This is a genomic window from Duganella sp. Root198D2, assembly GCF_001428585.1.
Taxonomy (GTDB): domain Bacteria; phylum Pseudomonadota; class Gammaproteobacteria; order Burkholderiales; family Burkholderiaceae_D; genus Rugamonas.
The window spans coordinates 1-56746 of the sequence record NZ_LMIC01000013.1; the positions used below are offsets into that span (position 1 = coordinate 1).

The 56746-nt window shown below is 61.1% G+C and carries 55 protein-coding genes and 1 pseudogene (1 of these 56 cut by a window edge); 40 read left to right on the forward strand and 16 right to left on the reverse strand.

The annotated features are described in order from the left end of the window. Positions 1 to 508 precede the first annotated feature (508 nt). Positions 509 to 832 (forward strand): annotated as a pseudogene (locus ASE26_RS29985) (SDR family NAD(P)-dependent oxidoreductase); the annotation flags it as partial. Between the two features lie 23 nt (positions 833 to 855). After that, positions 856 to 1014 (forward strand): SDR family oxidoreductase, encoded by a 159-nt coding sequence (locus tag ASE26_RS32055; protein ID WP_373922417.1) that lies wholly within the window; start codon positions 856 to 858, stop codon positions 1012 to 1014. Positions 1015 to 1017: 3 nt separating this feature from the next. On the opposite strand, the gene ASE26_RS29990 is transcribed toward ASE26_RS32055, so the two are convergent. The 3 genes from ASE26_RS29990 to ASE26_RS14645 all read right to left on the reverse strand — a co-directional run bounded on the left by ASE26_RS29990 (position 1018) and on the right by ASE26_RS14645 (position 3483). Further along, positions 1018 to 1737 carry a 4'-phosphopantetheinyl transferase gene (locus ASE26_RS29990; protein WP_162259177.1) on the reverse strand — a complete coding sequence of 240 codons (720 nt, stop codon included), beginning with the start codon at positions 1735 to 1737 and terminating at the stop codon, positions 1018 to 1020. A 91-nt stretch (positions 1738 to 1828) separates the two neighbouring features. Next, positions 1829 to 2734 (reverse strand): jacalin-like lectin, encoded by a 906-nt coding sequence (locus ASE26_RS14640; protein WP_057246474.1) that lies wholly within the window; start codon positions 2732 to 2734, stop codon positions 1829 to 1831. Between the two features lie 236 nt (positions 2735 to 2970). Next, the gene (locus tag ASE26_RS14645) at positions 2971 to 3483 is read right to left on the reverse strand and encodes a hypothetical protein (protein ID WP_057246475.1); all 513 of its coding nucleotides are present in this window, start codon (positions 3481 to 3483) and stop codon (positions 2971 to 2973) included. A gap of 224 nt (positions 3484 to 3707) precedes the next feature. Here ASE26_RS14645 and ASE26_RS14650 point away from each other — a divergent pair, with 224 nt between their 5' ends. From ASE26_RS14650 to ASE26_RS14660, 3 genes are all read left to right on the forward strand, one after another. After that, complete coding sequence (locus ASE26_RS14650; protein ID WP_082591377.1) at positions 3708 to 5507, forward strand: ABC transporter ATP-binding protein/permease; 1800 nt, start codon at positions 3708 to 3710, stop codon at positions 5505 to 5507. A gap of 419 nt (positions 5508 to 5926) precedes the next feature. After that, positions 5927 to 6328, forward strand: a complete 402-nt coding sequence (locus ASE26_RS14655; protein ID WP_162259178.1) for a PEP-CTERM sorting domain-containing protein — start codon at positions 5927 to 5929, stop codon at positions 6326 to 6328. Then, positions 6321 to 7355, forward strand: a complete 1035-nt coding sequence (locus tag ASE26_RS14660; protein ID WP_156409946.1) for a hypothetical protein — start codon at positions 6321 to 6323, stop codon at positions 7353 to 7355. The genes ASE26_RS14655 and ASE26_RS14660 overlap by 8 nt, the downstream gene beginning before the upstream one ends. A gap of 50 nt (positions 7356 to 7405) precedes the next feature. On the opposite strand, the gene ASE26_RS14665 is transcribed toward ASE26_RS14660, so the two are convergent. Further along, positions 7406 to 8476, reverse strand: coding sequence for a flavodoxin family protein (locus ASE26_RS14665; protein ID WP_055927762.1), 1071 nt, complete (start codon positions 8474 to 8476; stop codon positions 7406 to 7408). A 136-nt stretch (positions 8477 to 8612) separates the two neighbouring features. Here ASE26_RS14665 and ASE26_RS14670 point away from each other — a divergent pair, with 136 nt between their 5' ends. Further along, positions 8613 to 8819 carry a DUF3079 domain-containing protein gene (locus ASE26_RS14670; RefSeq protein ID WP_055927765.1) on the forward strand — a complete coding sequence of 69 codons (207 nt, stop codon included), beginning with the start codon at positions 8613 to 8615 and terminating at the stop codon, positions 8817 to 8819. Between the two features lie 25 nt (positions 8820 to 8844). Here the strand turns inward: ASE26_RS14670 and ASE26_RS14675 are convergent, their stop codons facing one another. Both ASE26_RS14675 and ASE26_RS14680 read right to left on the reverse strand, forming a co-directional pair. Further along, positions 8845 to 10110: an ABC transporter substrate-binding protein gene (locus tag ASE26_RS14675; protein WP_057246478.1), complete on the reverse strand. Its 1266-nt coding sequence runs from the start codon at positions 10108 to 10110 to the stop codon at positions 8845 to 8847. A 45-nt stretch (positions 10111 to 10155) separates the two neighbouring features. Continuing rightward, positions 10156 to 12093 (reverse strand): ATP-binding protein, encoded by a 1938-nt coding sequence (locus ASE26_RS14680; RefSeq protein ID WP_057246500.1) that lies wholly within the window; start codon positions 12091 to 12093, stop codon positions 10156 to 10158. A 101-nt stretch (positions 12094 to 12194) separates the two neighbouring features. On the opposite strand from ASE26_RS14680, the gene ASE26_RS14685 reads away from it, so the two are divergent. After that, complete coding sequence (locus tag ASE26_RS14685) at positions 12195 to 12827, forward strand: hypothetical protein (protein WP_055927772.1); 633 nt, start codon at positions 12195 to 12197, stop codon at positions 12825 to 12827. Here the strand turns inward: ASE26_RS14685 and ASE26_RS14690 are convergent. Then, positions 12824 to 13084 (reverse strand): TraR/DksA C4-type zinc finger protein, encoded by a 261-nt coding sequence (locus ASE26_RS14690; RefSeq protein WP_057246479.1) that lies wholly within the window; start codon positions 13082 to 13084, stop codon positions 12824 to 12826. The two genes, ASE26_RS14685 and ASE26_RS14690, sit on opposite strands and share 4 nt — an antisense overlap. A 174-nt stretch (positions 13085 to 13258) precedes the next feature. On the opposite strand from ASE26_RS14690, the gene ASE26_RS14695 reads away from it, so the two are divergent. The 5 genes from ASE26_RS14695 (at position 13259) to fnr (ending at position 17762) form a co-directional block, all read left to right on the forward strand. Next, positions 13259 to 14749: a PAS domain S-box protein gene (locus tag ASE26_RS14695; protein WP_229208156.1), complete on the forward strand. Its 1491-nt coding sequence runs from the start codon at positions 13259 to 13261 to the stop codon at positions 14747 to 14749. Next, positions 14746 to 15159 (forward strand): response regulator, encoded by a 414-nt coding sequence (locus tag ASE26_RS14700; RefSeq protein ID WP_055927775.1) that lies wholly within the window; start codon positions 14746 to 14748, stop codon positions 15157 to 15159. The genes ASE26_RS14695 and ASE26_RS14700 overlap by 4 nt, the downstream gene beginning before the upstream one ends. Beyond that, entirely contained in the window at positions 15156 to 16259 is a 1104-nt protein-coding gene (locus ASE26_RS14705) for a response regulator (RefSeq protein ID WP_055927778.1), read from the forward strand. Before ASE26_RS14700 ends, ASE26_RS14705 begins: the two co-directional genes overlap by 4 nt. Then, on the forward strand, positions 16252 to 16887 hold the full coding sequence (locus ASE26_RS14710) for a response regulator transcription factor (RefSeq protein WP_055927781.1): 636 nt from the start codon (positions 16252 to 16254) through the stop codon (positions 16885 to 16887). The genes ASE26_RS14705 and ASE26_RS14710 overlap by 8 nt, the downstream gene beginning before the upstream one ends. Positions 16888 to 16988: 101 nt before the next feature. Further along, complete coding sequence (gene fnr / locus ASE26_RS14715) at positions 16989 to 17762, forward strand: fumarate/nitrate reduction transcriptional regulator Fnr (protein ID WP_055927784.1); 774 nt, start codon at positions 16989 to 16991, stop codon at positions 17760 to 17762. 286 nt (positions 17763 to 18048) lie between these two features. Here the strand turns inward: fnr and ASE26_RS14720 are convergent, their stop codons facing one another. From ASE26_RS14720 to ASE26_RS14740, 5 genes are all read right to left on the reverse strand, one after another. Beyond that, complete coding sequence (locus ASE26_RS14720; RefSeq protein WP_082507206.1) at positions 18049 to 18420, reverse strand: carboxymuconolactone decarboxylase family protein; 372 nt, start codon at positions 18418 to 18420, stop codon at positions 18049 to 18051. Then, a complete protein-coding gene (locus ASE26_RS14725; RefSeq protein WP_055927790.1) occupies positions 18374 to 18823 on the reverse strand; it encodes a MerR family transcriptional regulator in 450 nt (149 codons plus the stop codon). Before ASE26_RS14725 ends, ASE26_RS14720 begins: the two co-directional genes overlap by 47 nt. 50 nt (positions 18824 to 18873) lie before the next feature. Continuing rightward, positions 18874 to 19119: a hypothetical protein gene (locus tag ASE26_RS14730; RefSeq protein WP_055927793.1), complete on the reverse strand. Its 246-nt coding sequence runs from the start codon at positions 19117 to 19119 to the stop codon at positions 18874 to 18876. A gap of 72 nt (positions 19120 to 19191) precedes the next feature. Further along, complete coding sequence (locus ASE26_RS14735; protein ID WP_055927797.1) at positions 19192 to 19656, reverse strand: DUF1854 domain-containing protein; 465 nt, start codon at positions 19654 to 19656, stop codon at positions 19192 to 19194. Next, positions 19649 to 21928, reverse strand: a complete 2280-nt coding sequence (locus ASE26_RS14740; RefSeq protein WP_082591373.1) for an ABC transporter ATP-binding protein — start codon at positions 21926 to 21928, stop codon at positions 19649 to 19651. Before ASE26_RS14740 ends, ASE26_RS14735 begins: the two co-directional genes overlap by 8 nt. A gap of 105 nt (positions 21929 to 22033) precedes the next feature. Between ASE26_RS14740 and cphA (ASE26_RS14745) the strand changes: the two genes are divergently transcribed. Next, entirely contained in the window at positions 22034 to 24211 is a 2178-nt protein-coding gene (cphA, locus tag ASE26_RS14745) for a cyanophycin synthetase (protein ID WP_055927803.1), read from the forward strand. Between the two features lie 12 nt (positions 24212 to 24223). Next, entirely contained in the window at positions 24224 to 26794 is a 2571-nt protein-coding gene (gene cphA / locus ASE26_RS14750) for a cyanophycin synthetase (protein WP_055927806.1), read from the forward strand. A 172-nt stretch (positions 26795 to 26966) separates the two neighbouring features. Here cphA (ASE26_RS14750) and ASE26_RS14755 read toward each other — a convergent pair whose 3' ends face one another. Continuing rightward, positions 26967 to 28058 carry a LacI family DNA-binding transcriptional regulator gene (locus ASE26_RS14755; protein WP_055927809.1) on the reverse strand — a complete coding sequence of 364 codons (1092 nt, stop codon included), beginning with the start codon at positions 28056 to 28058 and terminating at the stop codon, positions 26967 to 26969. A gap of 168 nt (positions 28059 to 28226) precedes the next feature. Here ASE26_RS14755 and ASE26_RS14760 point away from each other — a divergent pair, with 168 nt between their 5' ends. The 5 genes from ASE26_RS14760 to ASE26_RS14780 all read left to right on the forward strand — a co-directional run bounded on the left by ASE26_RS14760 (position 28227) and on the right by ASE26_RS14780 (position 33553). After that, positions 28227 to 29480, forward strand: a complete 1254-nt coding sequence (locus ASE26_RS14760; RefSeq protein WP_055927987.1) for an Hsp70 family protein — start codon at positions 28227 to 28229, stop codon at positions 29478 to 29480. A 66-nt stretch (positions 29481 to 29546) separates the two neighbouring features. Next, positions 29547 to 30047, forward strand: a complete 501-nt coding sequence (locus ASE26_RS14765; protein WP_055927811.1) for a DUF2846 domain-containing protein — start codon at positions 29547 to 29549, stop codon at positions 30045 to 30047. A 47-nt stretch (positions 30048 to 30094) separates the two neighbouring features. Next, positions 30095 to 30445 carry a hypothetical protein gene (locus ASE26_RS14770; protein WP_055927814.1) on the forward strand — a complete coding sequence of 117 codons (351 nt, stop codon included), beginning with the start codon at positions 30095 to 30097 and terminating at the stop codon, positions 30443 to 30445. A gap of 81 nt (positions 30446 to 30526) precedes the next feature. After that, complete coding sequence (locus tag ASE26_RS14775; RefSeq protein ID WP_055927817.1) at positions 30527 to 32506, forward strand: TonB-dependent receptor; 1980 nt, start codon at positions 30527 to 30529, stop codon at positions 32504 to 32506. Between the two features lie 75 nt (positions 32507 to 32581). After that, the gene (locus ASE26_RS14780; RefSeq protein ID WP_057246482.1) at positions 32582 to 33553 is read left to right on the forward strand and encodes a tetratricopeptide repeat protein; all 972 of its coding nucleotides are present in this window, start codon (positions 32582 to 32584) and stop codon (positions 33551 to 33553) included. 6 nt (positions 33554 to 33559) lie between these two features. On the opposite strand, the gene ASE26_RS14785 is transcribed toward ASE26_RS14780, so the two are convergent. Together ASE26_RS14785 and ASE26_RS14790 are read right to left on the reverse strand one after the other, a co-directional pair. Further along, the gene (locus ASE26_RS14785) at positions 33560 to 34126 is read right to left on the reverse strand and encodes a DUF5625 family protein (RefSeq protein ID WP_055927822.1); all 567 of its coding nucleotides are present in this window, start codon (positions 34124 to 34126) and stop codon (positions 33560 to 33562) included. A gap of 14 nt (positions 34127 to 34140) precedes the next feature. After that, complete coding sequence (locus ASE26_RS14790; protein WP_156409947.1) at positions 34141 to 35970, reverse strand: GGDEF domain-containing protein; 1830 nt, start codon at positions 35968 to 35970, stop codon at positions 34141 to 34143. Between the two features lie 118 nt (positions 35971 to 36088). On the opposite strand from ASE26_RS14790, the gene ASE26_RS14795 reads away from it, so the two are divergent. From ASE26_RS14795 to ASE26_RS14855, 13 genes are all read left to right on the forward strand, one after another. Further along, positions 36089 to 36724 carry a methylamine utilization protein gene (locus ASE26_RS14795; protein ID WP_057246484.1) on the forward strand — a complete coding sequence of 212 codons (636 nt, stop codon included), beginning with the start codon at positions 36089 to 36091 and terminating at the stop codon, positions 36722 to 36724. Positions 36725 to 36728: 4 nt separating this feature from the next. Next, complete coding sequence (locus ASE26_RS14800) at positions 36729 to 39104, forward strand: EAL domain-containing protein (protein WP_055927829.1); 2376 nt, start codon at positions 36729 to 36731, stop codon at positions 39102 to 39104. A gap of 90 nt (positions 39105 to 39194) precedes the next feature. Then, complete coding sequence (locus ASE26_RS14805; RefSeq protein WP_082591374.1) at positions 39195 to 41366, forward strand: prolyl oligopeptidase family protein; 2172 nt, start codon at positions 39195 to 39197, stop codon at positions 41364 to 41366. Between the two features lie 3 nt (positions 41367 to 41369). After that, positions 41370 to 43775 (forward strand): zinc-dependent metalloprotease, encoded by a 2406-nt coding sequence (locus tag ASE26_RS14810; protein ID WP_055927832.1) that lies wholly within the window; start codon positions 41370 to 41372, stop codon positions 43773 to 43775. 34 nt (positions 43776 to 43809) lie between these two features. Then, on the forward strand, positions 43810 to 44382 hold the full coding sequence (locus ASE26_RS14815; protein ID WP_156397935.1) for a hypothetical protein: 573 nt from the start codon (positions 43810 to 43812) through the stop codon (positions 44380 to 44382). A 55-nt stretch (positions 44383 to 44437) separates the two neighbouring features. Continuing rightward, complete coding sequence (locus tag ASE26_RS14820; RefSeq protein ID WP_156397936.1) at positions 44438 to 45145, forward strand: hypothetical protein; 708 nt, start codon at positions 44438 to 44440, stop codon at positions 45143 to 45145. Continuing rightward, positions 45142 to 45636 carry a hypothetical protein gene (locus ASE26_RS14825; RefSeq protein WP_055927840.1) on the forward strand — a complete coding sequence of 165 codons (495 nt, stop codon included), beginning with the start codon at positions 45142 to 45144 and terminating at the stop codon, positions 45634 to 45636. Before ASE26_RS14820 ends, ASE26_RS14825 begins: the two co-directional genes overlap by 4 nt. Continuing rightward, positions 45633 to 46121, forward strand: a complete 489-nt coding sequence (locus tag ASE26_RS14830) for a hypothetical protein (RefSeq protein ID WP_055927843.1) — start codon at positions 45633 to 45635, stop codon at positions 46119 to 46121. The genes ASE26_RS14825 and ASE26_RS14830 overlap by 4 nt, the downstream gene beginning before the upstream one ends. Positions 46122 to 46157: 36 nt before the next feature. Beyond that, positions 46158 to 46586 (forward strand): GNAT family N-acetyltransferase, encoded by a 429-nt coding sequence (locus tag ASE26_RS14835; protein WP_055927845.1) that lies wholly within the window; start codon positions 46158 to 46160, stop codon positions 46584 to 46586. Between the two features lie 3 nt (positions 46587 to 46589). Continuing rightward, on the forward strand, positions 46590 to 47111 hold the full coding sequence (locus tag ASE26_RS14840; protein ID WP_057246485.1) for an alpha-ketoglutarate-dependent dioxygenase AlkB: 522 nt from the start codon (positions 46590 to 46592) through the stop codon (positions 47109 to 47111). Positions 47112 to 47121: 10 nt separating this feature from the next. Further along, positions 47122 to 47517 carry a GFA family protein gene (locus ASE26_RS14845; RefSeq protein ID WP_055927851.1) on the forward strand — a complete coding sequence of 132 codons (396 nt, stop codon included), beginning with the start codon at positions 47122 to 47124 and terminating at the stop codon, positions 47515 to 47517. 8 nt (positions 47518 to 47525) lie between these two features. Continuing rightward, positions 47526 to 47924, forward strand: coding sequence for a hypothetical protein (locus ASE26_RS14850; RefSeq protein WP_055927855.1), 399 nt, complete (start codon positions 47526 to 47528; stop codon positions 47922 to 47924). 21 nt (positions 47925 to 47945) lie between these two features. Continuing rightward, entirely contained in the window at positions 47946 to 48308 is a 363-nt protein-coding gene (locus ASE26_RS14855) for a hypothetical protein (RefSeq protein WP_055927861.1), read from the forward strand. A gap of 38 nt (positions 48309 to 48346) precedes the next feature. Here ASE26_RS14855 and ASE26_RS14860 read toward each other — a convergent pair whose 3' ends face one another. Next, positions 48347 to 48922, reverse strand: coding sequence for a helix-turn-helix domain-containing protein (locus ASE26_RS14860; protein WP_055927869.1), 576 nt, complete (start codon positions 48920 to 48922; stop codon positions 48347 to 48349). Between the two features lie 114 nt (positions 48923 to 49036). On the opposite strand from ASE26_RS14860, the gene kbl reads away from it, so the two are divergent. From kbl to ASE26_RS14900, 8 genes are all read left to right on the forward strand, one after another. Next, positions 49037 to 50239: a glycine C-acetyltransferase gene (gene kbl, locus ASE26_RS14865; protein WP_055927871.1), complete on the forward strand. Its 1203-nt coding sequence runs from the start codon at positions 49037 to 49039 to the stop codon at positions 50237 to 50239. A gap of 21 nt (positions 50240 to 50260) precedes the next feature. Continuing rightward, a complete protein-coding gene (locus tag ASE26_RS14870) occupies positions 50261 to 51223 on the forward strand; it encodes an NAD-dependent epimerase/dehydratase family protein (RefSeq protein WP_055927876.1) in 963 nt (320 codons plus the stop codon). 20 nt (positions 51224 to 51243) lie between these two features. Next, on the forward strand, positions 51244 to 52623 hold the full coding sequence (locus tag ASE26_RS14875; RefSeq protein WP_055927879.1) for an L-serine ammonia-lyase: 1380 nt from the start codon (positions 51244 to 51246) through the stop codon (positions 52621 to 52623). Positions 52624 to 52718: 95 nt separating this feature from the next. Then, positions 52719 to 54194 (forward strand): threonine synthase, encoded by a 1476-nt coding sequence (gene thrC / locus ASE26_RS14880; RefSeq protein ID WP_055927882.1) that lies wholly within the window; start codon positions 52719 to 52721, stop codon positions 54192 to 54194. A 10-nt stretch (positions 54195 to 54204) separates the two neighbouring features. Then, entirely contained in the window at positions 54205 to 55401 is a 1197-nt protein-coding gene (gene glp / locus ASE26_RS14885; RefSeq protein WP_055927993.1) for a gephyrin-like molybdotransferase Glp, read from the forward strand. Between the two features lies 1 nt (position 55402). After that, positions 55403 to 55657: a molybdopterin converting factor subunit 1 gene (gene moaD, locus ASE26_RS14890; protein ID WP_055927885.1), complete on the forward strand. Its 255-nt coding sequence runs from the start codon at positions 55403 to 55405 to the stop codon at positions 55655 to 55657. A gap of 169 nt (positions 55658 to 55826) precedes the next feature. Next, positions 55827 to 56645: a phosphate ABC transporter substrate-binding protein gene (locus ASE26_RS14895; protein WP_055927888.1), complete on the forward strand. Its 819-nt coding sequence runs from the start codon at positions 55827 to 55829 to the stop codon at positions 56643 to 56645. 4 nt (positions 56646 to 56649) lie between these two features. Continuing rightward, a protein-coding gene (locus ASE26_RS14900) for a GGDEF domain-containing protein (RefSeq protein WP_082591375.1) crosses the window boundary here: on the forward strand, positions 56650 to 56746 show its beginning. The gene runs 1883 nt beyond the window's last position; 97 of the gene's 1980 nt are visible here — the first part of the coding sequence; its start codon is at positions 56650 to 56652; its stop codon lies off the right edge, out of view.

The window sequence follows — 56746 nt, forward strand, 5'->3', positions numbered from 1 at the left end:
ATGTCGTTGCTCTGCGGTCCAGCTGGTTTTGGTCCCATCTAACCCTCGAAAATTTGCAAGGAATTGCGCCCATTTTAGCGAAACCTTGCAAATCTCAGCAGCGTTATTTGCGCATTCACCTTTAGATTCAGGCGCCGTTTAATTGTTCAGGGCCGACTACTGAAGATATTGAGATTAATAAAAAGATATTTGAGATCGTTTATGCGGCGATAGAGGAGGGGTATGAGTTATTTGAGTTTTCCGCCTTTATCCGGGAGGGGTATTTAGAGACGAAATTATGGATCACCTCGGATGGCGTGCGGGTGGCTGTTACCAAGAGCAATATAAATTACGCGATATTGTGTGATCTTATTGACGATCTCAAAGCCAACGGAATGTTGCGCGGGGATGATTGGAAGTCGCTCACAATGACTTACGTTTATGGCGGCCAAGTAAAAGTCAAATTTGACTATTGAACGATCGACTTGCACGTGGTCTGCGCCAGGAATGCTGCTGAAACTTGCAATCCTTGGCCCGAAGCCGGCAAAAAGCCTGCGCCGGCATCAGCATACGCCACGCCGGCTTTCGCAGCATCGAGCCGGAGCAGTGGCGGCGCGTGATCGATAACAACCTGGGTGGCATCTTCTATGTTGCGAGGGAAACGGTACGGCGCATGCAGCAGGGCGTGATCCTGACCATGTCTTCGGTAAACGGCCTGGCAGCGTTCCCGCACTATGCGGACTACAACGCTTCCAAGGCAGCCGTGCTGGCCTTGACCCGCACGATGGCAGTGGAACTGGCTCCCGGGATCCGGGTCAATGCACTGTGCCCGGGCGCCGTCATGACGCCGATGCAGCAGGCCGGTACACGCAGGAGATGTTCGCCGAGGTCAACGCCAACATCCCCCTTGGCCGCCATGCCGACCCATCGGAAATCGCTGCCTTCTTCGCCTTCCTGGCCTCGGATGAAGCCAAGTTCATCACCGGCCACCACTACGTGATCGACGGTGGGGAGATCGCCAGGGCCTCGGCGTAAGCACTACCAGGCAAAGGAGGTCAGGAGGTCGCCGTTGGGTAATGCCATGTAACCGGCTTGGCCGCGGCGGCCGGGAAACCATTCATCGCTAATGGCCGCCACTGCCTGGAAGTGGATTTGCCCGCCAGCGCCGTCGCCAGCGATGGCGGTAAGCTGGATGGCATCAAACTCCAGTACGCGGCCAGCAACTGCGGAAACCGCCTTGTAAAAACTCTCCTTGGCCGAGAATGCCAGGGTCAGTCCCGAGGAAAACGGCAAGCTGCGCCCGGCGTCGAGCTTAAGCAGCAATGCATGCTCGCGCCGGTTTACCACCAGCGAAAGCATGCTTTCGTGCTGGTCGGCGCCGATCACGCGCTCGATGTCGATGCCGAGGCCACGGAGCCCGCCTTCAGTTGTGGCGACAGCGGCAACGGCCAGGCGATCGTTGTGCGAAATGCTGCCGATCATTCCGGTGGGCCACAACGGCGCACCATTGCCTGCGCTGCCGACGGCAGCAAGCGGCCTGCCGAGAGCAGCCATTGCTTCTCGCGCTGCCAGGCGGCCGTGAAAATATTCCGCCTGGCGCTTACGCACGCTGCGCGCAATTCGGGGCGGGCATTCAATCCCCGCACGATCGAACATCCCTGCGTTGAACGCAGCTGGATCGAACCCGAGACAGCAGGCCGTCAGCGTGCTGGCGCCAAGTGGCAAGGCCATGACCTCGAGTCCGGTTTGTACATGCATCGCTGTCAGCCTTCGTGGGGGATGCATATTATACCGGCCCCGCTTCCGGGGCCGTAGCACGCACAGTTACCGGAATCGCGTGCTCGCCAGGTCAGCCTTGGTAGAGAACGTAGCCGTTTTTCTCGGTACGGAACTTGATCAGTTCGGGCATCTGGGTAGCCAGTTCACCCGTCAGGTCGTAGTGGTTCAGTACGTTCCTGTAGGCATCAATGGCGATCACCGCATAGCTCACCGGGGTGGTTGGGAACATCCAGGTATGGCCGTCAGGGCTGCGCATGATCGTACCGTTGACCAGCGATACGCCAACCTGCCCGGCGTTGACCGTCTTCTCGGTGTACGAGCCATTCTTGAGTTCCTGGGTCAATTCATGGCTGATGGTGCTGGTCGACGTATTGACGTATTCGATTTCGGTGGAGACCGCCACCTTGGCATAGTATTCGGCTTCTGCACTGGCGCTGTATTTCTGGCTCAGCCTCGTTTCGGTAACCTTTTCATAGCTGTCGGCGGTGCGGTAAAAGGTATCCGAATATTCCTTTAGCAAGGTATTCTGCGGCGTGAATGCGATGACGAATTGCGCGCGCTCCTGCAGGACGGTCGACGGCACATAGTCGTCCACATAGGTGATCTGGATCTGGTCCAGGCGCGCGGCGCTGCGGCCGCCGATCGCGATAACGCGGATATTACTCAGTTGATGGGGATCACCCCCGTCACCGCCGCCGCCGAGCGTGCGTCCCTTGTTGGTTTGGAACTGCAGCTGGTCGACGCGCGCGCCAGAGCGGATCGACATGGAGCAAATGTATTCGTCATCAGCGAAAACCAGTGTATTGGACGGGTCGCCGCCATCGCCGCCATGCTGGTGTCCATTGATGATAATGGCATCGACTTCCCGGGCAGAGCGGATTGCCAGTGAACGAACGAACTCGGCATTGAATGTGTCTCCGCCTTCGCCTCCGTAATTGCTGATTACGACTCCATTTTCCATCGTCAACGTCTTCATGTTTCCCTCGCTCGAGTATCGTTCAATAAGCCAAGTCTTCCCGGTTTGTGTGCAGAGCTGCACCAGTCCGGCCTAGCGGACTCCGTCAATACGGCATCCGTGGCTTGACTATATGGAGGGCGCTTGAACGGGATAAGTATCAGCAGGTATCACGAGGTGTGGGCATGAAGGGGGAGCGCTGGCCATCGCGCCCCCAATGTCCTGAGGTCTTGAAGGACCCGGACCAGGAATGTGAGTCAGGACAAGTTCAACGTCCAGGTGGTAACGCCTTCCCGTGCGTCGGTGCTCATCGCCACGTCGCGACCCCAGCTGGCGATGTAGCTCCAGTCCGGGTCCTCGATCCAGGCCAGCGTGTCGAAACTGGTAGCGCGCTGGCGGATAAATCGTACGTAAAGATCGACGTTGTCCTTGATCCACATATCATCGCCACGAATACGCAATTGAATCTGCAGGTGACGGCTCATTCCGTTCGAGAATTCGAAGCCGTAACCCGGATAGGGCATGGGTATCTGTCCTACGCCCGGCGGAAGTTCGGGTGTCTTGTCGTTCCGGCGGGGCAATTTGGTAGGCCCCATATAGTCATAGTTCCTGATTGCTCCGGCCTCCAGGTCATCTTCGGTCGGATAGTCGAGATTGAGTAAGCGAAGTTCGTGGCCGTCCCGCAAGATCCTGGCTTGAACAAGGCTGTCAGTTCCTGCATTGGGTGCGTTTTTTGTTTGCGCAATGAGCCTGATTGAACCGATCCACATGGCAGTCTCCTATCAAATTACTGCAATTTGTAAAGCGTTCCCCGCAATCGACCTGGGGTAACGGCCTGTTAATAATCGGTCAGGTGGAGGGGGCAGGAATCGGTACTGGCACCTAGATTCGGCGTGGGCGCATACCCAAATTAGTACTTGCCGCCTGAACATGGCGCTATGTCCGTTTCCGCACTGAGCGGCCCCATGCTGAGTCGTATGCTCTGGCTATGAAGATGACAGCCAATACCTCTGCCGCCCGCCGGGCGCCGCCATTGTCGCTCGCTGCGTGGAAACAATTCATCAGCGTCGCCAAGCCCTATTGGCTGGGGAGCGAAAAGAAGTCAGCCTGGGGCTTGCTGCTGCTGCTGATCGTGCTGATGCTTGCCGAAACCCAGCTGGCAGTGATGCTGAACAACCAATCCGGCGAAATGACTTCGGCACTGGCGGGACGGGATGGCGACCGCTTCTGGAAGTCGGTGCGGGCCTGTCTGCTCATCCTGGCGTTCGCAGTGCCGATCTACGCTTTCTACTACTACATGCGGGACATGTTTGCCAATCGGTGGCGGCGCTGGCTGACGGGCCGTTTCCTCGATGGTTACCTGCACGGGCGCAAATATTACGAGCTGACGTCGGAGGGCGAGATCGACAACCCGGACCAGCGGATAAGTGAAGACATCAACACCTTTACCGGCCGCTCGATTCACTTCCTGCTGATCTTCTTGGGCTCGATCATGCAGTTGGTGGCGTTCAGCGCAGTACTGTGGTCGATTTCGCACCTGCTGGTCGGCGTGCTGGCCGTATATGCGCTGACCGGGACCGTTGTTGCGCTCTACGTCTTCGGCAATCCGCTGATCCGCCTCAATTTCTGGCAGCTACGGCGCGAGGCGGATTTCCGCTTCGGGCTGATGCGCCTGCGGGAAAATGCCGAATCGATCGCCTTCTACCGGGGCGAGGCACAGGAGCGCGCCTACATCGACAGCAGGTTCGATAAGGTGTTCCACAATTTCAGCCGCCTCATCAAAAAGCAGCGCACGCTGAATTTGTTCCAGCGTACGTTCAGCCAGCTTACCCTGGTGCTGCCAGGGGTAATCCTCGCAGACGGCGTGCTGTCCGGCGCGCTGGAAGTGGGGCGGGCGATACAGGCGGCAGGGGCATTTACGGCCGTGCTTGGGGCGGTGGGCGTCATCGTCGATAATTTTGAGAGCCTGAGCCGCTTCGTGGCGGGCACCGAGCGCCTGCAGACCTTGTCGAGGCTGGTACTACCACCAGCCGGCGACGAAACAGTTGCCGACAAGCGGACAACGCGAATCCGGAAGCGGGCTGGCAAACAGATCGCGGTCGAATCGCTGACCGTGTGCCCGCCGCAATCGGAGCGGGTGCTGGTCAAGGATCTATCGTTCATCCTCGAACCGGGCGACGCGCTCTTGATCACTGGCGACAGTGGTTGCGGTAAGAGTTCGCTGCTGCGCGCTATTGCCGGCCTGTGGGATACCGGTAGCGGTGTGATCCGCCATCCGCCGCTGGAAGACCTCTTTTTCCTGCCCCAGCAACCTTACCTGCAGCATGGGACATTGCGCAGCCAGCTTATCTACCCAAGTGTACAGACAGCGCTGAGCGACGAGCGGCTGCAGGAGATCCTGGAACAGGTGCACCTGCCGTATCTCGCCCAGCGGGTGGGCGGGCTGGATGCCGTGCAGGACTGGGAAAAGCTGTTATCCGTCGGCGAACAGCAGCGGCTTGCCTTTGGCCGGGTGCTGGTGCATGAACCGAGCATCGTGATCCTTGACGAAGCGACCAGCGCGCTCGACAGCGGCAACGAGGCTTCGCTTTACAGATGCCTGCGTGAGAGCGGCGCCACGCTGATCAGCATTGCCCACAGGGCAGCCGTCCGGCGCCACCATACGCATGTACTGCGCTTGAACGGCGATGGTGCCTGGGATATACGGAGAGTGGCGGTACCGCTGGACGTGGAATCGCGCCGCGCCGAAGTTACGCACCTTCAATGTCCCCAGGAACTCGATGAATGCGGATAATCTGGAAGTTGTACTGTTCGGCAGCCAGCGGGCCTCCGCCCAGGCTCAATTGTTGCTGCCTCAGGTAGTCACTCACAAGCATGGCGGCGCCTTGCTCCGTCAACACGCCAGCAGAATTTGCCGTTATCTGATGCTCTGACCGGTCGGCACTCCGGTAAGCAATAACCCAAGTAGACACCTGCTTCACTTTCGTACGCTTGTAAGGGAATCACGTATGTTATCAAAGTTGAGTGTGTTCTTGCGTTCGTTTGAGCCGGGTGGCGTTGTAAATTTCCTAATTGCAAATTTAATTGTCGCAAAATTTAACACCTTTCATGCGTGAAGTTGGGGTAACTCAGCGTAATCAGGTACTTAGATGGTAGGCACAGTTGATGCTTGATCCAGCTTGTAGTTTCCTCAACCTAAATATGGAGCGCGATATGAAAGCTAATACGCTGTTCAAGTCTTGCCTGCTGGCCTGCTCCGTTCTGGCGGGTGCTCAAGCGGTTGCCGGTCCCGGCACCGTAAATAGTATTGAATTCAGTTTCATGAATTACGGTAATACCGCAGGACAGTCGTTCAGCAGTTTGCCCTTGACGAGTTTTGACAGCACTCCAGCGCCGGCGGTCTCGCCGATCTCCATACCGACCCCACAGGAAATCCTGCCAGTTGCCGAGGTTTACGTGCCTTCGACACCTGTGCAACCCGACATACCTCAAATCATTGCGGCGCCGGACGTGCCGCAGGCGGCAGCGGCCATCCCGGAACCAGGGACCGCCGCCTTGCTGGGTTTGGGTTGTGCCTTGCTTTTCCTGCGCCGTCGGGGGGGACTCCATGCTTAATTCCCGTAGTCTTCCAGCGCTTGCGCTGACCTTGCTGGTGGCGGCATGTGGCGGCGGCGGGTCGGGGGGCTCGCCGGCCGTTGCAACCGCTCCGCCGGCAACCACGCCGGCGCCGGAAGGGAATATCGTCACATCGGTGCCACCGCCAACGTACGCGGCGGGCAGCGGCAGCCTGAGTATCTTCAACGCCATCAACGCCTTGCGCAGCAAGATTGGCTCCGGGCTGCTGGCCCAGAGCTTGTTGCTGGACAAGTCGACGGGGGCGCACTGGAGTTACATCAACCAGAACGGCATCAGCGAACTGCATGGCGAAACGGCCGGCAAGCCTGGATACACAGGCGTCCGTGCCGCCGACCGGATTGCGGCGGCAGGCTATGCAGCCTCGGTGTCGGGGGAAGCGATCTACAGCACGGTGGGTACCGACAAGTACGCGACCTGTGTTGCGGAGTGGGCCAATTCGGTGTACCACGCGGCCCTGCTGTTTGCGAGCACGATCGACATCGGTATTGCGGCAAACAACTTCAACCCGGTCGAGGGCGCTTCAACGCTTTGCGCGGTGGAAGTCGCCACCAGTACAACGCAGTCGGCGCAGTTGCCAGGTGCGGGCAGTATCCGTGCATATCCTTACGCAAACCAGGCCGACGTGCCCTTTGTGTTCTTCAATCGCACGGAAACGCCGACACCTGTGCCGGACCTGGTCGAAGCGGGAACGCCCGTCACGGTCAGTTTCGAAACCCGGGGCATGGCGTTGACAGCGCCGATCGCGATCAGCCAGTTCAGCCTCACCCCTGCCGGCGGGGCGGCAGTCGACGCGCGGATCCTGGTGAACAAAGGCGGCAAGCTTGGCCCGGTGATCACCACCAACGGTCCCGCGTTGACGGATGACGCCAATATGCAGGGTTTCACCGCAACGCTGGTTCCGGTGCTGAGGCTGAAACCTGGCACCGCGTATACCGTGGCCTTGATGGCCATGGTGGATGGAAAGGCAGTCAACAAGTCCTGGACTTTCACCACCGCTGCACAGTAATACCGAAGCATGGGGTCGGCAATCAGGCTGAATACGCTGACCCTTTCGCTTTACTTCGGGCGCGGCGACCGCAAGCCCCGGTCCGGGCGGGCGAGGGTACCCGAGCGCAGCATGCACACCGAGCGGGCGACGGCCCGCGCGACATTGCGAACCTCCTCCTGGAAGGCTTCATCCTTGTCCATGGTGTCGTGGCTGGTGGCATACGGTTCGTAATAGCCTAAATAGCGGTCAAGCCGGGCCGGGGGCCCTGCATCGACCAGCTCCATCCAGTCAAGCCAATCCGACAGATTGCGCCGCAGGCTCTCGACGCCGGCGACATCGCCGTGCACCACCAGGCCGTAGGCGCGCCCGGCGAGGTGCTTGGGGTAGGGCCAGCCGGCCAGTTCCAGCGCCTTGGCTTCTTCGGCTTTCTTGCCGTGTGTGCTGCTTGGGTCGGGATTGCCGCCATCGGCGCACACCAGGCGGTCGATCATCAGTTTCAGTACGGATGGCGCCTGGTACCAGTACGCCGGGGTGAAGATGATGATGCCGTGAGCGGATACCCACTGCTCATAGATCTCGTTCATCCAGTCATTGACCTGGCCAAGGCTGTGATTGGGGTAGCAGCTGCAGGGCCAATGGCAGAGCGGCATGGCGGTGGAGACGCAGCCTTTGCATGGGTGGATGCGCAACTCGAATTCGGAAGTAAGGCGGCTCAGGTCAAGGATGTCGCAGCCGATGCCCTCGCTGGCGAGCGTGGCCTCGGCGAGTTTGAGCATGCGCCAGGTCTTGGACATTTCGCCCGGGCAGGTACCGTCATTGCGCGCGGAACCGCATACCAGCAGGACTCGCGAGGGAGCGGCCGGATCTTTCTGGCGTTTTTCGGCCGCCTGCAGGCGGGCGGCGGCGGCCTTCCATTCGACAGAGAGCTCGTAGCCTGGGTCGGCGTAGCCTGGGCCGGCGGCTTCGGTCAAGGGCGCCTTGCGGCTGTCGTCAAAGTTTTGCCAGGAGACTTCCTCGAGTTTTGCCACCTCGTCGCGCAGTTTGTCGAAGCGCGGGTCGGCAAACTTACGCATGAAGCGCAGTTGAAATTCCCGGCGTTCCAGTTTGGCGGGAGCCTGGCCTTTGCGCACTTTTGTCATAGCTGCCTCCTGTGCTGGGGAAAATGTGCCACGGGCGCAGCGGCGGGTCAGTTCGACAGCGAACCGACGACAGGGTCTTGCGGAAACTTGACCTGGGTTAAGGATGGAGTGGGGGCGTCAGGTCTACGATTGAACCATGGCAAAGAAGTTTCCAATCATCCCCTTGCATCCGGAGCGTGTCTGCTGGGGTTGCGACAAGTATTGTCCCGCTGACAGCCTGGCCTGCGGCAATGGCTCGGAGCGTACCCAGCACCCATCGGAGCTGTTCGGTCCCGACTGGATGGAGTGGGAATCGCCGCTCCTCGAACCACAGGACGAAAACAATGTGAAGAAGTCCGCCTGAGGTCTTTGTGCAGAGTTGGGGGCGGCTACTTCTGGCGCAACTTCTCGATTGTGAGCACGGCCTGCTCCGTGTCGTGCGGCGGCTTGAGGAAAAGGCGCAGTCCCTCGAATACCGGCCCGATCAGTCCGGAGTCCGCCTCCCGGTCAAAGAACGACGACCAGCCGGTAGCCTGGTGCAGGACCTGGCGCGCAGCTTCGCCGAGCAGGATGGGCGGGAAGCTGCTATCGGCCTGTGCCGGTAAAGTCTGGTCGGCCTGGGCTATGTGGCGAACGGCACCGCTCTCGGCAAGGAAAGCCAGGAAGCGTTTGCGCAGCTGCGGGTTCGGCGATTTCGCTGGCAGGACCAGGATATCGAGCGGCGCATCTTCATAGGCCGGCATCTCTGGCGAGATAGCGGGAAAGGCGAAGAATCCCATGTCATCGGCTATCGCCTGCGGGAATTTGGCGGCGACAAAGCTCCCCATCAGCATCATGCCAACCCGATTGCGGTAAATGTAGGGCAGCACGCGTTCGTGCTCCAGGTCCATGGTCGCGGGCAGGAAGTAGCCTTTGCGCAGCAAGCCACCCCATATGTCGAATACATGGCGTACGCGGGCGTCCGTAAAAGGCACCTCGCCGCGCATGACCTTGCGGTGAAAATCCAGTCCGTTGAGCCGCAGGTCTAGGTAATCGAACCAGCCTGCCGCCGGCCAGTTTGCCGCGGCGCCCAGGCCGATCGGCGTCACGCCTTCCGCGGACAAGCGCTCGCAGGTGCGGAGGAATGCGTCCCAGGTCGTTGGCGGCGCGATGCCGAGGCGCTTGAACAGGGATTTGCGGTAGACGAAGCCCCAGGGATAGTAGTACAAGGGGAATCCATACACTTCGCCGTCGATGCGGGTGCCGTCAATGGTCGCCGGATGGAAGTTCTTCTTCTTGAGCAGCGCGATGGTTTCGCTATCGAGCGGTGCCAGGAGCTTGTTTGCGGCCGCATCGCGCAAGCGCTCGCCGGCGTACCAGAACGCCACGTCGACTTTGCCGCTTTTCAGGCGCGTCGTAAAGTCGCGTTTGTATTGCTCCTGGAGGTAGCCGTTGTGTGCCACCTGGACATCGGGGTTTGCCGCCGAGAACTCATTGATGATACGAATCCATGCGGTGCGCTGTGCGCTGTGGGAAACGATGTAGTCGATTACCAGTTGCTCGCCAGCGGCGCGCGCAGGAAACTGGCATATCAGGCAACAAAGCAGCGCTGTCGCCAGTACGGATCGGCGACAGGGATCGAACCCGAAAATGGTCGTGGTCGGCGCTACCTGCATTTTGCAAGTTTGTGCTCAAAGCCCCTGCCTGTCAAAGGCCTGCTGTTAAACCCGGAGCGGCAAAGTGAGGATGAAGCTGGTGCCCTGGCCGAGTACGCTTTTCACGTCGATGCGCCCACCGAGCAAGCCATACACGATGTTGTAGACAATGTTCAGGCCCAGCCCGGAGCCGCCGCGGCCGAGTTTGGTGGTGAAAAATGGGTCATAGATCTTGCCCATGTATTCGGGCGCGATGCCGATACCGTTGTCGCGCACCGCAATCGACACGGCGTCGTTGCCGATGGTCTCGGCAGTAATCACGATTTCGCCACTCTGCATGCCTTCGAACGCGTGGATCAGGCCATTGTTGACCAGGTTGATGAGGACCTGGCCAAGCGGGCCTGGATAACTGGCCATCGCAATCCCGTCCGGAACGGTATGCGTAACCCGGATGCCGGACTTCCGGAACGTTGGCATCAGCACCAGCAGGATTTCCGATACCAGTTCGTCCAGCTGGAATTCGCGGCTCTGCGACGTTGCGCGGTCGACCGCGACTTGCTTGAAGCTGGCCACCAGGTCGACCGCGCGGTGCAGGTTGCGCAGTACGATCTGGCTGCCGTTGTTGACGTCAGCGAGATAGGCGTTGAGTGCGGAGCGCCTGACGCCCGATTCAACCGCAGTGGCGAAAGCGCTGGTCTGGTCCAGCAAGGTGCTGACGGCCAGCAAACTGTTGCCGATCGGCGTGTTCAATTCGTGCGCCACCCCGGCCACCAGCGAACCCAGGGCTGCCAGCTTTTCGCTGCGCACCAGTTCCTCCTGGGCGCGCTGCAGCGTGCCAAGTGAATCGGCGAGCTCACGGTTGGTGTCGGCAATCTGGCGGGTGCGCACGTTGACCAGGTCTTCAAGTTCGAGTTCGCTGCGTTTGCGGTCCGTGATGTCGGTGGAGACCCCGCCCAAGGCCCAGATATGGCCAAATTCATCGATCAAAGGGAATTTCTCGGAGATGTAGGTGCGCGGGCCGCCAACGGTGCCGCCCGACGTTTCCTCATGGCTGGAGGCACGGCCGCTGGCCAGTACTGCGCGATCGGATTGGCGGATAGCATGGGCCATCTGGTGGCTGAACAACATTTCGTCAACGCTGCCGAGCGGCTCCGGCGAGCCTGGCGGCAGCAGCATGCGGAAACTGTGGTTGACCATCAGGTAGCGGCCGTCGAGGTCCTTCACATAAATCACCGCCGACGACTTCTCGACGATGTTGGTGAGCAGGGCCTGGCTGCGGCGCAGGGCCGCATCGCGCGCGGCGACGGTGCCAAGCATGGTGTTGAAGGCAGTGGCCAGGCGGCCGACTTCATCATGGCTGGTGACCGGCGAGCGCAGGTCAAAACGCTGTTCGCGCGTCACGCGGTCGGCGACCGCGGACAGCGCAAGCAAGGGCTGGGTGACCAGCCGGCGCGAGCCCCAGGCGTACAGGATGGCGCCGAACGACAGCGCGAGAAGGACCACGCCAAGCACCAGGCCGTACTGGCGCAGGCGTTCCAGCATGGAGGGCAGGTGGTAGTCGGTGGCCAGGTAACCGACTAGTTCACGCTCGTAGCGGATGGGGGACAACATCGACAATGCGTAGCCATCGAAACTGTGGCCCTGCTGTTCCAGTTCTTGCGACCATTCGCATACGGCCGACGGATCCCGGTTGAAATGGGCGAATACGCGTTTGTCGGCGGTGAACAGGCAGGCCCGGGTCAGTTCGGGGCTGCTGCGCAGGGCTTCGAGCTTACGGGCGGCACTATTGCTGTCGCCGAAGTTCAGGTCGGCATCAAGGTTCAGCGCAAAGAGTTCGCTGCGTACGGTCAGGTCCTGCACGACACGGGGGCGGGCAACCAGCAGGTCGTAGCTGGCCAGTGCAATCAGCGCAACCAGCACTGCCGCAATGGTCGTCAGGACCGATACCAGCAGGAGCTTGCGCTGCAGTCCTAGATCACGGAAGAAGCCCTGGAAGCTTTTCATCTGCGGTTGGCCCATTTGCACCGGAGTAACTATCTTAGCTCAAGCGGCAAGGCTGCCACAAGCATGCGACATTCCCATGTAATTGTTGCTATGTTTGGCGTATGACAGAAAAGCAAGCTGACAGCGCGAAAGCGCAGCAGGCGCCGCCGCCGGAGCCCGGCGCGCAGCCGCACTCGGGCGGGCAACCGGCGGCGCGCGGACGGCCGCTGGAGTGGCAGGGGCCGGTGTTCTGGATGTCATGCGGCGTCTTGCTTGCAGGGCTGGCCGGAGGTGCCGTCGTGCTCGCGCAGCGCGTTGGCATTGAACGGGACCTGATGGCGGTCGCGACGACGCTGCCGCCCCGTGCGGCGCAGGCAATTCCATCCCCCGCCGCCCCCACGCCCGTAGCCACCGTAGCCAACGTAGCCGCCAGCAGGCCGGGTCCGCCGCCGTTGAGCGATTCATCCACGCGGGACGCTGCGCCGCGCCAGGCGGCGGCTTTGCCGCGCCCCGGCGGGCGGAGCACCGGCATCGCCGCCAAGCATCCGGCGCGCTACGCGGGTGCCAAGCAGCCTGTTCGCAAGAAGGCTGCGGTCCGGCGCAAGGCCGCGCCTGAAACGGAAAGGTACCCGGACGTCTTCAAACGCTGCCCGTGGCCCGGCGAGCCCGGCGCGGTGGAGTGCCGCCGGCACATTTGCAATGGCGCCGAAAGCGAAGGCGCGGCATGCAAGCCTTACCGGCCAAAGCCGCGTTAAACGACAGGAAGCGAGATAAAAGAACGCTGCCGCTCCGCGAGCTCCTGGCAGGCGAGGCAGGTCGCTGCGCCAGGCTGCGCATGCATGCGTCCGGCGGAAATGGCGAGCCCGCAGCGCTGGCATTGGCCAAATGTCCCAGTCGCCAATCGCTCCAGGGCGGCATCGATTGCCGCCGCTTCAGCGGAATCGCGCCCAGCCAGCAGCGCGCGCCGCTGGCGCAGGACGGCGGTCCAACGGTCGATTTCTTCAGGTAGCATGACTGGTCTCCACTTTTGGGGCCACTTTAACGGGCATCCTGCGCTGCGTCACCAGTGCCGCTTGACCTAAGTCAAGTTTGGATTATTTATTCCCCCGCCCTGGCATTTGTCCAGTTGCCACGTTGGACGCTACAATCATAGGATGACAGGATTTGACCACCGACAGGACCCGCTTTGACACATTCAACGATTGCGGAACGCAGCCTGCAGTGGCTGCTGGCATCGGCCACGGACGCGATGCTGATCATCGACAAGGACGGCCAGCTGGTACTGGTCAACCCGGCGCTGGAAACCCTGTTTGGCTACGGTCCCGGCGAGCTGCTGGGCAAAGCGCTGGAAACGCTGATCCCGGAACGCTTCCGCCACGGCCACGTGGGCCTGCGGGGCAACTACTTTGAACGCCCGCATCCGCGCGCGATGGGGGCCGGTTTTGAACTGTTCGCCACGCGCAAGGACGGCACCGAGTTTCCGGTGGAAGTGAGTTTGTCGCCGCTGCAGGACAAAGATACGCAGCCGATGGTGATGGCCACCATCCACGACATCAGCGCCCGCAAAAAGGCCGAACACGCATTGCAGGAAAGCGAAGCGCGCATGCGCGCGATCTTCGAAACAGCGGTGGACGCGATCATTACGATCGACGAGCAGGGCACCATCGAACGCTTGAATCCCGCTGCAGAACGCATGTTCGGGTACCCGGAGCCGGAAGTCCGGGGTCGCAACGTCAAGATCCTGATGCCGGCGCCGCACCGCGAGGCGCACGACGGCTACCTGCACCACTACATGACCACTGGCGAAAAACGCATCATCGGCAAAGGCCGTGAAGTGCAGGGCTTGCGCCGCGACGGCGGCACTTTCCCGATGGACCTGGCCGTCACCGAGATGTGGCTGGGCGGGCGCCGCATGTTCACCGGCCTGGTGCGCGACATCACGGAGCGCAAGCACGCTGAAGAAAAGGCGCAGCAACTGCTGCAGGAGCTGACCAGCGCCAACGAAGAATTGACCAACTTCGCCTACGTCGTCTCGCACGACCTGAAAGCCCCTCTGCGCGGCATCGGCTCGCTGGCCGACTGGCTGGCGCACGACTATGCCGACAAGTTCAACGACGAAGGCAAGGAGCATATGCGGCTCCTGATCAACCGCGTGCACCGCATGGGCGCGCTGATCGACGGCATCCTGCAGTATTCGCGCGTGGGCCGCATCAAAGAGGCGGTGGTGCCGGTGCAGCTCGACCAGCTGGTGGCCGAGGTGATCGATTTGCTGGCCGTGCCGGCGCATATCAAGGTGAGCGTCATGCCGGGCATGCCGACAGTGAGCGGCGAACCGACCCGCATCCAGCAGTTGTTCCACAACCTGGTGTCGAACGCGGTCAAATACATGGACAAGCCGGAAGGCGAGATCGAGGTGGGCTGGGCTGACGAAGGCAGCCAGTGGCGCTTCCAAGTCCGCGATAACGGCCCCGGCATCGCCGAACGGCACTTTGAACGGATTTTCCAGTTATTCCAGACCCTGGCCCCGCGCGACCGTGTTGAAAGCACGGGTGTCGGCCTGGCGCTGGTGAAGAAGATTGTAGAAATGTACCAGGGCAGGGTGTGGCTGGAGTCCGAGCTTGGCAAGGGCACCACCTTCTATTTCACCTTGCCGAAGAAAAGAAAGAATAACGCATGAATAATACGAGCAAGCCAATCCTGCTGGTTGAAGACGACCAGGTCGACGTGATGACCATCCTGCGCGCGCTGAAGGAAGTCCATGTGGGCAACCGTGTCGAGGCGATGGAAAACGGCGAGGCTGCGCTGGAATACCTGCGCGATCCGGCCAGCGAACAGCCCTGCATCATCCTGCTGGACCTGAACATGCCGATCATGAACGGAATCGAGTTCCTGCAGAACGTCAAGCAGGACCCGCTGCTGCGCCGTATCCCGGTGATCGTCCTGACCACGTCGGAAGAGCAGCAGGACAAGATGCGCAGCTTCGACCTGGGCGTGGCGGGCTATATGACCAAGCCGGTTGATTACCGCCAGTTTGTCGAAGTGGTGCGTTCGATTAACCTGTACTGGACCATCAGCGAGCTGCCATGAACATGGTAAGGGTCCTTATCGTCGAAGACGATATCGTCGACCGAATCGCCTGCCGCCGCGCTTTCGCGCAGGCGCCGGGCTTCAATTGCGAACTGCTTGAAGCGGAAAGCGGCCAGGAAGGGCTGGACATCGCCTTGCGCGAAGGGCCCGACTGCATCCTGCTCGATTACCATTTGCCGGACCTGACCGGGCTGGAATTCCTGGCCCGCCTGGCGGCCGACCGCGGCGAGCCCCAGCCGAATATCCCGGTGATGATGCTGACCGGCGCCGACAGCGCCACCGTGGCGGCCGAAGCCATGCGCCGCGGCGCGCGCGACTACCTGGTCAAGGATAGCGACGGCCGTTACCTCGACTTCCTGGCCGGGGCCATCGAGCGCCTGCTGCGCGAACAGCGCCTGATCGACGAAAAGCAGACGGCCGAACAGGTGCTGCGCCAATCGCAGAAGGAGCTGCGCGAACTGGCGGCGTACCAGGAAAAGCTGAAGGAACACGAACGCACGCGAATCGCGCAGGAAATCCACGACGAGCTGGGCGGGCTGCTGACCGGCATCAAGGCGTATATCTCGGTCGCGATAGAACGCGGCGGAGAGCAATCGGACCCTTTGCTGAAGGATGCCGCCAAGCTGGCGCAGGATGCCATTGAAACCGTGCGTCGCGTGATCACCGACCTGCGCCCCAGCGTTCTGGACCAGTTGGGCATCTGGCCGGCGCTGGAATGGTACGCGGAACAGGTGGCGCAGCGCAGCGGCCTGCAATGCAGCTGCAATATCACGCCCGAGGCGCAGGCGCTCGAACTGGATGCGGAGCGCAGCACCATGCTGTTCCGCGTAGCGCAGGAAGCGCTGACCAATGTGGTGCGCCATGCCGAAGCAAGCGTGGCGCGCGTCATCGTCGATACCGACGGCGAGAACGTGGTGCTGCGGGTGGAAGACAACGGCAAGGGCATCGAGAGCGCCGGCTTGTCCGACCGCGAATCCTGGGGCCTGTTCGGCATGCACGAGCGCACGCGCCGCTTCGCCGGCGAATTGACTATCGGCGGCAAGGCCGGGCAGGGTACCACCCTGCAGCTGCGCCTGCCTTTGGAGGACAGGAATGGGTGACAAGATCACCGTTTTGCTGGTTGACGACCATGCGATCGCACGCAATGGCGTGCGCCTGATGCTGGGTACGGCGCCGGACATCAGCGTGGAAGGCGAAGCCGGCAATGCAGTGGAAGCGATGCAGCGCGTGGGTGAACGCAGTTTCGACGTGGCGCTGGTGGACATCAAGATGCCGGGCAAGAATGGCCTGGACCTGCTCAAAACGCTGCGCGGCGAATGCCCGCGCATGGCGGTGCTGGTCCTGAGCACCTATTCGGAGGAGATTTACGCGGTGCGGGCGCTGAAGTCGGGCGCTTCGGGCTACCTGACCAAGGATGCCCCGACCTCGACGCTGATCGAGGCGGTGCGCAAGGCGGCATCCGGCGGCAAACATGTCAGTCCGGCATTGCTTGAGAAATTGGCAACCCTGGTGGGCGGCGGCCCAAGCGGCGACCATGAGGAGCTGTCGAACCGCGAGCTGGAAGTTTTCAAGCTGATTGCCCAGGGCGAGTCGCTGGTGCGCATCGGGGAAAAACTACACCTCAGTCCTAACACCGTGACAACCTATCGCAGCCGCATCCTCGAGAAATTGGGCATGTCCAGCAATGCTGAGCTGACCCGCTATGCCCTCGAGCATGGCTTGATCTGATGCGCTGTAGGGGAAGCACTACGGCAACTACACAGGAAGCTTGATACCGGGAAATGGTGCGGGGCGCGATACTCCTTACATCGAAAACAAGGAGCAGCATCATGAGCCCGGTCATCCCAATCACCCCTGCAAACGCCACTAAAACTTGCGCACCTGCCGCAGCGAAATGCTCGCTGTGCAGCTTCAACCGACTCTGCCTGCCGCAAGGCCTGGCCGACGAAGATGTTGCCCGCCTTGACCAGATCATTTCCCGCCGCCGCCGCGTGAGCCGCGACGAGCCGCTGTACAAGACCGGCGACAGCTTCCACAGCCTGTATGCCGTGCGCTTCGGCCACTTCAAGACTGTGCAGGTGAACCAGCGCGGCGAGCAGACGATTGGCGGCTTCCATATGGCCGGCGACCTGCTGGGCATGGAGGCGATCGGCAATGGCCAGCATTCCTGTAACGCCGTGGCGCTGGAAGACAGCGAAGTCTGCGAGATCCCGTTCAACCGCCTGCAAGAGCTGGTAATGCAGATCCCTGGCCTGCTGCAGCAATTCCACCGCACCATGAGCCGCGAGATCCAGCGCGAACAATCGGTGATGCTGTTCCTGAGCCATATGCGCGCCGAACAGCGCCTTGCCATGTTCCTGTTGAACCTGGCCGGCCGCTACGCCCAGCGCGGCTACTCTTCGACCAGCTTCCAGCTGCGCATGTCGCGTGAAGACATCGGCGGCTACCTGGGCCTGACCGTGGAAAGCGTCAGCCGCCAGCTGGCGCGCCTGCGCCAGGACGGCTCCATTGTCCTGAGCAACCGCGACCTGCGCATTATCGACCGCGCCAAGCTGGAAAACATGTCTTCCGGCGGCATGGCGCAAGAACTCGCAGTCGCCTGATCCACGAACCGGTTGTATCACCTGTAGGGGGTGTATGGGGCAGCTTTCGCTGCCCCTTTTTTATAGTTCTTCCTGGATTTGCGTGACGAGCACCCTCGAGCCAGCGACCGCCGCGGAGCGGGTCTGACCCTTGGGTCAGACCCTGGTTTACCGGCGTGTGCTTTGTGCGTCGGATGGCAGAAGCTTGTCAGCGCCATGCGAGAAAATCCAACCCGGCAAACCAGGGTCAGACCCAAGGGTCTGACCCGCCTGCACCACCCGGACTGGCAAGCTTCAGCTTTGCTGACTACTGTGCAAAGACTTCCTTGGCGGCCATTAAGCCATTGAGGGCGGCCGGGAAACCGGCGTAGACCGCCATCTGCATGATGGTCTCCACGATTTCTTCGCGGCTTACGCCGACGTTCAGCGCGGCGCGGATATGGACCTTGAGCTGGGGCGCGGCGTTGCCCATGGCCGTCAGTGCCGCCAGCACGGCGATTTCGCGCGATTTCAGGTCGAGGCCAGGGCGTGAATAGATGTCTCCAAACGGGAATTCGATCAGGTAGCGAGCGAAGTCCGGGGCAATATCCTGCAGGCTTTGCACCACGCGGTCGCCGGCCTGGCCGTCGACTTCATGCAGTTTTGCGAGCCCGCGCTCGTAGCGGCTTTCGGTGTTCATTGGCATGTCCTCCATCAGTGGTTGGATGCGACGCCAGGGACTGCTCCAGGGTGCGGTAATACGCGATCTTGGCCTGCAATGATGCAGCGGATTGTTGCATCGCCTCGATCTCGGCGAGAACGTCCTGCAGGTGTGCCTCCAGCATCCGGCGCCGTTGCGGCACCGTCGAGTCCCCAGCGCCGCGAAGGGTGGCGAACGACTGCATCTTGCCAATTGGCATATGGGTCGTGCGCAAACGCAGCAGGAATTCGATCCAGGCGAGGTCCGATGCCGCATAGCGACGCTGGCCGCCCGCTGCACGGTGGACCGGGGCAATCAGCCCGATGCGCTCGTAGTAGCGGAGGGTGTAGGCCGTGAGGCCGGTGCGTTTGGCGACTTCATCAATGCTCAGGTGCGATTCCATGGGGTGATCGTAGAAGTTAGAGCGCGCTCCAAGTCAAGCACTTTATTACTCTAAGCGCGATACCGCAACTGCCAGCGCCAGGTCCATGGTGTTGATGTGCGCTTCGATCCAGTCCGGCAAGGTGCGGATGATGTCGCGGGTGCTTGCTTCTTCATTGTCAGTTCACGGCACGCTTGGTCGAAGGCAGGCCGCGGCAGGCCCGCCATTGCATCGAGCATGTCGAAGACAATGCGGTGCGACTGGTCGAGAACCGGGATGCCCAGTGCGAGGTCGGGGCCGAAGACGACGGAATCCATGGGGTTCTCCAGTAGGGTCGAACCGCAATTGTGCCGCCTGGCAACAGGCGGGCACATGATCCAGGTCAACTCTTACAGGAAGCGGTCCAGGATCTTCTTGCTGTGCTTATCCAGGGCGAACTGGTCGCGGATCAGGAAGTGGATGCCATGGCTGTCCGACACCAGGAGCGAAACGCTGCCGATGCGGCGGATGTCTTCCTCGCCGCGCAGCACGAAGCTTGTTGCGCCGCGGTCGGTGTCGACGCTCCAGGTGGAAGGGCAGGCAAAGCTGCCCACGTCCACGATCCGCTTAATCTCCGGCATGAATTCGCGGCCGGCCAGCTCTTCGCGCACGATGTCGGCCACTGCGGGCGACAGGTCGGAAATGCGATCCAGCCAGGCCACTTCCTTGCCGTCGATATTCACCAGCGACAGGCCTTCTTCCGGTGCCTGGATGGGAAACGCACGGACCGGCGACACGCCTTCATGCAATACGCCGTTGGCGTCGATCAGGTTCAGCTTGCCGAAGCTGTCCCGGCTCAAAGTAAAATTAATCATCTTCACGGCTCTTTGCTTTGTCATCCATGTCGGTATCGACGTTACGTGCCTGCGCCTGGTAGAGGCGGTAGTAGGCGCCTTCCCTGGCCATCAGTTCCTCGTGCGGGCCTTCCTCGACGACCTTGCCGCGGTCCATCACCACCAGGCGGTTCGCGCGCTGCAGCGTGGACAGGCGGTGGGCGATCGCAATCGTGGTACGGCCGGCAACCAGGTTGTCCAGCGCCTTCTGGATTTCTTTCTCGGTTTCCGAGTCGACCGAAGCCGTGGCCTCGTCCAGGATCAGGATGCGCGGATCGATCAGCAGGGCGCGCGCAATCGAAATACGCTGGCGCTCGCCGCCCGACAGGCCCTGGCCGCGTTCACCCACCATGGAATCGTAACCCTGCGGCAGGCGCAGGATGAAGTCGTGGGCGTGGGCTGCGCGGGCCGCCTTCATGATGTCTTCGCGGCTCGCTTCCGGTTTGCCGTAGGCGATGTTTTCCGCGATGGTGCCGAAGAACAGGAATGGCTCCTGCAGCACGAGGCCGATATTGCGGCGGTAGTCGGACACGGCGAAGTTGCGGATGTCCTGGCCATCAAGCAGGATCGCGCCTTCAGCCACATCGTAGAAGCGGCAGATCAGGTTGACCAGGGTCGATTTGCCCGAGCCTGAATGGCCCACCAGGCCGATCATTTCTCCGGCCTTGATCTCGAGGTTGACGCCGCGGTTGACGGCGCGGTTGCCATAGCGGAAGCCCACTTCGCGCAGGGTGATGTCGCCGCGCACTTTCTCCACTTTTGCCGGCTGCACCGGATCCGGCACGCTCGAAACGTGGTCCAGGATGTCGAAGATGCGCTTGGCTGCGGAAGCGGATTTCTGCGTCACCGACACGATGCGGCTCATGGAATCGAGCTTGCCGTAGAAGCGGTTGGCGTAGAGGACGAAGGAGCTCAATACACCGACCGTGATGTTGTGCTTGGAGATCATCCAGATGCCGAACACATAGATCACCAGGATGCCCAGCTCGGTCAGGAACGACACGGTCGGCGAGAACAGCGACCATACCTTGTTCAGCTTATCGTTGACAGCCAGGTTGTGCCTGTTGGCTGTGCGGAAGCGGGTCGCTTCGCGGGTTTCCTGTGCAAAGGCTTTCACCACGCGGATGCCGGGAATGGTATCGGCCAGCACGTTGGTCACTTCACCCCACACGCGGTCGATCTTTTCAAAGCCGGTGCGCAGCCTGTCGCGCACCAGGTGGATCATCCAGGCGATGAATGGCAGCGGCAGCAGGGTGGCAACAGCCAGCCATGGATCGATGGTGAACAGGATCAGGCCGGTCATGATGATCATCAGGACGTCGGAGGCGAAATCCAGCAGGTGCAAGGACAGGAAGACGCAGATGCGGTCCGACTCGGAGCCGATGCGCGACATCAGGTCGCCGGTGCGCTTGCCGCCGAAGTACTCGAGCGACATGCGCAGCAGGTGTTCGTACGTGGTGGTGCGCAGGTCGGCGCCAATGCGCTCGGAAACCAGGGCCAGCACATAGGTCTTGGCCCAGCCGAAGATCCAGGCCAGGACAGCGGCGCCGGTCAGGGCGGCCATGTACTGCACCACCAGCATGTGCTCGACCGGCTTGCCGTTCTGGTAAGGGATCAGCACGTTGTCCGTCAGCGGCATGATGATGTAGGGCGGGATCAGGTGCGCGCCGGTCGACAGCAGCATCATTGCAAAACCCAGTGCCAGCTGCCATTGGTACGGCCGCGCAAAGCGCCACAGGCGGAACAGGGTCCAGGTGGACGGCGGCGTGTGGACCACCTTGGTGCAGACCGGGCATTCTTCCTGGTCGGCTTCCAGCGGCGCCTTGCAGGTGGGGCAGGCGTTCTGTTCGACCTGCTGCAGCGGCTTGCCGTTCAGGTGTGCCTCCAGCAGGCGCGGGAAGTTTTCCGACAGGCGCAGCGCCAGCAGGTTCTGGCCCAGCGTGAAGCGCCACGCAGCCAGGCGCTGTGCGGCATCCACCAGCTCCAGGTGGCCGACGCCGGCGTGATCGTGCAGTTTTAGCGACATGCCGGCGTGATAAGTCCAATCTCGCCATACCGTTTCACCGGGTGCGCGTGCCATAATGCGGCGCTCCGTGAGGAGCACCAGGCCTTTGTTGAAGTGAAGCTTGGAGTCTAGGTCAACCTCCAGCGCGCTGAGTACGTTTTCTTCGGGTGCGAGCGCTGGTAACTCTGTGCGCCACCTGTCGGGAAGTTCTGTCAGGCTGAGCTCAGAGGAAAGTTGGTTTGTTATCATTGTGGATCAGACTCCGGCACTCTTTGCCAAGTGGCAAGAATTGCGAAACAGTGGGAAAATAGAAGGACGGGCGGAGTATACCGCAAGAGGTACAAGAGCTAAAACATGACAAAAAAGAAAGACATAGAGTTTCTCCGTGTAACACACCTGCGCGGACCGAACATCTGGACCTATCGCCCGGTGATCGAGGCCTGGCTGGATATCGGCGAGCTTGAAAACTACCCCTCCAACAAACTCCCCGGTTTTTATGAGCGCTTGACCGCCTTGCTGCCAGGCCTGGTCGAGCATCGCTGCGGCGTCGGTGAGCGTGGCGGCTTCCTCGAGCGGCTGCGCGACGGCACTTACGCCGGCCATATCCTCGAGCACGTGGTGCTGGAATTGCAAAACCTGGCCGGTATGCGTACCGGCTTTGGCAAGACGCGCCAGACCGCCGAAGGCAGCGGTATTTATAAAATGGCATTCCGCACCCGCCAGGAGCAGGTTGGCCGTGCCGCACTGGCTGCCGGCAAGGACTTGCTGATGGCAGCCATCGACGACAAGCCATACGACCTGGCCGCCACCGTTGCAAAATTGACCTCGATGGTCGAATCGCTGTGCCTGGGCCCATCGACCGCCTCCATCGTGGATGCTGCAACCGACCGCAAGATCCCGCACATCCGCCTGACCGACGGCAACCTGGTGCAACTGGGCCACGGCGCGCGCCAGCGCCGCATCTGGACCGCGGAAACCGACAACACCTCGGCCATCGCGGAAGGCATCGCCTCCGACAAGGACATGACCAAGGACTTGCTGAAGTCCGTTGGCGTGCCGGTGCCCGAAGGAACCCTGGTCAAGAGCGCCGACGAAGCGTGGGAAGAAGCGCAGGACATCGGCCTGCCGGTGGCCGTCAAGCCGTACGACGGCAACCATGGCCGTGGCGTGTCGCTGAACCTGATGACCGAAACCGACGTGCGCGCTGCCTACGATATCGCGGTTGCGCGCGGCGGCAGCAAGAGCGTGATCGTTGAGAAATTCATCGTCGGTAACGAGCACCGCCTGCTGGTGGTGGGCCGCCGCATGGTCGCTGCTTCCATGGGCGAATCGCTGTGGGTGACCGGCGACGGCAAGTCCTCGGTGCAGGCACTGGTGGACAGCCAGATCAACACCGACCCGCGCCGCGGCACGACCGAGGAATTCCCCCTGAACATCGTGCAGCCGCGCGAATCCGAAGAAGTGCTGCTGGACCTGAAGCGCCAGGGGCTGACGCCGGACAGCGTGGTGGAAACGGGCCGCAAGGTGCTGATCCAGGTGAACGGCAATGTCGCCAACGACGTGACCGACCTGGTGCACCCGGCAGTTGCTGAAATGGCAGCGCTGGCGGCACGCACCATCGGCCTGGACATCGCCGGCATCGACCTGGTTGCCGCCGACATCTCCAGGCCGCTGGAAGAGCAGGGCGGCGCCATCATCGAAGTGAACGCAAGCCCAGGCCTGCTGGCCCACTTGAAGCCAGCTGCCGGCGGTGTGGCGCGCCCGGTTGGCCACGCGATTGCGGACCAGCTGTTCGCCGAAGACGACGATGGCCGCATCCCGATCGTGGGTGTGGCCGGCAGCCGCCAGAACGCGCTGATCGCACGCCTGATCGGCTGGCTGCTGCAAATGAGCGGCCGCTACGTCGGCACCGCGACCGACCAGGGCGTGTATTTGAACGGCCGCAATGTGGCGCGCGGTCCGTTGTCCGAATGGGAGTCCGGCGAACGCCTGCTGCTGAACAAGAACGTGGAAGCGGCAGTCTTCGCCAATTCCGGCCGCATGGTCCTGAGCGAAGGCTTCTCCTACGACAAGTGCATGGTGGGCGTGGTCACCGACGCCGCCGGCCATGAAGAACTGGGCGAGTTCTACATCAACACCCCGGAACAGATGTATGGCGTGCTGCGCACCCAGGTCGATGTGGTGCTGCCTGAGGGCGCAGCCGTCCTGAACGCTTCCGATGCGCAAGTGGTGGAAATGGCCGAGCTGTGCGACGGCGACGTGATCTTCTACGGCACCGATGAACACGTGCCGGCGATCGATTCGCACCGCCAGGATGGCGGCCGCGCCGTGTTCCTGCGCGATGGCGGTTTCGTCATGGCGGCCGGCCGCGACGAGCTGGCGGTGCTGCCGCCGTCCTGCCTGCCGGCCAGCGGGGAAGACCGTAAGGAAGCAGTATTGGCCGCGATTGGCGCCGGCTGGGCCATGGGCCTGTCGCCGGACCTGATCGGCGCTGCGCTGCGCACCTTCGAGTGGAATACCAAGAAAAACTAAGGATTACCAGGAATGGAAGTTATTCGCCTCCGCGCTCTGCGCGGCCCAAATCTGTGGAGCCACCATACGGCTGTTGAGGCCATCGTGTCCTGCACGCCGGAAGAACGCTCCGTCGACAAGATCCCTGGTTTCGAAGTGCGCCTGCGCACCCGCTTCCCACGCCTGGCGCAGCTGCAGCCGGACGGCCACGCCGACACCATCCCGATGGCGCATGTGCTGGAACTGGCCGCCCTGGGCCTGCAAGCCGAAGCCGGCTGCCCGGTGACCTTCAGCCGCACCACCCAGACGCTGGAAGACGGCATCTACCAGACGGTGGTCGAATATACCGAAGAAGCGGTGGGCCGCCTGGCCATGGAATGGGCGGAAAAGCTGATCAAGGCTGCGGTCGACGACACTCCGTTCGACCTGGCCGCGGCACTGCATGAACTGCACGAGCTGGATGAAGACGTGCGCCTGGGACCGTCGACCGGTTCCATTGTGCATGCCGCCGTGGCACGCAAGATCCCGTTCCGCCGCATGACCGAAGGCTCGATGGTGAGCTTTGGCTGGGGTTCGAAACAGCGCCGTATCCAGGCTGCTGAAATGGACAGCACCAGCGCGATTGCCGAAACCATCGCGCAGGACAAGGAACTGACCAAGAAACTGCTGGACGCCGCCGGCGTGCCTGTTCCAACCGGCCGCACCGCCGAAAACGCGGAAGACGCGTGGAAAGCTGCGCTGGAGATCGGCCTGCCGGTCGTGGTCAAGCCGAAGGATGGCAACCAGGGCAAGGGCGTGACGGTCAACATCACCACCCGCGAGCAAACCATCGCCGCTTACAACGCCGCCAAGGAATTCCGCGACGACATCATGGTCGAACGCTTCCTGGCCGGCCACGACTTCCGCCTGCTGGTGATCGGTAACAAACTGGTCGCTGCTGCGCGCCGCGATCCGCCACACGTGGTCGGTGATGGCGTGCATTCGGTGCGCGAACTGGTGGACATCGTCAACGCTGACCCGCGCCGCGGGACCGGCCACGGCACCGCGCTGACCAAGATCCGCTTCGACGATATCGCCCTGGCGCGCCTGGCGCTGCAAGGTCTGGCGGCCGATTCGGTGCCGCCAATCGGCCAGCGCGTCGTGCTGCGCAATAACGCCAACCTGTCGACCGGCGGTTCCGCCACCGACGTGACCGACGACGTGCATCCTGAAGTTGCCGCGCGTGCGGTGGAAGCGGCGCAGATGATCGGCCTCGACATCTGCGGCGTGGACGTGGTGTGCGATTCCGTACTGCGTCCTATCGAAGAACAGAATGGCGGCGTGGTGGAAGTGAATGCCGCGCCCGGCCTGCGCATGCACTTGTCGCCTTCATACGGCAAGGGCCGCCCGATCGGCGAAGCGATTGTCAGCTCGATGTTCCCCGAGGGCGACGATGGCCGCATTCCGGTGATTGCGGTGACCGGCACCAACGGCAAGACCACCACAGTGCGCCTGGCTGCGCACCTGATCGCGTCCTCCGGCCTGCGCGTGGGCATGACCAATACCGACGGCGTGTACGTCAACGGCCGCCAGATCGATTCCGGCGACTGCTCCGGCCCGCGCTCGGCGCGCAATGTGCTGCAGCACCCTGACGTGGATGCGGCAGTATTCGAGACCGCCCGTGGCGGCATCCTGCGCGAAGGCCTGGCGTACGACCGCTGCAAAGTGGCCGTAGTGACCAATATCGGCGCCGGCGACCACCTGGGCCTGAACTACATCACCACCGTGGAAGACCTTGCGGTGCTGAAGCGCGTGATCGTGATGAACGTCGACGAGCATGGCTATGCGGTGCTGAATGCGACCGATCCGATCGTGGCTGCGATGGCGGCCAAGTGCAAAGGCAAGGTGATCTTCTTTGGCGCGGACCGCTACCATCCGGTGGTGGCGACGCACCTGGCGCAGGGCAAGCGCACCGTGTACATCGAGAACGGCCAGATGGTGGCGGTGGAAGGCAAGAACGAACAGCGTATCCCGCTGGCGGACGTGCCGATCACCTTCAACGGTACCATCGGTTTCCAGGTGGAGAACACCATGGCGGCAGTGGCTGCGGCCTGGGCTGCCGGCATCGACTGGGATTCGATCCGCCGCGGCTTGCTGACCTTTACCACCGACAGCCACAATGCGCCGGGCCGCTTTAATATCTTCAAGTATCGCGGTGCGACCGTGATTGCTGACTATGGCCATAATCCGGATGCGATGCTGGCACTGGTGCAGGCTGTGGATGCAATGCCTGCCAAGCGCCGTTCAGTGGTGATCTCGGGCGCCGGCGATCGCCGCGACCAGGATATCCGCGAGCAGACCGAGATCCTCGGCAAAGCGTTTGATGATGTGATTCTGTACCAGGATGCCTGCCAGCGCGGGCGTGCCGACGGCGAGGTAGTTGGCTTGCTGCGGCAGGGCCTCGTTGGCGCCAGCCGCACCAGGCAGATCGACCAGATTACCGGCGAGTTCGTTGCGATTGATACGGCGATGGATCGTTTGCAGGATGGGGATCTGTGCCTGATCCTGGTGGATCAGGTGGAGGAGTCGCTGCGGCATATCGCCAAGCGGATTGCTGCTGGATAAAACCGGTAAACCAGGGTCTGACCCAAGGGTCAGACCCCCAACGGTACTACGGCCGCGGTTTGGGGTGGTACGTCATTGATCTTTTCAGAAAATCAAAGGCGAACAACCTCAATCCGCGGCCGTTGAACAGACTGGGTCTGACCCTTGGGTCAGACCCGGGTTTACCGGTTTTTCAGGCCGCCAGCACAGCCTTCGGCGCCACCAGCCTCGCAGTCTCGCCGTCAACAAACTGCGCAGCAAACACCCGCTTCTCGGCCTCAACGGGCCCGTCGGCCTCAATCAGGCTGCAAATCAAATCCGCCGTTGCCACTGCCATCTTATGCAAGGGCTGCTTCAAGGTGGTGAGCTCGTAGCTGAGCCATTGCGACCCTTCCACCGCATCGCAGCCGACAACCGACATCTGCGACGGCACGTCGATATGCAAATGCTGGCGCGCCGCGTCCATGCAGCCCATGGCCATCGCATCATTCCCGCAAATTACCGCATCCGGCACCACGCCGATGCGCGCAATCAGTTCATGCAGGCCGGCCACGCCGCTCGAGTAATCAAAGCAACCGTGGAACACCGGCGCCTGCGGCAGCTCCAGCTCCGCGATCCGGTCCAGCGCCCCGCGCAAGCGTTCGCGCGCCACCGAGTTCTGGGCCGGGCCGCCAATCAGGGCGAACTGTCGGTGTCCTGCAGCCGACAGGCGGGTCACCAGCGCGCGGCTGGCCTCATACTGGTCGCACAACACGGTGTTGACGTCCAGGTCGCGCAGATGGCGGTTGAATACCACCAGCGGCACCTTGCGCCGTTTGAATTCGTTGACATGTGCTTCCGTCAGCCGGGAGGCCGCCACCACGCCATCAACCTGGAACTGCCAGATTTCGGTCAGGATGTTCTCAATTTCGCCCTCATGCTGCATGGTGAAGAGCAGGGCACGCTTGCCGCGGCGATTCAGCTGCTGGCTCAGCTCCGACAAAGCCGCCGGGTTGTATAGCATGCTGGAATGCGAAACCACGATGGCCACGATATTGGTGCGGCGCGTGATCAGGCTGCGTGCTGCCGCATTCGGGATATACTCCAGCCCCTCGGCCGCCTTCATCACCCGCGCATAGGTCGCTTTCGACACGCTGGCGCCGGGTTTGAAGCAGCGCGAAACCGCCGATTGCGACACGCCAGCCACGAGCGCGACATCATAGGAGGTGACGCGGCGTCCCTCCAGGAGGATGATGGCCTTTTGCTCGGCGAGACTGACTGCTGGTTGTAGCGTAGTTTGGCGCATGAATGCGGGGTTGCGGCAGGAATGCTTGCGATTTTGAAAATAAACACCAATCTTACCACATGGCAATAGTTTCCCCAGGTTTATAAGGTCCTGTCGGGCCAAGGTGTGGCGCACATGCCGCGCCGCTCTCTGTTAAAATACCGCCCCTTTTGGTTTCGGATGATTAAGATGGCACAGGCTTGCGGCATCGACTTTGGCACTTCCAACTCCACCGCAGGATGGGTGCGCCCCGGCCAGCCCATCATGCTGGAGCTTGAAGACGGCAAAATGACGCTGCCGTCCGTCGTATTCTTCAATGCGGAAGACGAGGAAACCAGCTATGGCCGCGCCGCGCTGGCGGAATACCTGGCCGGCTGCGAAGGGCGGCTGATGCGCTCCCTGAAAAGCCTGCTGGGCACCAGCCTGATTGATGGCCAGACCGAAGTTGGCGGCCGTACGCTGCCTTTCCGCCTGTTGCTGTCGCAGTTCATCGGGGAAGTGAAGCGCCGCGCCGAAGCCGCCGCCGGCCGCCATTTCGACCATGTGGTGATGGGGCGCCCGGTGCATTTCATCGACGACGACAAGGTCGCCGACCAGCTGGCTGAAGATACCCTGGCCGAGATCGCGCGCAGCGTCGGCTTCCGCGAGGTGGCGTTCCAGTACGAGCCGATTGCGGCCGCATTCGAATATGAATCCCAGATCGATCGCGAAGAACTGGTCCTGATCGCGGACATCGGCGGCGGTACGTCGGACTTTACACTGGTGCGCCTGGGGCCGGACCGCGTGGCGCGTACCGAGCGGGTCGATGACATCCTCGCCACCGGCGGCGTGCATATCGGCGGTACCGATTTCGATAAATACCTCAGCCTGTCGAGCGTGATGCCGATGCTGGGTTATCGCAGCCAGTTCCGCAGCGGCGCCGAGGTGCCGTCCAGTTACTACTTCAACCTGGCGACCTGGCACACCATCAACCAGGCGTACACCCGCAAGATGCAGGCGCAATTGACGGAAATGATCCGCGATGCGCGCGAGCCGGCCAAGCTGGAGCGCCTGCAGCACTTGATCGAGGAGCGTGCAGGCCACTGGCTGGCGTTGAAAGTCGAAGAGGCCAAGATCGGCCTGTCGACCGCTGACGACGTGCAGCTCAATCTCGAACGTTTCACGCCGCCGGTGCTGCTGGACGTCACGCGCGGCGGTTTCGACAACGCCGTCGACCACCTGGTGCACAGTGTCGGCGCCACCGTGACGCAGTTGCTGGCGGACGCCGGGGTGCAGCCGGGGCAGGTCGACACCATCTTCTTCACCGGCGGTTCCAGCGGCGTGCGCCTGCTGCGTGAACGTATCGCAGCCCTGGTGCCGGGGGCGCGCCGGGTCGAAGGCGATTTGTTTGGCAGTATCGGCGCCGGCCTGGCGCGCGATGCGCTGCGCAAGTTCGGTGGCTAAGTCGCTGGCGCGCCTTTCCCGATAGGATTAGAATTGCCGATTTCCAATTTCTTAATATTACTTCCAATGAAACAGATTGCCTTCGTCGCTCTCCTGGCCTCGCTCCTTGCCGGTTGTGCTGCCAGCGGCCCTTTGTACAATGATTACCGCCAGTCCGTTTCAGATGTTGGAAACAGCAAAGCGCGGCTTGTGCTGTACCGTACAGGCGAGAGCATGATAGGGTCGGCGCGTTCAATCCGCGCCCGCGTGGATGGCGAAGTTGTTGGCTACGTCGATCACAAGGGCTTCAATGTCTTTGATGTCGAACCGGGCGCCCATCTGCTGCAGGCGGACCTCGTTGATAGTGCAGGGGCATGCAACCTGAACCTCGAGGCGGTTGCTGGAAAGACCTATTATTTTGAGGTGACCCCACGGAAAAGCAGCATGGTGGCGGGCATGACGTTTGGCTTTGTCGGCCAAGCCGTTGAATCGGCTGGGAAGACCTGCGGCGGTGCAGTCGAAGTGACTGAAAAGAACGAGGGAACGGCAAAAGGAGCGCTGGTGACGCTGGGTAAATCGAAGAGCTAGCATCAAACGCTTGTTAATTTACACGAAGCCTGCTTAAAATAGCCGCCGTGAAGAAAGCCAATCGTCATTTCCTGCACGTGTTACTCGCGCTGCTGCTGGTACTGTCCCAGCAGCTCGGGATGGCGCATGCGGTTTCGCATTGGGCGGACTTCCGCCACGGCAGTGAACAGCAGCAGGCGACCGATGTCGATGGCAATGGCCTGAGCGCCGGCCTGGCGCTCGACCACAACTGCAGCCAGTGCGCGGCCTTTGCGTCGCTGGCCACGGCGATCCATACGCCGAGCTTCACCTTCCCATCGGTCGACTACAGCGCGCCGCAAGCCGGCGTCGCCTTGCCGCAGCTTGACAGTACGCGCACCGCGCGCGCTTACGATTCGCGCGCACCACCCCTGGCCTGACACAAACAAGGTAATGCATTTGCTGCCGCCGTGGCCCCGTGCCGCGTGCTGGCTATTGTTTGTCGTATCCAGAGGTTTACTATGAATTTCAAATACTCCCTGCTGGCAGGCGCTGTCCTGTCGGCCGTATCCGCCATTGCCTGCGCCGATGACGGCGAAGTGACCAAGGTTGTGGTGACCGCCAACCCGTTCCACAAAGGCGAGACCGAACAAATCCTGTTGCCGGCCAAGGTGCTGTCGGGCGACGAATTGCGTGACAAGATGGCGAATTCGCTGGGCGAAACGCTGTCGTCCGAACTGGGCGTATCCGCGTCGGCGTTTGGCGCCGGCGCTTCGCGCCCGATCATCCGTGGGCTGGAAGGTGCGCGCGTGAAAATGCTGGAAAACGGCATGGCCGTTTCCGACGTATCGGGCCTGTCCAACGACCACGCGGTTTCGGCCGAAGGCACGGTGGCGCACCAGATCGAAATCCTGCGTGGCCCGGCCTCGCTGATGTATGGCTCGGGCGCGATCGGCGGCCTGGTGAACGTGGTCAATGAACGTATCCCGCCGGCGCTGGAGCAGAAACTGACCGGCCAGGCCGAAGCCCGCTACAGCACCGTTGACGACGGCAAGGCCACCTCCGGCACCATCGACGGCGCTATCGGCAAAGTGGCGCTGCACCTGGACGCCAACACCCGCCAAACAGGCGACTACAAGATCCCGGGCAACCGTATCGAAGGCGATCCCGATTCCGGATCCGGCCGCCTGCCGCATTCGGGCACCAAGGAAAAGGGCGCCGGCTTTGGCGGTTCCTACATCGATAGCTGGGGCTATGTGGGCGCATCCGTTTCGGGCCTGGATAACAAGTACGGCATTCCGAGTGCGGAAGGTTCGACGATCGACCAGCACCAGACCCGTTACGATATTGACAGCCTGTTCAAGAATCCACTGCCAGGCATTGAGTCGGCCAAGTTCAAGGCTGGCTACACAGACTACCACCATGCCGAACTGGGTGACGATGGCCAGCCGGAAGTGCTGTTCAAGAACCGTGCAATCGAGACCCGTGCCGAGGCAGTACACAAGGGCATCGCGGGCTGGCACGGCACCTTCGGCATGCAGACGGAATTGACGCACTTCTCGGCCCTCAGCGCGGAAGGCGGCGCCGACACCGTGCCGGTCACGCGCTCGAATTCGACCGCCGGCTTCCTGGTCGAGGAAAAAGAGTGGGGTCCGGTGCGGGTGAATGCCGGCCTGCGCCTGGAACGCATCAAGCGCGAGCCGGTGAGCGGCCTGGACCGCTCCTTCTCGCTGCAAAGCGGCGCGCTTGGCGCCTTATGGTCGTTCACGCCGGGTTATGCGACGGGCCTGACACTGTCGCGCGCGCAGCGCGCCCCGTCGACCGAGGAACTGTATTCCGGCGGCCCGCATGATGCGACCATCACGTTTGACCAGGGCGACCCGAACCTGCGCAAGGAAACGTCGCGCAACATCGAGTTCTCGCTGCAAAAGACCGCGGGACTGATCCGCTGGAAGGGCAACCTGTTCCACAACAGCATTTCAGACTTCATTTACGGCCATGTGACTGGCCGCACGCTCGACGAAGAAGGCAATGATGGCGGCGAATTCCGCGAACGCCTGTTCAGTCAGGGCAATGCCACCGTACGCGGCGCCGAAGCGGAAATCGAATACAACCCGCTGGCAATGGGCCTGAACGGCCGCGTGTTTGCCGATACCTCGCACGGCGACCTGAAAAACAGCGGCAGTCTGCCATTGCAGCCTGCCTCGCGCGTCGGCGCCACCATCGGCTACCGCAGCGCCAACTGGCGCGCCGGCGCGACCTGGATCCACGCCCAGTCGCAAGACCGCCTGGCCTCGTTCGAGTCGACCCAGACCGGGTCTTACAACCAGTTGAACGCGAACCTGTCGTACACGCAGAAGCTGCAAGACATGGACCTGACCTGGTTCGTGCTGGCGAAGAACCTGTTGAACGACGAGATCCGCGTATCGACCTCGCTGTTGAAGGATGTCTCGCCGTTGCCGGGCCGCAGCTTTGTATTTGGTGTGCGCGCCAAGTTCTGAGCTTGCGCAAAATCAAACCCGGCACGGAGTCGCTTCTTATACTTTAGATAACAATCCAGGGTATGGGAGGCGAAGATGGGCAAACGTCTGGCAGACCGGGAGCGCATCTTCCGGTGGTTCCTTGGCCCCGCCCAGCGGGGCAATCCCTATGCGCAGTTCAACCTGGCGCTCCTTTACAAAAACGGGCAAGGTGTCGACAGCGACGCGCGCCAGGCATTCAGCTGGATGCGCATGTCGGCCCTGCAAGGGTTGGCCTTCGCCCAGAACCAGCTTGGAGCCATGTACTACAAGGGTGTCGGTATCGGTTTCAGCGATGCCGAAGCAGTCTACTGGTTCCGGCGTGCCGCGCGCCAGGGCGATCCCTCTGCGCAGCAAAACCTTGGGCAGATGTACCGGCGCGGCCGCGGCGTCCCCGTCAACGAAGAGATGGCTGCGCGCTGGTTCAGCCGAGCCGCTGAACAAGGCATTGCCAGCGCACAGGCGCTGCTGGGCGAGGCTTACCTGCATGGCCGCGGCGTCAGTCCTGACTGCAAGCTTGCGCAAGCCTGGCTGCGCAAAGCCGCGGTGCGCGGCGAAGTCCACGCCCAATGCCTGTTGGGCAGCATGTTCGCCCACGGCACCGGAGTCGAACGCGACACGGTGCAAGCGCTGATGTGGTATAGCCTGGCCGCAGAAGGCGGTTTGGTCCAGGCCCAGTTCAGCGTGGCCGTGCTGTACGCCAGCGGCGAAGGTGTACAGCGCGACCTGGGCCGGGCTGTTCACTGGTACCGCAGCGCGGCTGAAAAAGGCGATGCGGCAGCACAGAACAATCTCGGCGTCCTGTACGCGACGGGGCAGGGTGTCACGCAGGACGAAGCCGAAGCGCTGCGCTGGTACAGGCGTGCGGCAGCGCAAGGGCACGTACTGGCGCGGCATAACCTGGCCGGCCTGCATGGCGGCGCAGCCAATGCGGCGCTGCCCGACGAACATGCGCGCGGCAGTATTGATTTCGGTGAAATGTTGAGACCGCGGACCCAGGAGCGGGAAGCACGCAGCGGTCCGCGCTGAAGCGGCCTATCGCTGTGCGGTCAAGGGACGTTCTCGGCTTGGCGCCAGCATCACGGTGGTATTCAAGTGCCCCAGGCCGGCCTGGGCGTCGACATTCTCGACGCGCACGCTATAGGCACCGCGCGCCAACGCGAAATTGCCAAGGCTGCGCGAACGCTGGTTGGCCCATTTGCTGGCCACGCACAAGGTATTGGCCGTGCGCGAATAGACCAGCGCATTGTCTGGCTTATGCCGTACTTCGACTTTGAATGCCATCGGGCGGCCAAAGCTGGCGCGCTCCTGCTTTGGCACTTTGGCGAGGTCGACGCCTTCGCCGCAATCTTCGACGCGGCGATCGCCGATGATCGACACGTCCTGCTTGCTCAGGGAATCGCCGGCAGGATTGCTCAGCTCAAGCATCAGGTCGTATTTCAGGTCTACAGGCACTTCGACATCGGCCGTGACGACCGTGCCTGCCTCGCCAAGCTTCATCTGGACGTCTTTCATGAGCGGCGGGAATTCACACAGCGCGACCGTCGCCATCGCCAAGCCGACAATGGGTTTGTGGCACAGGTTGTAGATGAATGGGCTCATGAATTCAATATAGACTACGCTCCTTGCGTTTGCATCCTGCGATCAAGGAAAAGGCTGTTGCCATGTATCTTTTTGGCCTGCTTCTTCGCATCGGCTGCGCTGGCTGCGATCTGGTGGTGCGAGTAATACTGCTGCGGTTCGACGCGGATCACGCCGAGCGACAGGCTCATCAGCGAGTAGAAGACTTTCTTGCCCTGGCGGTCTTCACTGATATAGCCGCCGCGCTCACGGTCTTCGTTGCTGTAAAAGTCTGCAATGGCGATGGCGAAATCGTCCAGCACGGCGTGGCAGCGCTGCTCCCAGTCTTCGCTCTGGAACAGGATCACGAAGTCGTCGCCGCCGATATGGCCGACGAAATCGCGGTTACGGTCGCCGTGCTTGGCCAGGATATGGCCTGTCAGCTGGATCACGTCGTCGCCGCGGCGATAACCGTAGACATCGTTGAACGGCTTGAAGTGATCGAGGTCCACGTAGCAGACCCAAAACCGCGTTCCGCTCTCCAGCAGGCGGTCGATATGTTCATTGATCGGGACGTTGCCCGGCAGCTGCGTCAGCGGATTGGCGTAGCGCGCGGCGTTGATCTGCATTTGCGTGATCTCGCGCATCAGGTCATGGCCGGTGCCCATGCCGATGTAGCTGCCGTTTTCGGTGATGATGAAGCCATTGAACAAGTGGTGCGCGTCCGATTCGGCCATGCGGCAGGACAGGTCCTGCAGGCTGGTGTCGACGTCTGCAATGATCGGTTTGGCATCCATGAAAAGAGTGCATGGCTTCTTGCCGTACAACTCGCGCTGGTAGGGGCGCGCGAAGTGGTCGATCATCTCAAAGCGCGATACCAGGCCAAGCGGGCGTCCGGCATCGACCACGGGAATGATCATCAGCCTGGGTTCGGCCATGAAGATTTCATAGACGTCGTTGTTGTTCATGGACGGCGGCACTGCGCCCACGTCGTGCAGCAGCTTGCGGATAGACACGGCGTTTCTCTCGGCAGCGCGTTGCGGATAAACCGCCACGCCACGGCGGCCCAGTACCTTGACTACTTCAGCCGGCAGGGCCCGTGCCGGCTGGAGGTGCGGGCGGCCCAGGTGGTAACCCTGCCCATATGCGATGCCCAGGTCGCGCAGCACCAGCAGCTCTGCTGCCTTTTCGATGCCTTCCGCGATGACCAGGGTATTGGACTTGTCGGCGATCTCCTGGATCGAGCGTACGAACTGCAGCTTGACGGGGTCATGGTCTATGCCCTGGATGAAGTGCATGTCGATCTTGACGAACTCCGGCCGCAGTTCGGACCACAGGCGCAGGCTGGAAAAGCCTTCGCCCAGGTCGTCGATCGCGATCTGGAATCCCATGTTCCGATAGTGCAGCACCGCTTCGCGCATCCGCTCGTAGTCGTAAGTCGGCTGGTTTTCGGTCAGTTCGATGATGACGTTGGCGGGATTGAGGCCGAACTCGTGGATGTAGCCGAGGGTTTCGCCCTGGCTGCCATCGTGCTGGCGCACCAGCGATTCCGGGCTGACGTTCAGGAACAGCTTGCCGGGCAGCTGCAGCTCGGCGAAGCGCTCCAGCACGATGCGCCGGCACAGGTATTCCACTTCGCGCGACAGGTTGTTGGCGCGCGCCACGCGGAACAGGTTGAGCGGCGAATGCAGCGGGCTGTCCGACGGGCCTCGAATCAGGCCTTCGTACGCGATGATTTCGCCGCTTTGCATGTGGACGATGGGCTGGAACAAGGCGTGCAGCTGGCGGCGCAGGATGATGTCCAGCAGGTGCTGGCCGAGCACGTCGTCTGTCGGTGGGCGCAGGTAGCTCACATTGTTGGGGAGGGCGGCGGTTGAAGTGCTCACGATGGCGGTCGCAGAAATGGCAACGTCATGATTCTGTGTCGCAATTGTGACAACATGATGAACGCCGGAAACACTTTTTGGCGTTACAATAAGCTTTCCACGTCCTTGAACGAGAACGATGCCGAGCCAGTCCCTGATCCGTTGCGCTGCGTTGGCGGCGCTATGCTTTTCCAGTGCCGCCGCTGCTGCCGGCGGGATAAGCGTGCACGTAGCTGACATCAGTGGAAAACCGGTGCCCGACGCCGTGGTTTACCTGGAGGCGGATGGCGGGCAGCCGCTGCCCAAGCCGCAGAAGGCAGGCGAGATCAGCCAGAAGGGATTGAAGTTCATTCCCCTGGTGACGGTGATACAGACCGGCAGCAAGATCTACTTCCCGAATAACGACAAGGTGCGGCACCATATCTATTCGTTTTCCTCGCCGCACAAATTCGACCAGAAGCTGTATTCCGGTACTACGGCCGACCCGCAGACGTTTGACAAGCCGGGCACCGTGGTCCTTGGCTGCAATATCCACGACAAAATGATCGCATATGTGCGTATCGTCGATACGCCACATTTCGGCAAGACCGATGCCGCCGGCGATGTGGTCGTGGAAGCTCCTGCCGGAAAATACACGCTGAAGGCCTGGCATCCCGATATAGTGGGCGGCAACGCGCAGGAGCAGGTGCTGCGCCTGGGCGAGGGCACGGCCAGCGCCAGTTTCAAATTCTCGTTGAAGCCACCATCAACCGAACCGGACGCGCAAGCCTACTGACACCATGCGATTCCGCAGCCTCGAAAGCCGTATCGTCACGTTGTTCCTCGTGCTGCTGATCGTGGTGCAGCTCGTGGGTTTGATCGTGATCCAGCGCGGCATCGATAGCAATGCCCGCGCTGCGATTGCCTCAGAACTGGTCAACGGCAGCAAGGTTTTCGCGCGCCTGATGGACCAGAACGCGCAGAACCTGCGCAATGGAGCGCGTCTGCTGTCGCGCGATGCAGGCTTCCTGTCGGCGATAGGCAATACCGACGACGACGACCGCGCCACCATCGAATCGGCGCTCGCCAACCATGGCCGCCGTATCAAGGCTGCAATGACAATGCTGGTCAGCCCGGAACGCAAGGTTGTCGCATCGACCAGCGATGCACAGGCGGCGGGGCTGGAGCACATGGTGATCGCCATGCTGGACAAGGCGGAACAGGAAGATGGCGCGAATGGGGTAGCCATCGTTGAACGGCTGCCATACCAGGTTGTCGTTGTGCCCGTGAAAGCACCGGTAACCATCGGCTTCGTGGTAATGACATTCCCGCTGGATGAACGCCTGGCGCGGGACATGCAGGAAACCACCGCGCTGCAAACCCTGCTGCTGACGCGCGACGCGAACAGGCGCTGGCTCCCGGTGGCATCCAGCCTGGGGCCTGCCGCGGTCGAACGCATCATGTTGCAATTGCAAGGCATGGGTGCCTTGCCCACCGAAGCCTTCGACGTCGACATTGGCGGCGACAAGCTCAGTGTGCACGTGACGAAGATTGGCGAGGACGACGGCAATGCCGCGGTGGCAATGCTGGGCCGCTCTATCGACGAAGCCACTGCGGAATATTCACGCCTGGAGCGCTGGCTGCTTGGCCTGACCGTGGCCGGCATGATCGTCTGCGTGATTGCCAGCGTGGTCACTGCCAAGCGCATCGCGCAGCCGCTGCGCCAGTTGGCCGATACCGCCAAAAAGCTGGAGCAGGGCGATTACAAGGTGGATATCGGATCGTCGCGCGCCGATGAAATCGGTGAACTGGCGCACGCCTTCGGCAGCATGCGCGACGGTATCGCCAAGCGCGAGCAGGAAATCCGCCGCCTGGCATACTGGGACCCGCTGACCAACCTGCCGAATCGTGCACAGTTCCTGCTGTTGTTGAATGACGCAATCGGTGAGGCGCGCAAGCGCGGCGGTTCGGTCTATGTGCTGATGATGGACCTTGACCGCTTCAAGCACGTGAACGACGTGATGGGCCACAGTTTTGGCGATGCCCTGCTGAAGCAGGTTGCCGGGCGGTTGCTGCAGAAGCTGGCCAACCGCCGCCACCCGGCCCAGGTGGCGCGCCTGGGCGGCGATGAATTTGCAGTCCTGCTGCCGAGCTCGGACCTGGACCAGGCGGTGGTGGTTGCGGCCGAGATCCTGCAGGTGCTGGAATCGCCGCTATCGCTGGACGAGCAGATGGTTGACATCGGCGCCGGCATCGGCATCGCAGGTTTCCCTGACAATGGGCTGGATGGCGAAGAACTGCTGGGCAAGTCGGAGATCGCCATGTACACGGCCAAGCAGCGCAACGAAGGCGCTGTGGTCTATGAAGACGCAATCGATAAGGGCAGTCAGCAAAGCCTGTCGCTGCTGACGGAGTTGCGCCGGGCCGTGGAGAACAATGAACTGCGCCTGTTCGTGCAGCCGAAGATGACGCTGGCCACTGGCCACGTGATCGGCATGGAGGCGCTGGTGCGCTGGCAGCATCCGCTGCGCGGTAATGTCTTCCCCGACCAGTTCATCCCCTTTGCCGAGCAGACTGGTTTTATCCGGGTGATTACCCACTGGGTGCTGGAGCGTTCAGCGGAGCTGTGCCACGAACTGGCGCAGCGCGGCATCCACCTGAAGGTGTCTGTCAACCTTTCCACGCGCGACCTGCTGGACCAGGAATTGCCGTTCAAGTTCGGCGAAATCTTCATGCGCCACCATGTTTCGCCGGGCGCTTTCTGCCTGGAGATCACCGAGAGCGCAATCATGGACGACCCGGTGCGCGCCCAGCAAACCCTGGAACGCTTGCACAGCATGGGATGCGATCTTTCGATTGACGATTTCGGCACAGGATATTCCTCGCTGGCCTACCTGAAGCGCTTGCCGGTCGACGAACTGAAAATTGATAAATCGTTTGTACTGAACATGGTGAATGACGTGGGCGACGCCAAAATCGTGCGCTCCACCATCGACCTTGGCCACAATATGGGCCTGCGCGTTGTCGCCGAGGGCATCGAGAGCGAGGCCGCCTGGAACATCCTGGCGGAGATGGGCTGCGACCAGGGCCAGGGCTACTACATGAGCCGCCCGATGCCGGCCGGCGAACTGGCAAGCTGGGTCGAGAACTGGAAAGCATCCGCATTGGCCGAATAATAGCTGGCGCCGAAGGCTTCGGAGAGTTACTTATTTGCTAAAGTTCAAGTTATGATCGCTGCCGCATCATAACTACTCTACGGACGACACATGCCATTCAAGCGCGCCACACTCGCACTTTCCTTGCTCGCAGCCTTCTCCGCACCAGCCTTTGCCCAGACCTGCCCGGCAGGTGCTGCGGCGGTGACTTATCCAGCTTCCAAAAAGATCGACCAGCAGGACAACTACCACGGCACCATGGTCGCCGACCCATACCGCTGGCTGGAGGACGCCAACAGCGACGAGACCAAGGCCTGGGTGGTGGAGCAGAACAAGGTAACGCAATCGTGGCTGGGCCAGATTCCGGAACGCGAAGCGATCAAGGCGCGCCTGACCAGGCTGTGGAACTACGAACGCTATGGCGTGCCATCGAAGAAGGGCGGCCGCTACTTCTACAGCCGCAACGACGGCCTGCAGAACCAGGCGGTCCTGTACACCGCCAAGACCCTGTCCGAAACCCCGCGCGTGCTGCTCGACCCGAATACCCTGGCTGCTGACGGCACCGTGGCGCTGGCCGGCACCGCCGTGAGCCCGAACGGCAAATTCCTGGCGTACAGCACCGCCGCTTCCGGCTCCGACTGGAACGAGATCAAGGTTCGTGATATCGCGACCGGCAAGGATATGGCCGACCATATCAAGTGGGTCAAGTTCTCCAATACTGCCTGGGCCGCGGACGGTTCCGGCTTCTACTACAGCCGCTACGACGAGCCGACCGAAGAAAGCAAGCTGGCCGGTGTGAACTACTTCCAGAAAGTCTACTTCCACAAACTGGGAACCCAGCAGATCGCCGACGCGCTTGTCTACCATCGTCCGGACCAGAAAGAATGGGGCTTCGGCGCCGAAGTAACCGACGATGGCCGCTATCTGGTGATCAACGGTTCGCACGGCACTGAAGCCAGGAACCGCGTCTTCATCAAGGACCTGAAAGCCAGGGACGCGCAGGTAGTCGGCCTGCTCGAGGCGTTCGATGCCTCGTACAATTTTATCGACAATGAAGGTCCTGTGTTCTACTTCATGACCGACAAGAACGCACCGCGCTCGCGCATCATCGCGATCGATATCCGCAAGCCAGGCATCGAGAACTGGAAGGAAATCGTTCCCGAGACGCAGCAAACGCTGACCGGCGCCAGCATCGTCAACAAGCAGCTGGTGCTTAACTACCTGAGCGATGCGCACAGCGCCGTCAAGGTGGTCGACCTGAAAGGCAAGCCTGTACGCGAGGTTGCGCTGCCGGGCCTGGGCACTGCTTCCGGTTTCGGCGGCAAGGCGACCGATACCGAGACGTTCTACTCCTATACCAGTTTCACTACCCCGGCCACGATCTACCGCCTGGACCTGAAGAGCGGCAAATCCAGCGTTTATCGCCAGCCTAAGGTGGACTTTGACCCGAGCGCCTTTGACACGCGCCAGGAATTCTTCACCAGCAAAGACGGTACCAAGGTCCCGATGTTCATCGTGTTCAAAAAGGGCATGAAACTGGACGGCAGCAATCCGACCTACCTGTACGGCTACGGCGGCTTCAATATTTCGCTGACCCCAAGCTTCTCCGTCTCCAACCTGGCATGGGTTGAAATGGGCGGCGTGTACGTGGTGGCCAACCTGCGTGGCGGCGGCGAGTACGGCGAAGCCTGGCACAAGGCCGGCACCAAGCTGCAGAAACAGAACGTGTTCGATGACTTTATCGGCGCGGCCGAATGGCTGGTCGCAAACAACGTGACATCGCCAGCCAAGCTGTCCATCGGCGGCGGTTCCAACGGCGGCCTGCTGGTTGGCGCAGCGATGACGCAGCGTCCGGACCTGTTCGGCGCGGCGGTGCCGGCGGTCGGGGTGATGGACATGCTGCGCTTCCAGAAGTTCACCATCGGCTGGGCATGGGCATCGGACTACGGTTCGTCCGACAACGCGGAAGAATTCAAGGCCCTGGTCAAGTACTCGCCGCTGCACAACTTGAAGCAGGGCGGCTGTTACCCGGCCACCATGGTCATGACCGCCGACCATGACGACCGCGTAGTGCCAGCCCACAGCTTCAAGTTCGCCGCCGCCGCACAGGCTGCGCAAGCCGGCGCAGCACCGATCCTGATCCGTATCGACTCGAAGGCCGGCCACGGCGCCGGCAAGCCGACGACGAAGCAGATCGAGGAAGTGGCTGACCGTTGGGGTTTCCTGACCCGCGCACTGGACATGCATCCGGCAGCACCGGCAACCGCTGCCGGCGGCCAGTAAGCCATGCGCGCGCTCCTGCTGCTGTGGACAGCCTTGCTTGCGCCGGCCACGGCGGCGGAAGCGCCTAAAACCTTCGCCGAGCAAACCCAGTCGCTCGCCGAGCAGCCGGGCTTCATTGAAGTCTGGCGCGATGCGGCGAAGGGCAGGGTGCTGCTTTCAGTGCGCGACCTGGACCAGCCCTTTTTACTGGTGTCATCGCTGCCTTACGCACTGGGTTCAAACGACATAGGCCTGGACCGCGCGCAGCCGGGCAGCCCGAAGCTGGTACGCTTCCAGAAATTCGGCAACCGCCTGTTCCTGGTTCAGGAGAACACCCGCTTCGTCGCGCGTTCGGCCGATGCCGACGAGCGCAATGCAGTGGCCGAGTCCTTCGCCGGGGCGGTGCTGTGGTCGGGCGACATCCTCGCCAGCGCAGGAGCACGCCACCTGGTCGATTTTTCCAGCTTCCTGCTGGCCGACCAGCATGGCGTGGTGCAGCGGCTGGATGAATCCAGGCAGGGCGCATACCGGGTGGATGAAAGGCGCAGCGCTGTGTTGGCATCCGAAGCCAAAGCCTTTCCCGACAACGTTGAACTGGAATCCTTGCTTACCTTTGCCGGTCCGGGTAATGGCGAGTTTGTGAAACAGGTTGCGGCAGATCCGGCCAGCCTGTCAATGCGCCAGCATATTTCCATGGTGCGGCTGCCGGATAACGGCTACCAGCCGCGCCGCTATCACCCTTTCTCCGGTGGTTTCGATTCCGGCTACTACGACTTTGCCACGCCACTGGCCAGCAGCCTTGACGTGCGCTGGCAAGTTCGCCACCGCCTGGAAAAGGGCGGCAAACCGATTGTCTACTACCTTGACCGCGGCGCCCCGGAACCGGTGCGTTCCGCATTGCTGGAAGGCGCGCGCTGGTGGTCCAGCGCCTTCGAAAAGGCCGGATTCAAGGACGGCTTCCGCGTCGAGTTGATGCCGGAAGGCGCCGACCCGGCTGATGTGCGCTACAACGTGATTACCTGGGTTCACCGCGCCACGCGCGGCTGGTCGTACGGCAATGCGATTGCCGATCCACGCACAGGCCAGATCATTCGCGGTGCCGTGACGCTCGGCTCGCAGCGCGTGCGGCAGGATATCCTGATCGCCGAAGCCCTGCTGGCGCCTTACGGCAAATCCGCTCCCGCCGAGCGCCGCAAACTTGCCGAGCAGATGGCGCTGGCACGCCTGCGCCAGCTCGCAGCCCACGAGGTTGGCCATACCCTCGGCTTCGCCCATAACTTTGCCGCCAGCCGCCGAGGCAATGGCTCGGTAATGGATTACCCTCATCCGGTGCTGAAGCTTGGCGCCGACGGCGCTATCGACCTGCAGGATGCGTACGGCGTTGGTGTCGGTGCATGGGATGACTATGTCGTGAAACACGTTTACGGAGACTTTGGCGGTGGCGAGCTTGAATCAGGCGCGCTGGCCAAGTTGCGCAGTGATGCCCGTGCCGCAGGCCTGCAATATGTCTCCGACGAGGATGCACGCGCACCCGGCGCATCCCATCCGAACGGTCTGTTGTGGGACTTCGGTCCCGATAGCCTGAAAACCTGGGACCAACTAGGCGCCATCCGCCGCCGCGCCCTGGACAACTTCTCCCTTGACGTCCTTCCTGACGAACGCCAGGCGGGCGAACTGGAAGCGCGCCTGGTGCCGGTGTACCTGCTGCAGCGCTACCAAGGTGAAGCCGTAGCGCGACTGCTGGCCGGTGGCGAATATGAATCGGCCACCGGCGCCGATATTCGCGCCGGCCGTGCCGCCGCAGGCATCAAGGTTACGCCTGCAGCCACCCAGCGCGCGGCATTGTCGCGCCTTGCCGATACGCTGCGCGCCGAATACCTCGCTTTGCCGGCCGGAGTGCTCGATCAATTGTCGCCACCGTCGACAGGATTCGAACGCAACAAGGAATACTTCGGCACCCGCATGGCCGCTGTGTTTGACGCGTTGTCCGCCGCCGAAACCGGGGCTGCGCTAACAGCCGGCTTCCTCCTTGACGCCGGCCGCCTGAATCGACTGTACTGGCAGCACGCACGCGACCACGGAATGCCCGGCACCGAGGAAGTGATCGACGCAGCCTTGTTGCGAAGCTGGAAGCGCGCCCCTGTCCCCGCCAATGTAGCGGGCGGCGAGGCCGTCCAACTCGCTGCAAACTGGGTCGTGCTGGATGCTCTGCTGCAGGTGCTGGAAGGAGGCAAACTGCACGCCAACGTCGACGCCGGCCTGCGCCAGCAACTGCGCAGCTTCGCCGCGTGGCTGAAAGCGAATCCTGGCAAAGGCACCACCGCTTCGAGCCGCGCCCAGGCGGCCGACCATGTACTGCGCTACCTGGCCGATCCGCGCAGCGTCAAGCTCCGCACTTTGCCCGCCATCCCGCCGGGCGCACCAATCTGACCACCATTCTCGCAATATGTCCAGGCGCCGCTACTTGTCCCCTCGTCCTATTTGTTTCGGCCTTACGTATGCACTTCTGGCACTTTATGGCCCCATCGCCATGGCTGATGAGCCGATGCCAACCCATTGCGGTAGGGATGAAATCTCCTTCCTCGACGCGTGGTTTGGGGACATTGACCCCGATCAGGAGGGTGACCAGCGCTATTCGCCCAAGGGGAAGTTGCTCTCCCTTTGTGTGAAGCGTAAGGATGAAACGATCGTGAAGGTGAGCTACCGTATAGGCAAATTGGGCCACCCGAATTTAGAATCAGTTGCCAGCCGTGAATCGAAGTTCGGTGTGTACAGCCGCCAGGACACGCCGCATTTCGGAGAAGCTATCGTCTTTTTCACCAGGGGATCGCTCACCCATTATGTAGTGATAGCGACGGGGCAAGGCCATGGCGTTTTCTTACACACATACAAGGACAACAAAAGGATAGCTTCGCAAATGTCGTCTTTCGAAGAAGGTGTAGCCTATCAGGTCGGACCTGAAGAGGTTAACATCGTTGACCGACGCAAGAAGTTGCCGATGACCTTCTGGGCTAAGCCACCTGATAAATTTCGATAGCATTTGCGGCGGCAGGGGCTTTCCTTGACGGCTTTTGGACCATATGGACTCACTGATGTCGATCAATACTCAATTAGGGAAGGCATTGGACCGCTTGTTCCTTTCAGTCCCTCAAACCACTGTATTCGGAAAGCAAAAGGGAGGTGGACATGATCTGCGCAGGTTCTTCCACGCTACCGAACACACGCAGCGTCAGATTGTCTTCTACCGCGATAAATGGTGGACCGTAAACGGCGGCACTTTGTATGCTGAACTGTGCTGTCTTGTTCCTGACGTTCAAGCGGCAGTCTACGGCGTGCCGCAATCGCTTTTAGATCCGGACTGTAACGTCCCCTCAAGCCACTTTCAGTATGTTCTGACGGAGCGAGAGGCGAAGCGCAGCTGGGAACTGCGTTCGCCAGAAAACGTGGCTGCGTTTGAGCACGAAATGAAGAACTGGCTCCCATCGATTGCGTTGCCATGGCTAAGCCAGTTCGAATCCCGCGATGGAGTTATCCGCTTCCTGCAGTCGAAACTCCAATTCATTACGCTTGCGATTTATCTTTCATCTCTCGGCGATAGCGGCGGAGCATCGCAGGCTATCTCGGCATGGCTTGAAGGATTGCCACGTCGGGCAGAGGGCAGTCTGGAACGCCTCGCCGGCAAAGGCCTGATTTCATCAGCTGACGTAGCTTACCTTAGCAATGCATCAATTCAAGGCGAAGAAGATTATAAGTTGCAGGCGGCCGAGTGGGTCCGTGCCAGATTTTGTGAAGAACTATGAGTATTCATCGCTCTTGCCTTTCCTTTGCCATTCTGTTGCTCGCTTTGTCGGCTCCAGCGGGTGCCGATGAACCACTTGACCTGCCGGTGAAAATTGTCACGTGCTCGAAGTCCGGGGCGTTTTGCGCTGAATCTGATCCGAAGACAAACCGGACCAGCGTCCGCCGGCAGGACAGTTCCACCGTACTTTGGACCGTCGATGGCTGGTACCGCTGGATGTTTGTCTCAAATGATGGCAGGTCGTTTGTTGTGGCCCGCGACGGCATGAATCTGGTCCCCGCAGACGCGGATCTGAAATTCGAAGTGCTGCGCATTTATGATCGCGGAAACCTGGTACGTTCCGTCATCCTGGGAGACTTGTATAAACACCGATCGCAACTTCGAACAGCCATATCTCACTTGGCATGGGCAAGGTCAGTAGCCATCAATGCCTCAAACCAGCTTGATGTTGAGCTCATCGATGGCCGCCACCAGAAATTTCCGATGAAATGAACCTCATTCGCTACATGCGCCGGAACGATGGTGCAAAGTTCTGCATCAGCGCAACTGCCTGGGCTGAAACCGGCGGCTCTATCGAAGTGGTTGTCCTGGACGAGGAGCCATTTGGCCAGGTGCGCGGTACGATCCGAACCAGGGATGCAGTACGTATTCCACTTTCACCCCTGCCAAAGGGCTCGCTTCGGATGATCGAGAACCACGCGCTCCAATCGGGTATCCTCCATTTCCCGGAGGACGAGGCGGAAGGGCCGCTCTTGCTGAATGGTCAAGAGTACATGTTCATGGATGGGGCTCATTACGTGCTCGAGGTCTGCCTGCTCGGCCAGCATAAGACTGTGCGCCGACTCCATAGGCAGGAGCCGTCGTTCTGCACCCTGTTCAATGCTGTCATCGCTTATGGAATTCGCGATACGGCATTGCGTGAGGCTGCCATGCGCTTCCGCTGCACCTGCATGCAGTGGGATACTCAACCGTGCTAACATTTTTGGAACGTTTAACTGCATGTCTTATCGGGTATGACTGAATTTCGGATCACCACTGAAGTAAGCGAGTTTGATACCGGGCTCGTACATCGCTTCCTGTCGCTGCAAAGTAGTTGGGCCAAGGGTATTTCGCTCGACCTGGTCGAACGATCGATGGCGAATTCGCTCTGTTTTGGGGGCTTCCTGGGATCAGATCAAATCGCATTTGCGCGCGTGATCTCCGATTACACGACTTTCGCCAACCTGGTCGATGTTTTCGTCCTGCCTGAGCATCGCGGCAAGGGTTATGGCAAAGCGCTGATGGCGGCTGTCTTTGCGCACCCTGAGCTTCAGGGGCTGCGTCGATTCACTTTGGCCACGGGCGATGCGCACGGATTGTATGCGCAGTTCGGATTTACTTCGCCGTTGTATCCGCAATCGCTGATGGAGCGATATTTTCCCGGAATGTACGCGGCAAATTAGATAATGAATCCACCTCCAATACTTTTCGAACCGCAGTTCCTGGCGATGCCAGGGGAGCTGTTCGATCATCTTTTAACGTCGATTGAGTGGGACGAGCGGATGAAGGCTCGGAAGACTGCCAGCTTTGGTGTCTCCTACGACTATTCGCAAATCTCGTACGAGCCGGCTCCAATGCCGGACGAACTAGCTGCACTTGCGGAGTCCATTGGGCGGCTCCTCGGATTTACGCCCAATAACTGCTTGCTCAACTACTACGAGGATGGCAATTCTTCCATGGGATTTCATTCCGACTCGAGCGAAGAGCTTAGCGCGGGGACGGGGGTAGCGATCGTCTCGCTGGGAAGCATGAGATCCCTTGTCTTCAGGAGCAAGGCAGACAAGTCTGTGGAGTTTGACTTTCCCCTGCCTGCAGGATCGCTGATCTACATGACGAAGGACGTACAGGACCACTGGCTTCATGCCGTACCGAAAATGAGGCACGCCGGCCCGCGTATCAGCCTGACCTTCAGGTCGATCATCAAATAGGAGCTATGTGATGCAGAAACGCCTCGCGTCTTGCAGCTGTGGCCAACTCACTGCCGAAGTGAGTGGCGACCCTGTCCGGATTTCGATTTGCCACTGCCTGGCGTGCCAGCGCAGGACCGGCAGCGTGTTTGGTGAGCAGGCCCGGTTCCCGCGCGAAAACGTGGCGCTAGCGGGCAATGCAACCGCGTACGTTCGCGTTGGCGATGAAGGTGGCCAGGTTACCTTTCATTTCTGCCCGACTTGCGGTTCCACGGTCTATTACGCCCTTGAGAGCCACAAAGGGTTCGTGGGTATACCGGTCGGAGCATTCGCCGACCCCAGCTTCCCGGCGCCGCGGATCTCGGTCTACGAAGAACGGATGCATTGTTGGGTTGTGCCGCCGCCCGATGCGGAACGGATCCCTTAGGAGATCTCATGGGAGCTTGGGGTGCAGGGCTGTATTCAGATGACACGACGTGCGAGGTGCGCGATGCGTACAACGAAAACCTGAAGCATGGGCTGTCAGACATGCAGGCATACGAACGAATCCTGCACGGCTATGGCGACTTGCTTGCCGACCATGAGGTTGCGTGCCTGGTGTATTTCGCACTGGCAGATACGGCATGGAAGGCAGGTCGTCTCCACCACGATGTCAAAGCAAAGGCGCTGGAATTGATTGGACGGGGCGGCGACCTGGCAGTATGGGAGCGTGATGCGCCCGCTGAAGTCGCGGCACGAAAGAAATCCCTACGCTCGCTGGAACAGCGATTGCTATCCGAGCAGCCGGCGCCGATGCTGATCAAGGTTTTGAAGCCACGACCCAAGAAGATTTGAACAAACGCGCCTGTCGGTACGGTGTATTCACTGGACCTGCCGGGCGGGCAAAAGGCATTGCTTGTTCTGGTGGGCTTTATCGATCTCGGTAAGAGCGTTGACCCGGTTTTTTCCGTGTTGAACTGGCGTGGCAGCGGCGCGCTTTCCCAGTCGATCCTTGACGAGCTTGCGACAGTGGACACGATCCCGATTCAATCCGGGCTCGGCAAACAAGCGCACTGGGGCATTTTCGTTACGGATGAACGAAAGAAATTCATGGCCTGTCTTGAGACGACGGGGCAGTCCGTTACAGTTGATATGCCATATATCCCTGACCAGGTGGTGTTCTCGTTTGTGGAGGCGCTTGCGCGTGAACTCGATGCCCACTTCAGCGGCAGTGCATAGCGCTGGGGGGAAACGAATTCCCTGGTCTGCGCCAGACCTTAGCGGTGGATGACCACCAACAAGGCTTTCGCTTCAGTTTTTCCTGGGTTGCGGATCGCGTGGTGCAGGTCCGCAGCGTAGCGCGCAGTGCCACCCAGCTTGATCTTCTTCTTATTGGAACCGACCTCCAGCTCCATCGAGCCGTGCAGGATGGTCAGGTGCTCGGTGGTGCCGGGATCATGCGGTTGCGACACCAGCTCGCCGCCTGGCGATAGCGTCAGCTCATACCACTCGTATTTACCGGCCAGTTCCATCGGGCCGAGGATGCGCAGCACGTAGCCTGCATGGGCGCCGGGCAGGGTAGGGGTTTCGTGCGCATCGACCAGCTTGATCGCTTCGACATCTTTTCCGACGTCGGACAGCAACTCGCCGATCTGCACGCCAAGCGCATTGGCAAGACGCCAGGTAATGGCAATCGTCGGATTGGCCTTTTCGCGCTCAATCTGCGACAGCATGGATTTGGAAACTCCCGCAATACGGGACAGGTCTTCCAGGGTCAGGCCGCGCGCCAGGCGCAGTCGTTGCAGTGCCGCGCCGACTTCCGGCGGGGCGTTGGTGGAAATGTTCGGCTTCACGCTTGCAGAGTTCAATATAGTAAAGTACGATCCCGTATATCGAATTTACGTTCAATATAGTGAATTCGCGTCGAAATAATGAAATAAGAGTAAACTTTACATCAGAGGACGACCATGAGCCAAGCGACGAATGCGTTTTACACCGGCCTGCAACAGAACCTGGAAAAGCTGCGTAACGACGGCCTTTATAAGCCGGAGCGCGTAATTGCTTCCCGCCAGGGCAGCGAGGTGCAATCCGAAGACGGTCGTACCCTGATCAATATGTGCGCCAACAACTACCTCGGCCTGTCGGGCCAGGAGTGGGTGGCGCAGGCCTCCATCGAAGCAACGGAGAAGTACGGCTACGGCCTGTCCTCGGTACGCTTCATTTGCGGCACCCAGACCGTGCACAAGCAACTGGAGAAGGCCATCTCCGAATTCCTCGGCACCGAAGACACCATCCTGTACGCGGCGGCATTTGATGCCAACGGCGGCGTATTCGAGCCTTTGTTCGACGAAAACGATGCCATCATCTCCGATGCGCTGAATCACGCGTCGATCATCGACGGCATCCGCCTGTGCAAGGCTGCGCGCTTCCGCTACGCCCACAACGATATGGCCGACCTGGAGAAGCAACTGCAGGCGGCCGCCGACAAACGTCATAAAGTCGTCGTGACCGACGGCGTGTTCTCGATGGACGGCACCATCGCCCAGTTGGACAAGATCGTCGAACTGGCCGAAAAATACGGCGCCCTGGTCATGATCGACGAATGCCACGCCTCCGGCTTCATGGGCAAGACCGGCCGCGGCACCCACGAGCATCACAATGTACTGGGCAAGATCGACATCATCACCGGCACCCTGGGCAAGGCCCTGGGCGGTGCGATGGGCGGTTTCACTTCCGGCCGCAAGGAAGTAATCGACACCCTGCGCCAGAAATCGCGTCCATACCTGTTCTCGAATACCCTGGCACCGGCCATCGCAGGCGCCTCGCTGGAAGTGCTGAGGCGCCTGTCCGCCTCGACCGAGCTGCGCGACCGCCTGCACGAAAACACCGCTTACTTCCGCAAGGAGATCGAACGTATCGGCTTCACCATCAAGCCAGGCACCCATCCTGTCGTGCCGGTGATGCTGTTTGAAGCCCCGGTGGCGCAGAAGTTCGCGGCCCGCATGTATGAATTGGGCGTGCTGCTGTCCGGCTTCTTCTATCCAGTGGTGCCGATGGGCCAGGCGCGCGTGCGCGTGCAGCTGTCCGCCGCCCACACCCGCGAGCAGCTGGAAAAGGTCCTTGCAGCATTCGAACAAGCCGGCAAAGAGCTGGGCATCATTAAGAACTAATCAGGAAAACAGGTAAGAATCATGGAACGTATCCTCGTCATCGGCGCCAACGGCCAAATCGGCAGTGAACTGGTGGAAGCACTGGCAAAACAGCACGGCGAACAAAACGTCATCGCAACCGACATCAGCCCGGTCAACAAGTACAACGCAGCCCGCTACCAGGTGCTCAACGTGATGGACAAGGCCGCGCTGCAGGCATTGGTGGCTGCGGAAGGCATCACCCAGGTATACCAGCTGGCTGCGATGCTGTCCGCTACCGGCGAGGCAGCGCCGCTGAAGGCGTGGGACCTGAACATGGACGGCCTGCTGAACATCCTGGAAGTGGCGCGCGAGCGCGGCGAGCAGGGCAAGCCGCTGCGCATCTTCTGGCCATCGTCGATCGCTGCGTTCGGCCCGAACACGCCGGCCGAGAACACCCCGCAGTACACCGTGATGGACCCGACCACTATTTATGGCATTTCCAAGCTGGCAGGCGAACGACTGTGCGAATACTACTTCCTGAAATATGGCGTGGATGTGCGTTCGATTCGCTACCCGGGCATCATCAGCTTCAAATCGCCTCCAGGCGGCGGCACCACCGACTATGCGATTGCGATTTTCCACGCGGCGCTGCGCGGTGAACGCTACGATTGCTTCCTCGGGCCGAAGACCACGCTGCCGATGATCTACATGCCGGACGCGATTCGCGCAACCATTGAATTGATGGACGCACCGGCTTCACAAATCAAGATTCGTTCGTCGTACAATGTCGCCGGTGTTTCCTTCAACCCGGAAGAACTGGCTGCCGCGATTACCCGCGCACTGCCCGAATTCAAGATCGCCTACACGCCGGACAGCCGCCAGGCTATCGCCGACAGCTGGCCGCGCAGCCTGGATGATTCCAAGGCGACTGCGGACTGGAACTGGAAAGCGAAGATCGGCGTGGAAGAGATGGTGAAGGACATGCTGGCCAATATTGACGTGAGCCTCAGCGAGGCCGCATAACCAGAGAGAGACAAGCAACAATGGACATGAGTGTTTTCGACTTATTCAAGATTGGCATTGGCCCATCCAGTTCGCATACTGTGGGACCAATGGTGGCGGCGCGCCGCTTCCTGCTCGAAAACGCTCCATTGGATGATGTCACCTCGGTGACGGCTGAGCTCTATGGCTCGCTGGCCTTGACCGGTATCGGCCACGGCACCGACAAGGCCGTGCTGCTTGGCCTGATGGGCGAGACGCCGCAGGGCGTCGACCCTGACGCGGTCGAAGACATGCTGGCTGCAGCCGACGTTGACGGCGAGCTGCGCCTGCTGGGCGAGAAGACCATTGCGTTCACCCGCAAGCAACACCTGGTGTTCCATATGGCAGAGAACCTGCCGGAGCACCCGAACGGCATGCGCTTCACCCTGGCCCGTGCCGACGGCAGCTCGGCTTCCAGGATTTACTACTCAGTCGGCGGCGGCTTCATTCGTGCCGAAGGCGAAGAGGCGGCCACTGATGGCAAGCCGGCCGTGCGCCTGCCGTACCCGTTCAACACCATGGCCGAATTGCTGGGTCATGGCGTCAGCAGCGGCAAGACCATTCCCCAGATGCTGCGCGCCAACGAGCTGACCCGCATCAGCGAGGCAGAGCTCAACCAAGGCATGGACCGCATCTGGCACGTCATGCGCGACTGCATCCAGCATGGCCTGGAGACGAGCGGCCAACTGCCAGGCGGCCTGAATGTAAAGCGCCGCGCAGCCGACCTTTGGCGCCAGGCGCAGGGCGGCGATCGCGCCAACCAGCTGCCGCACGATGCGCTGAACGGCGTGAGTTTGTACGCGATGGCGGTCAATGAAGAGAATGCAGCGGGCGGACGTGTTGTAACGGCGCCTACAAATGGGGCTGCAGGCATCATTCCCGCTGTGCTGAAATACTATGCGGAAGACTGCAAACCGGTCGATCCGATCACCGGCGTGCGCGCATTTTTGCTGACCGCGGCGGCGATTGGCATGCTGTGCAAGCGCAATGCGTCGATTTCCGGTGCCGAAGTAGGGTGCCAGGGTGAGGTTGGCGTGGCGTGTGCGATGGCGGCGGCGGGCCTGGTCGCAGCGCTGGGCGGCAGCAACGCGCAGATCGAGAATGCGGCGGAAATCGGCATCGAGCACCACCTGGGCATGACCTGCGATCCGATTGGCGGGCTGGTGCAGATTCCTTGCATCGAGCGCAATGGCATGGGCGCGGTGAAAGCGATCACCGCAGCATCGCTGTCCCTGAAAGGCGACGGCACCCACTTCGTCACCCTGGATAACGTGATTGAGACCATGCGCCAGACTGGCGCCGACATGCAGGCGAAGTACAAAGAGACTTCGCTGGGCGGCTTGGCGATTCATGTCGTTTCGGTGAATCACGCTGCCTGCTAACGCTAGAAAATTCCGAAATTTAGCTAAATTCACAAAGAAAGTCCGGTGGCACTATAATAAGTGTCCGTTTTCACCGCCACCGGACTTTCTACTTTATGCAATACGTGTCTACCCGGGCCGACGCGTCGGCTGCATCACACTCCCCCCAGCAATTTTCCGACATCCTCCTGGGTGGTCTGGCGCCGGACGGCGGCCTGTACCTGCCGGTCGAGTACCCGCAAGTTACCGGCGAAGAACTGAACAAGTGGCGCCACCTGTCCTACGCTGACCTGGCAGTAGAAATCCTGAAGAAGTTCGCCGGCGATATTCCAGAGGCCGACCTGCGCGCATTGGCCAGGAAGACCTACACCGCCGATGTCTACCGCAACGTGCGCGAAGGCGAGAATGCCGCCGACATCACCCCGCTGCGTGTGCTGGAAGAAGTCGATGGCAAGAAGCTGGTGCTGCAATCGCTGTCGAACGGCCCCACGCTGGCCTTCAAGGACATGGCGATGCAGTTGCTGGGCAACCTGTTCGAATACGCGCTGGCCAAACAAGACGCGCAGCTGAACATCTTCGGCGCGACTTCCGGCGACACCGGCAGCGCCGCTGAATATGCAATGCGTGGCAAGAAAGGCATCAAAGTCTTCATGCTGTCGCCGCACAAGAAGATGAGCGCCTTCCAGACCGCCCAGATGTTCAGCCTGCAGGATCCGAACATTTTCAATATTGCTGTCGAAGGCGTGTTCGACGATTGCCAGGACATGGTCAAGGCCGTGTCGAACGACCTGGAATTCAAGGCGCGCCAGAAGATCGGCACGGTAAATTCGATCAACTGGGCGCGCGTCGTGGCGCAGGTGGTGTATTACTTCCGCGGCTACCTCGCAGCGACCAGGAGCAATGAGCAGAAGGTGTCTTTCACCGTCCCATCGGGCAATTTCGGCAATATCTGCGCCGGCCATATCGCCCGCCAAATGGGCCTGCCGATCGACAAGCTGGTCGTTGCCACCAACGAGAACGACGTGCTGGACGAGTTCTTCCGCACCGGCATTTATCGCGTGCGCAAGTCTGCCGAGACCTATCACACCTCCAGCCCGTCGATGGACATTTCCAAGGCTTCGAACTTCGAACGCTTCGTGTTCGACCTGGTGAAGGGCGACGGCAAGCGTGTGCGCGAGCTGTTCAAGAAAGTGGAAACGGACGGCGGCTTCGACCTGTCCGGCGCACCGGGCAGCGATGGCGATGAGTTCAAACTGGCGGCCAGCTACGGCTTCAAGTCCGGTAAATCGACCCACGACGACCGCGTGCAAACCATCCGCGACGTGGCCGACGATTACGGCATCGTGATCGACACCCACACTGCGGACGGCATCAAGGTCGCCAAGGAATACATGGAGCCAGGCGTGCCGATGATCGTGCTGGAAACCGCACTGGCCGCCAAGTTCAACGAAACCATCCTGGAGGCGTTGGGTGAAGACGCCGAACGTCCAGCCGGTTTCGAAAATATCGAAGCGCTGCCGCAGCGCTTTGAAGTCATGCCGGCCGATGTGAGCAGGATGAAGGCTTACATCGCCGCCAACACAGGACTGTAAAGACATGGCAATGCTCGCCGTACGCGAAGCCCTCGATTTCCTGCTCTCCGCGGCCCGTCCGGTGGCCGCGGTGGAGAAGATCCCAACCCTGGAAGCCAATGGCCGCGTGCTTGCGAGCGCCGTGGTGTCCGGCATGAACGTCCCGGGCCACGACAATACGCAGATGGACGGCTACGCGGTGCGTGCCGCCGATTGCGCCAGCGGCAACGCAACGCTGACGGTCACCCAGCGCATCCCGGCCGGCCATGTCGGCCAGCCGCTGCTGCCTGGCTGCGCCGCGCGCATTTTCACCGGCGCCCTGATTCCTGAAGGCGCCGATGCTGTCGTGATGCAGGAACAATGCGAAGCGAATGACGGCCTGGTTACGATCCGCCACGCGCCGAAAACAGGCGAATGGATCCGCCGCACCGGCGAAGACATCAGCGTTGGCAGCGTGATCCTGGCCGCGGGCACGCGCCTGCGCAGCCAGGAACTTGGACTGGTTGCGTCGATCGGCATGGCGGAGCTGGACGTGCGCCGCAAGCTGCGCGTAGCCGTGTTCTTCACCGGCGATGAACTGGCGATGCCGGGCCAACCGCTGGCGCCGGGCGCCATCTACAATTCCAACCGCTTCACGCTGCGCGCTTTGCTGGAAAACCTGGGCTGCGAGGTACGCGATTTCGGCATCGTGCCGGACTCGCTGGATGCTACGCGCAATGTGCTGCGCCAGGCTTCAGACGGCAATGACCTGATCATCACCTCCGGCGGCGTGTCGGTCGGCGAAGAGGACCATATCAAGCCTGCCGTCGAAGCAGAGGGCAAACTGAATATGTGGCAGATCGCCGTCAAGCCGGGCAAGCCGTTGGCCTTCGGTGAAGTAGGGCAGGCGTTCTTCCTTGGCCTGCCGGGCAACCCGGTGTCGAGCTTCATCACCTTCCTGCTGTTCGTGCGCCCATTCCTGCTGCGACTGCAGGGCGCCGATGTCCCGGCACAAGCGCGCGGCATGATGCTGCGCGCAGATTTCAACTGGCCGAAAGCGGACCGCCGCAACGAATTCCTGCGCGCCAGGCTGAACCAGCAGGGCGGGCTGGACCTGTTCCCGAACCAGGGGTCTGCCGTGTTGACTTCGACGGTTTGGGGCGATGGCCTGGTGGACAACCCGCCGGGCAATCCGATCGCGCCGGGCGACGTTGTGCGTTTTATCCCCTTCAGTGAGCTGATGTATTGATATGCTGATCAACCTTAAGTATTTTGCCAGTGTGCGCGAGGCGCTGGGCAGTGGCGAGCAGGTCGTGCTGCCGGCAAGCGCCGAGACGGTGGGCGATGTGCGGGCATGGCTGCTGGCGCGCGGCGAGCCGTGGGCCAGTACCCTGGCCGAGGGCCGCGCCTTGCGCATGGCCTGCAACCAGCGCATGTGCGACGCGAGTACGCACGTTGCGCCAGGCGACGAAGTTGCCTTTTTCCCACCTGTGACAGGCGGTTAACGCTTATTGCTGTGCCGACGCAACAGTCGAGCTCCGACTGTTGACCGCAGGCATTGTCACGTTATACTTGATTGCATGTGGCCCAAAACCTGCGCCGCGTCCATCACCTCACATATCTCCCGTCGCCTCTTCCCTGCGGCTTATTCCCTTCCCTGCAAGGAGAGTCGCAATGGGTTTTGTCTTTGCCGCCCTTGGCCTGAATGGCCTCACCCGCAACCAGCTTCCAGTCCCGCCGCGCAAGCGCGCGCAGAAGCTTCATATCGCCGGCTCCACCACCATGGGGCCGTTACTGAAAGAAATCGCGTCCAAATACCGCCTGATGCACCCGGAGATCGGGATCGAAGTGGAACTGGGCGGTTCTTTACGTGGGCTGGACGACGTGCGTTCGGGGCATGCGCATATTGCGATGCTGTCGCGCGCACTCGCTCCCGCCGAACGCGATTTGTACGGCATTCCGATTGCTCGCGATGGCGTTGGCGTAGTAGTTCACGCCAATAATCCGGTGCGGGATTTGAGCGTCGAACAGCTGCAAGCCATTTTCACAGGGCGCATGCGCGAATGGCGCGATGCCGGTGGCGGCCGGGAACAGGTCTATGCATTGGGCGGTCTGCGCGATGGCGCGTCGAGTGCCTTGTTTGCACGCTTCCTGCGGCAAGCGCTGGATGATTTCAGCCTTAATGCAGCGGTGGAATCGAACATCGAACGGCTGGCCGTGGTGGCCGCGTGCGAAAACGCTATCGCCTACGTTTCAGTCGGCGCAGCGGAGCGCGCCATTTCGCAAGGCGTGTCGATACGCCTGCTGCCCATTTCGGGCGTTGCAGCCAGCAGCGCCAATATACGCAACGGCAGTTACCCGATCTGCCGTGTACTCACCCTGGCAAGCAGGGATGCGCCAACCGGCGTCGCACGAAGTTTCTTCGCCTTCTGCCTTTCCGCCCAAGTGAACGGCATCCTGTCGGCATTCGACTTTGTACCCTACCTGGACTGACGCCATGGAACATTCTATTTTGCTTGGGATGCTGGCTGCGTGTGCAGCAGCGACGACCATCAAATGGCTGCTGGCACGCGAAGCCGATCACCGGCGGGCCA

Bases quoted from the DNA above. Each gene is read 5' to 3' on its own strand.
- ASE26_RS14670 (WP_055927765.1), top strand. From the start codon at position 8,613: ATGGCAAAGAAGTTTCCAATCATCCCCTTGCATCCGGAGCGTGTCTGC.
- ASE26_RS14835 (WP_055927845.1), top strand. From the start codon at position 46,158: ATGACTGAATTTCGGATCACCACTGAAGTAAGCGAGTTTGATACCGGG.
- ASE26_RS14685 (WP_055927772.1), top strand. From the start codon at position 12,195: ATGACAGAAAAGCAAGCTGACAGCGCGAAAGCGCAGCAGGCGCCGCCG.
- ASE26_RS14850 (WP_055927855.1), top strand. From the start codon at position 47,526: ATGGGAGCTTGGGGTGCAGGGCTGTATTCAGATGACACGACGTGCGAG.
- ASE26_RS14665 (WP_055927762.1), bottom strand. From the start codon at position 8,476: ATGACAAAAGTGCGCAAAGGCCAGGCTCCCGCCAAACTGGAACGCCGG.
- ASE26_RS14640 (WP_057246474.1), bottom strand. From the start codon at position 2,734: ATGAAGACGTTGACGATGGAAAATGGAGTCGTAATCAGCAATTACGGA.
- ASE26_RS14785 (WP_055927822.1), bottom strand. From the start codon at position 34,126: ATGAGCCCATTCATCTACAACCTGTGCCACAAACCCATTGTCGGCTTG.
- ASE26_RS14700 (WP_055927775.1), top strand. From the start codon at position 14,746: ATGAATAATACGAGCAAGCCAATCCTGCTGGTTGAAGACGACCAGGTC.
- ASE26_RS14730 (WP_055927793.1), bottom strand. From the start codon at position 19,119: ATGGATTCCGTCGTCTTCGGCCCCGACCTCGCACTGGGCATCCCGGTT.
- thrC (WP_055927882.1), top strand. From the start codon at position 52,719: ATGCAATACGTGTCTACCCGGGCCGACGCGTCGGCTGCATCACACTCC.
- ASE26_RS14710 (WP_055927781.1), top strand. From the start codon at position 16,252: ATGGGTGACAAGATCACCGTTTTGCTGGTTGACGACCATGCGATCGCA.
- kbl (WP_055927871.1), top strand. From the start codon at position 49,037: ATGAGCCAAGCGACGAATGCGTTTTACACCGGCCTGCAACAGAACCTG.
- ASE26_RS14805 (WP_082591374.1), top strand. From the start codon at position 39,195: ATGCCATTCAAGCGCGCCACACTCGCACTTTCCTTGCTCGCAGCCTTC.
- ASE26_RS14870 (WP_055927876.1), top strand. From the start codon at position 50,261: ATGGAACGTATCCTCGTCATCGGCGCCAACGGCCAAATCGGCAGTGAA.
- ASE26_RS14765 (WP_055927811.1), top strand. From the start codon at position 29,547: ATGAAACAGATTGCCTTCGTCGCTCTCCTGGCCTCGCTCCTTGCCGGT.
- ASE26_RS29990 (WP_162259177.1), bottom strand. From the start codon at position 1,737: ATGCATGTACAAACCGGACTCGAGGTCATGGCCTTGCCACTTGGCGCC.
- ASE26_RS14645 (WP_057246475.1), bottom strand. From the start codon at position 3,483: ATGTGGATCGGTTCAATCAGGCTCATTGCGCAAACAAAAAACGCACCC.
- ASE26_RS14720 (WP_082507206.1), bottom strand. From the start codon at position 18,420: ATGAACACCGAAAGCCGCTACGAGCGCGGGCTCGCAAAACTGCATGAA.
- fnr (WP_055927784.1), top strand. From the start codon at position 16,989: ATGAGCCCGGTCATCCCAATCACCCCTGCAAACGCCACTAAAACTTGC.
- ASE26_RS14740 (WP_082591373.1), bottom strand. From the start codon at position 21,928: ATGATAACAAACCAACTTTCCTCTGAGCTCAGCCTGACAGAACTTCCC.
- ASE26_RS14735 (WP_055927797.1), bottom strand. From the start codon at position 19,656: ATGATTAATTTTACTTTGAGCCGGGACAGCTTCGGCAAGCTGAACCTG.
- glp (WP_055927993.1), top strand. From the start codon at position 54,205: ATGCTCGCCGTACGCGAAGCCCTCGATTTCCTGCTCTCCGCGGCCCGT.
- ASE26_RS14810 (WP_055927832.1), top strand. From the start codon at position 41,370: ATGCGCGCGCTCCTGCTGCTGTGGACAGCCTTGCTTGCGCCGGCCACG.
- ASE26_RS14755 (WP_055927809.1), bottom strand. From the start codon at position 28,058: ATGCGCCAAACTACGCTACAACCAGCAGTCAGTCTCGCCGAGCAAAAG.
- ASE26_RS14690 (WP_057246479.1), bottom strand. From the start codon at position 13,084: ATGCTACCTGAAGAAATCGACCGTTGGACCGCCGTCCTGCGCCAGCGG.
- ASE26_RS14760 (WP_055927987.1), top strand. From the start codon at position 28,227: ATGGCACAGGCTTGCGGCATCGACTTTGGCACTTCCAACTCCACCGCA.
- ASE26_RS14675 (WP_057246478.1), bottom strand. From the start codon at position 10,110: ATGCAGGTAGCGCCGACCACGACCATTTTCGGGTTCGATCCCTGTCGC.
- ASE26_RS14650 (WP_082591377.1), top strand. From the start codon at position 3,708: ATGACAGCCAATACCTCTGCCGCCCGCCGGGCGCCGCCATTGTCGCTC.
- ASE26_RS14775 (WP_055927817.1), top strand. From the start codon at position 30,527: ATGAATTTCAAATACTCCCTGCTGGCAGGCGCTGTCCTGTCGGCCGTA.
- ASE26_RS14875 (WP_055927879.1), top strand. From the start codon at position 51,244: ATGGACATGAGTGTTTTCGACTTATTCAAGATTGGCATTGGCCCATCC.
- ASE26_RS14780 (WP_057246482.1), top strand. From the start codon at position 32,582: ATGGGCAAACGTCTGGCAGACCGGGAGCGCATCTTCCGGTGGTTCCTT.
- ASE26_RS14660 (WP_156409946.1), top strand. From the start codon at position 6,321: ATGCTTAATTCCCGTAGTCTTCCAGCGCTTGCGCTGACCTTGCTGGTG.
- moaD (WP_055927885.1), top strand. From the start codon at position 55,403: ATGCTGATCAACCTTAAGTATTTTGCCAGTGTGCGCGAGGCGCTGGGC.
- ASE26_RS14820 (WP_156397936.1), top strand. From the start codon at position 44,438: ATGTCGATCAATACTCAATTAGGGAAGGCATTGGACCGCTTGTTCCTT.
- ASE26_RS32055 (WP_373922417.1), top strand. From the start codon at position 856: ATGTTCGCCGAGGTCAACGCCAACATCCCCCTTGGCCGCCATGCCGAC.
- ASE26_RS14825 (WP_055927840.1), top strand. From the start codon at position 45,142: ATGAGTATTCATCGCTCTTGCCTTTCCTTTGCCATTCTGTTGCTCGCT.
- cphA (WP_055927803.1), top strand. From the start codon at position 22,034: ATGACAAAAAAGAAAGACATAGAGTTTCTCCGTGTAACACACCTGCGC.
- cphA (WP_055927806.1), top strand. From the start codon at position 24,224: ATGGAAGTTATTCGCCTCCGCGCTCTGCGCGGCCCAAATCTGTGGAGC.
- ASE26_RS14725 (WP_055927790.1), bottom strand. From the start codon at position 18,823: ATGGAATCGCACCTGAGCATTGATGAAGTCGCCAAACGCACCGGCCTC.
- ASE26_RS14840 (WP_057246485.1), top strand. From the start codon at position 46,590: ATGAATCCACCTCCAATACTTTTCGAACCGCAGTTCCTGGCGATGCCA.
- ASE26_RS14680 (WP_057246500.1), bottom strand. From the start codon at position 12,093: ATGAAAAGCTTCCAGGGCTTCTTCCGTGATCTAGGACTGCAGCGCAAG.
- ASE26_RS14795 (WP_057246484.1), top strand. From the start codon at position 36,089: ATGCCGAGCCAGTCCCTGATCCGTTGCGCTGCGTTGGCGGCGCTATGC.
- ASE26_RS14800 (WP_055927829.1), top strand. From the start codon at position 36,729: ATGCGATTCCGCAGCCTCGAAAGCCGTATCGTCACGTTGTTCCTCGTG.
- ASE26_RS14830 (WP_055927843.1), top strand. From the start codon at position 45,633: ATGAACCTCATTCGCTACATGCGCCGGAACGATGGTGCAAAGTTCTGC.
- ASE26_RS14655 (WP_162259178.1), top strand. From the start codon at position 5,927: ATGAAAGCTAATACGCTGTTCAAGTCTTGCCTGCTGGCCTGCTCCGTT.
- ASE26_RS14845 (WP_055927851.1), top strand. From the start codon at position 47,122: ATGCAGAAACGCCTCGCGTCTTGCAGCTGTGGCCAACTCACTGCCGAA.
- ASE26_RS14705 (WP_055927778.1), top strand. From the start codon at position 15,156: ATGAACATGGTAAGGGTCCTTATCGTCGAAGACGATATCGTCGACCGA.
- ASE26_RS14895 (WP_055927888.1), top strand. From the start codon at position 55,827: ATGGGTTTTGTCTTTGCCGCCCTTGGCCTGAATGGCCTCACCCGCAAC.